Annotated in this window: 56 protein-coding genes and 2 pseudogenes (1 of these 58 only partly in view); 16 read left to right on the top strand and 42 right to left on the bottom strand. The window is 66.7% G+C overall.

Translation table 11 applies throughout. The features are described 5' to 3' along the window. The 17 genes from JWQ81_RS18090 to JWQ81_RS18010 all read right to left on the bottom strand — a co-directional run. A protein-coding gene (locus JWQ81_RS18090; protein WP_297542981.1) for a crotonase/enoyl-CoA hydratase family protein crosses the window boundary here: on the bottom strand, positions 1 to 465 show its 5' portion. The gene continues 330 nt to the left of window position 1, outside the view; 465 of the gene's 795 nt are visible here — the first part of the coding sequence; it begins with the start codon at positions 463 to 465; its stop codon lies off the left edge, out of view. A gap of 39 nt (positions 466 to 504) precedes the next feature. Continuing rightward, positions 505 to 1278, bottom strand: a complete 774-nt coding sequence (locus JWQ81_RS18085; RefSeq protein WP_297542979.1) for an SDR family NAD(P)-dependent oxidoreductase — start codon at positions 1276 to 1278, stop codon at positions 505 to 507. 50 nt (positions 1279 to 1328) lie between these two features. Next, the gene (locus JWQ81_RS18080; RefSeq protein ID WP_297542977.1) at positions 1329 to 2072 is read right to left on the bottom strand and encodes an SDR family oxidoreductase; all 744 of its coding nucleotides are present in this window, start codon (positions 2070 to 2072) and stop codon (positions 1329 to 1331) included. Between the two features lie 52 nt (positions 2073 to 2124). Beyond that, entirely contained in the window at positions 2125 to 4317 is a 2193-nt protein-coding gene (locus JWQ81_RS18075) for an acyl-CoA dehydrogenase (RefSeq protein ID WP_297542976.1), read from the bottom strand. Positions 4318 to 4414: 97 nt separating this feature from the next. Beyond that, the gene (locus JWQ81_RS18070) at positions 4415 to 5272 is read right to left on the bottom strand and encodes an amidohydrolase family protein (RefSeq protein ID WP_297542974.1); all 858 of its coding nucleotides are present in this window, start codon (positions 5270 to 5272) and stop codon (positions 4415 to 4417) included. After that, entirely contained in the window at positions 5269 to 6462 is a 1194-nt protein-coding gene (locus tag JWQ81_RS18065) for an amidohydrolase family protein (protein ID WP_297542972.1), read from the bottom strand. The genes JWQ81_RS18070 and JWQ81_RS18065 overlap by 4 nt, the downstream gene beginning before the upstream one ends. A gap of 317 nt (positions 6463 to 6779) precedes the next feature. Further along, positions 6780 to 8945: a glycoside hydrolase family 3 C-terminal domain-containing protein gene (locus JWQ81_RS18060; protein WP_297542970.1), complete on the bottom strand. Its 2166-nt coding sequence runs from the start codon at positions 8943 to 8945 to the stop codon at positions 6780 to 6782. A gap of 32 nt (positions 8946 to 8977) precedes the next feature. Then, complete coding sequence (locus tag JWQ81_RS18055; protein ID WP_297542968.1) at positions 8978 to 10426, bottom strand: aldehyde dehydrogenase family protein; 1449 nt, start codon at positions 10424 to 10426, stop codon at positions 8978 to 8980. Positions 10427 to 10457: 31 nt separating this feature from the next. Then, positions 10458 to 11558 (bottom strand): NAD(P)-dependent alcohol dehydrogenase, encoded by a 1101-nt coding sequence (locus JWQ81_RS18050; RefSeq protein WP_297542966.1) that lies wholly within the window; start codon positions 11556 to 11558, stop codon positions 10458 to 10460. Continuing rightward, the gene (locus JWQ81_RS18045) at positions 11549 to 12814 is read right to left on the bottom strand and encodes an FAD-dependent oxidoreductase (RefSeq protein ID WP_297542964.1); all 1266 of its coding nucleotides are present in this window, start codon (positions 12812 to 12814) and stop codon (positions 11549 to 11551) included. Before JWQ81_RS18045 ends, JWQ81_RS18050 begins: the two co-directional genes overlap by 10 nt. Further along, positions 12815 to 13018: a ferredoxin gene (locus JWQ81_RS18040; RefSeq protein WP_297542962.1), complete on the bottom strand. Its 204-nt coding sequence runs from the start codon at positions 13016 to 13018 to the stop codon at positions 12815 to 12817. It lies immediately after the preceding gene. A gap of 175 nt (positions 13019 to 13193) precedes the next feature. Beyond that, positions 13194 to 14474 carry a cytochrome P450 gene (locus JWQ81_RS18035; RefSeq protein ID WP_297542960.1) on the bottom strand — a complete coding sequence of 427 codons (1281 nt, stop codon included), beginning with the start codon at positions 14472 to 14474 and terminating at the stop codon, positions 13194 to 13196. A gap of 332 nt (positions 14475 to 14806) precedes the next feature. Then, positions 14807 to 15463 (bottom strand): TetR family transcriptional regulator, encoded by a 657-nt coding sequence (locus tag JWQ81_RS18030; RefSeq protein ID WP_297542959.1) that lies wholly within the window; start codon positions 15461 to 15463, stop codon positions 14807 to 14809. A gap of 41 nt (positions 15464 to 15504) precedes the next feature. Further along, positions 15505 to 17088 (bottom strand): AMP-binding protein, encoded by a 1584-nt coding sequence (locus tag JWQ81_RS18025; protein WP_297542957.1) that lies wholly within the window; start codon positions 17086 to 17088, stop codon positions 15505 to 15507. A gap of 32 nt (positions 17089 to 17120) precedes the next feature. Further along, a complete protein-coding gene (locus JWQ81_RS18020) occupies positions 17121 to 18323 on the bottom strand; it encodes a thiolase family protein (RefSeq protein ID WP_297542956.1) in 1203 nt (400 codons plus the stop codon). After that, entirely contained in the window at positions 18320 to 18715 is a 396-nt protein-coding gene (locus tag JWQ81_RS18015; protein ID WP_297542953.1) for an OB-fold domain-containing protein, read from the bottom strand. Before JWQ81_RS18015 ends, JWQ81_RS18020 begins: the two co-directional genes overlap by 4 nt. 253 nt (positions 18716 to 18968) lie before the next feature. After that, complete coding sequence (locus tag JWQ81_RS18010; RefSeq protein ID WP_297542951.1) at positions 18969 to 19625, bottom strand: TetR/AcrR family transcriptional regulator; 657 nt, start codon at positions 19623 to 19625, stop codon at positions 18969 to 18971. A 103-nt stretch (positions 19626 to 19728) separates the two neighbouring features. Here JWQ81_RS18010 and JWQ81_RS18005 point away from each other — a divergent pair, with 103 nt between their 5' ends. Further along, complete coding sequence (locus tag JWQ81_RS18005) at positions 19729 to 22002, top strand: glycoside hydrolase family 3 C-terminal domain-containing protein (protein ID WP_297542949.1); 2274 nt, start codon at positions 19729 to 19731, stop codon at positions 22000 to 22002. 314 nt (positions 22003 to 22316) lie between these two features. Here the strand turns inward: JWQ81_RS18005 and JWQ81_RS18000 are convergent, their stop codons facing one another. The 4 genes and pseudogenes from JWQ81_RS18000 to JWQ81_RS17985 form a co-directional block, all read right to left on the bottom strand. Further along, positions 22317 to 22658: a hypothetical protein gene (locus JWQ81_RS18000; RefSeq protein WP_297543007.1), complete on the bottom strand. Its 342-nt coding sequence runs from the start codon at positions 22656 to 22658 to the stop codon at positions 22317 to 22319. 31 nt (positions 22659 to 22689) lie between these two features. Next, positions 22690 to 22803, bottom strand: a pseudogene (locus JWQ81_RS17995) (LLM class flavin-dependent oxidoreductase); the annotation flags it as partial. 8 nt (positions 22804 to 22811) lie between these two features. Continuing rightward, on the bottom strand, positions 22812 to 23042 hold the full coding sequence (locus JWQ81_RS17990) for a hypothetical protein (RefSeq protein ID WP_297542948.1): 231 nt from the start codon (positions 23040 to 23042) through the stop codon (positions 22812 to 22814). A 230-nt stretch (positions 23043 to 23272) separates the two neighbouring features. After that, the gene (locus JWQ81_RS17985; protein ID WP_297542946.1) at positions 23273 to 23671 is read right to left on the bottom strand and encodes a hypothetical protein; all 399 of its coding nucleotides are present in this window, start codon (positions 23669 to 23671) and stop codon (positions 23273 to 23275) included. A 32-nt stretch (positions 23672 to 23703) separates the two neighbouring features. Here JWQ81_RS17985 and JWQ81_RS17980 point away from each other — a divergent pair, with 32 nt between their 5' ends. After that, positions 23704 to 24390 (top strand): hypothetical protein, encoded by a 687-nt coding sequence (locus JWQ81_RS17980; protein WP_297542945.1) that lies wholly within the window; start codon positions 23704 to 23706, stop codon positions 24388 to 24390. Between the two features lie 31 nt (positions 24391 to 24421). On the opposite strand, the gene JWQ81_RS17975 is transcribed toward JWQ81_RS17980, so the two are convergent. The 7 genes from JWQ81_RS17975 to JWQ81_RS17945 form a co-directional block, all read right to left on the bottom strand. Next, complete coding sequence (locus JWQ81_RS17975; protein ID WP_297542944.1) at positions 24422 to 25261, bottom strand: hypothetical protein; 840 nt, start codon at positions 25259 to 25261, stop codon at positions 24422 to 24424. 261 nt (positions 25262 to 25522) lie between these two features. Beyond that, positions 25523 to 25717, bottom strand: a complete 195-nt coding sequence (locus JWQ81_RS17970) for a hypothetical protein (protein WP_297542942.1) — start codon at positions 25715 to 25717, stop codon at positions 25523 to 25525. Then, positions 25710 to 26120 (bottom strand): hypothetical protein, encoded by a 411-nt coding sequence (locus tag JWQ81_RS17965; RefSeq protein WP_297542940.1) that lies wholly within the window; start codon positions 26118 to 26120, stop codon positions 25710 to 25712. Before JWQ81_RS17965 ends, JWQ81_RS17970 begins: the two co-directional genes overlap by 8 nt. 15 nt (positions 26121 to 26135) lie before the next feature. Further along, positions 26136 to 26738 carry a GDSL-type esterase/lipase family protein gene (locus tag JWQ81_RS17960; protein ID WP_297542938.1) on the bottom strand — a complete coding sequence of 201 codons (603 nt, stop codon included), beginning with the start codon at positions 26736 to 26738 and terminating at the stop codon, positions 26136 to 26138. Positions 26739 to 26890: 152 nt separating this feature from the next. Then, positions 26891 to 27898 carry a Gfo/Idh/MocA family oxidoreductase gene (locus tag JWQ81_RS17955; protein ID WP_297542936.1) on the bottom strand — a complete coding sequence of 336 codons (1008 nt, stop codon included), beginning with the start codon at positions 27896 to 27898 and terminating at the stop codon, positions 26891 to 26893. A 334-nt stretch (positions 27899 to 28232) separates the two neighbouring features. Then, a complete protein-coding gene (locus tag JWQ81_RS17950; RefSeq protein WP_297542934.1) occupies positions 28233 to 28802 on the bottom strand; it encodes a TetR family transcriptional regulator in 570 nt (189 codons plus the stop codon). Positions 28803 to 28902: 100 nt separating this feature from the next. Further along, positions 28903 to 29037: a hypothetical protein gene (locus tag JWQ81_RS17945; RefSeq protein ID WP_297542932.1), complete on the bottom strand. Its 135-nt coding sequence runs from the start codon at positions 29035 to 29037 to the stop codon at positions 28903 to 28905. Between the two features lie 413 nt (positions 29038 to 29450). Between JWQ81_RS17945 and JWQ81_RS17940 the strand changes: the two genes are divergently transcribed. From JWQ81_RS17940 to JWQ81_RS17915, 6 genes are all read left to right on the top strand, one after another. Next, the gene (locus JWQ81_RS17940; RefSeq protein WP_297542930.1) at positions 29451 to 30881 is read left to right on the top strand and encodes an MFS transporter; all 1431 of its coding nucleotides are present in this window, start codon (positions 29451 to 29453) and stop codon (positions 30879 to 30881) included. Between the two features lie 73 nt (positions 30882 to 30954). Further along, a complete protein-coding gene (locus JWQ81_RS17935) occupies positions 30955 to 31767 on the top strand; it encodes a GDSL-type esterase/lipase family protein (RefSeq protein ID WP_297542928.1) in 813 nt (270 codons plus the stop codon). A gap of 198 nt (positions 31768 to 31965) precedes the next feature. Then, positions 31966 to 32889, top strand: a complete 924-nt coding sequence (locus JWQ81_RS17930) for a zinc-binding dehydrogenase (protein WP_297542927.1) — start codon at positions 31966 to 31968, stop codon at positions 32887 to 32889. A 28-nt stretch (positions 32890 to 32917) separates the two neighbouring features. Continuing rightward, positions 32918 to 33121, top strand: coding sequence for a hypothetical protein (locus JWQ81_RS17925; protein ID WP_297542925.1), 204 nt, complete (start codon positions 32918 to 32920; stop codon positions 33119 to 33121). Positions 33122 to 33452: 331 nt separating this feature from the next. Beyond that, the gene (locus JWQ81_RS17920; protein ID WP_297542923.1) at positions 33453 to 34301 is read left to right on the top strand and encodes an alpha/beta hydrolase; all 849 of its coding nucleotides are present in this window, start codon (positions 33453 to 33455) and stop codon (positions 34299 to 34301) included. 267 nt (positions 34302 to 34568) lie between these two features. Next, positions 34569 to 35123 (top strand): alcohol dehydrogenase catalytic domain-containing protein, encoded by a 555-nt coding sequence (locus JWQ81_RS17915; protein ID WP_297542921.1) that lies wholly within the window; start codon positions 34569 to 34571, stop codon positions 35121 to 35123. Here the strand turns inward: JWQ81_RS17915 and JWQ81_RS44990 are convergent. The 4 genes from JWQ81_RS44990 to JWQ81_RS17900 form a co-directional block, all read right to left on the bottom strand. Further along, positions 35014 to 35277 carry a helix-turn-helix domain-containing protein gene (locus JWQ81_RS44990; protein WP_366942310.1) on the bottom strand — a complete coding sequence of 88 codons (264 nt, stop codon included), beginning with the start codon at positions 35275 to 35277 and terminating at the stop codon, positions 35014 to 35016. The two genes, JWQ81_RS17915 and JWQ81_RS44990, sit on opposite strands and share 110 nt — an antisense overlap. A 306-nt stretch (positions 35278 to 35583) precedes the next feature. Further along, complete coding sequence (locus JWQ81_RS17910; protein ID WP_297542919.1) at positions 35584 to 35925, bottom strand: hypothetical protein; 342 nt, start codon at positions 35923 to 35925, stop codon at positions 35584 to 35586. Between the two features lie 505 nt (positions 35926 to 36430). Next, positions 36431 to 37681, bottom strand: coding sequence for an MFS transporter (locus tag JWQ81_RS17905; protein ID WP_297542917.1), 1251 nt, complete (start codon positions 37679 to 37681; stop codon positions 36431 to 36433). A gap of 21 nt (positions 37682 to 37702) precedes the next feature. Then, positions 37703 to 39481: a CocE/NonD family hydrolase gene (locus tag JWQ81_RS17900; RefSeq protein ID WP_297542915.1), complete on the bottom strand. Its 1779-nt coding sequence runs from the start codon at positions 39479 to 39481 to the stop codon at positions 37703 to 37705. Positions 39482 to 39878: 397 nt separating this feature from the next. On the opposite strand from JWQ81_RS17900, the gene JWQ81_RS17895 reads away from it, so the two are divergent. Continuing rightward, a complete protein-coding gene (locus JWQ81_RS17895) occupies positions 39879 to 40514 on the top strand; it encodes a TetR/AcrR family transcriptional regulator (RefSeq protein WP_297542913.1) in 636 nt (211 codons plus the stop codon). Positions 40515 to 40621: 107 nt separating this feature from the next. On the opposite strand, the gene JWQ81_RS17890 is transcribed toward JWQ81_RS17895, so the two are convergent. Continuing rightward, a complete protein-coding gene (locus JWQ81_RS17890) occupies positions 40622 to 41194 on the bottom strand; it encodes a TetR/AcrR family transcriptional regulator (RefSeq protein WP_297542911.1) in 573 nt (190 codons plus the stop codon). 109 nt (positions 41195 to 41303) lie between these two features. Between JWQ81_RS17890 and JWQ81_RS17885 the strand changes: the two genes are divergently transcribed. Together JWQ81_RS17885 and JWQ81_RS17880 are read left to right on the top strand one after the other, a co-directional pair. Next, positions 41304 to 42152 (top strand): alpha/beta hydrolase, encoded by an 849-nt coding sequence (locus JWQ81_RS17885; RefSeq protein ID WP_297542909.1) that lies wholly within the window; start codon positions 41304 to 41306, stop codon positions 42150 to 42152. A gap of 287 nt (positions 42153 to 42439) precedes the next feature. Further along, entirely contained in the window at positions 42440 to 42895 is a 456-nt protein-coding gene (locus tag JWQ81_RS17880) for an SDR family oxidoreductase (RefSeq protein ID WP_297542907.1), read from the top strand. Positions 42896 to 42976: 81 nt separating this feature from the next. Here the strand turns inward: JWQ81_RS17880 and JWQ81_RS17875 are convergent, their stop codons facing one another. The 4 genes from JWQ81_RS17875 to JWQ81_RS17865 form a co-directional block, all read right to left on the bottom strand. Beyond that, the gene (locus JWQ81_RS17875; protein WP_297542905.1) at positions 42977 to 44206 is read right to left on the bottom strand and encodes a P1 family peptidase; all 1230 of its coding nucleotides are present in this window, start codon (positions 44204 to 44206) and stop codon (positions 42977 to 42979) included. Positions 44207 to 44270: 64 nt separating this feature from the next. Then, entirely contained in the window at positions 44271 to 44465 is a 195-nt protein-coding gene (locus tag JWQ81_RS44985; RefSeq protein ID WP_366942309.1) for a transposase domain-containing protein, read from the bottom strand. Between the two features lie 92 nt (positions 44466 to 44557). Then, entirely contained in the window at positions 44558 to 44833 is a 276-nt protein-coding gene (locus tag JWQ81_RS17870) for a hypothetical protein (protein ID WP_297542903.1), read from the bottom strand. Between the two features lie 583 nt (positions 44834 to 45416). Beyond that, on the bottom strand, positions 45417 to 47201 hold the full coding sequence (locus JWQ81_RS17865) for an NAD(P)/FAD-dependent oxidoreductase (protein WP_297542901.1): 1785 nt from the start codon (positions 47199 to 47201) through the stop codon (positions 45417 to 45419). Between the two features lie 276 nt (positions 47202 to 47477). On the opposite strand from JWQ81_RS17865, the gene JWQ81_RS17860 reads away from it, so the two are divergent. Beyond that, complete coding sequence (locus JWQ81_RS17860) at positions 47478 to 48128, top strand: TetR/AcrR family transcriptional regulator (protein WP_297542899.1); 651 nt, start codon at positions 47478 to 47480, stop codon at positions 48126 to 48128. A gap of 144 nt (positions 48129 to 48272) precedes the next feature. Here JWQ81_RS17860 and JWQ81_RS17855 read toward each other — a convergent pair whose 3' ends face one another. The 4 genes from JWQ81_RS17855 to JWQ81_RS17840 all read right to left on the bottom strand — a co-directional run bounded on the left by JWQ81_RS17855 (position 48273) and on the right by JWQ81_RS17840 (position 52584). Then, complete coding sequence (locus tag JWQ81_RS17855; RefSeq protein ID WP_297542897.1) at positions 48273 to 49025, bottom strand: SDR family oxidoreductase; 753 nt, start codon at positions 49023 to 49025, stop codon at positions 48273 to 48275. Between the two features lie 171 nt (positions 49026 to 49196). Continuing rightward, complete coding sequence (locus JWQ81_RS17850; RefSeq protein ID WP_297542895.1) at positions 49197 to 50330, bottom strand: thiolase family protein; 1134 nt, start codon at positions 50328 to 50330, stop codon at positions 49197 to 49199. 146 nt (positions 50331 to 50476) lie between these two features. After that, positions 50477 to 51805, bottom strand: coding sequence for an IS4 family transposase (locus JWQ81_RS17845; protein WP_297542893.1), 1329 nt, complete (start codon positions 51803 to 51805; stop codon positions 50477 to 50479). 173 nt (positions 51806 to 51978) lie between these two features. Next, a complete protein-coding gene (locus tag JWQ81_RS17840; RefSeq protein ID WP_297542890.1) occupies positions 51979 to 52584 on the bottom strand; it encodes a TetR/AcrR family transcriptional regulator in 606 nt (201 codons plus the stop codon). 81 nt (positions 52585 to 52665) lie between these two features. Between JWQ81_RS17840 and JWQ81_RS17835 the strand changes: the two genes are divergently transcribed. Then, positions 52666 to 53610, top strand: a complete 945-nt coding sequence (locus JWQ81_RS17835; RefSeq protein ID WP_297542888.1) for an alpha/beta hydrolase — start codon at positions 52666 to 52668, stop codon at positions 53608 to 53610. Position 53611: 1 nt separating this feature from the next. Here JWQ81_RS17835 and JWQ81_RS17830 read toward each other — a convergent pair whose 3' ends face one another. Further along, complete coding sequence (locus JWQ81_RS17830; RefSeq protein WP_297542886.1) at positions 53612 to 54508, bottom strand: LysR substrate-binding domain-containing protein; 897 nt, start codon at positions 54506 to 54508, stop codon at positions 53612 to 53614. Between the two features lie 83 nt (positions 54509 to 54591). Between JWQ81_RS17830 and JWQ81_RS17825 the strand changes: the two genes are divergently transcribed. The 3 genes and pseudogenes from JWQ81_RS17825 to JWQ81_RS17815 all read left to right on the top strand — a co-directional run. Next, a complete protein-coding gene (locus tag JWQ81_RS17825) occupies positions 54592 to 55752 on the top strand; it encodes an acyl-CoA dehydrogenase family protein (RefSeq protein WP_297542884.1) in 1161 nt (386 codons plus the stop codon). Positions 55753 to 55792: 40 nt separating this feature from the next. Further along, positions 55793 to 57007 carry an acetyl-CoA C-acetyltransferase gene (locus JWQ81_RS17820; protein ID WP_297542882.1) on the top strand — a complete coding sequence of 405 codons (1215 nt, stop codon included), beginning with the start codon at positions 55793 to 55795 and terminating at the stop codon, positions 57005 to 57007. Positions 57008 to 57109: 102 nt separating this feature from the next. Continuing rightward, positions 57110 to 57234, top strand: a pseudogene (locus JWQ81_RS17815) (acyl-CoA dehydrogenase); the annotation flags it as partial.

Raw genomic sequence — 57234 nt, 5'->3', positions numbered from 1 at the left:
ACGGGAGAGCCGGACGACACCACCACCCGCCGGATAGAGCGCCCAACGAACCTCCGACAGCCCGAACCGTGCGCCTTCGCCGGCAACTCGGATGTCCGTACCGAGCAGCAGTTCCATGCCCCCGGCGATCGCGTTTCCTTCGACGGCCGCGATGACCGGCTTGTTCATCCGGCCGGTCTTGAGAAGACCGCGGTTGGCGAACCCCCGGTCGGTCTTCGCCCGTTCGGCAGCTGCGGCGTCCTCATCGCCGTCCTCCCCCGCCATACCGCGCAGATCCATTCCGGCGCAGAACGAACCCTCCGCTCCGGTGAGCACGACAACCCGGACGCTGGTGTCGGCAGCGGCCTCGCTCCAGATGTCCGCCAGCCGGGACAGACTGGATATCGTCAGCGCGTTGCGTCGCGCAGGGCGGTTGAGGGTGACGGTCAGCACGTGTCCGTCCTGTTCGGTCAGTACCTGTGGCATAAGTGGATCTCCCGTTATCTGGCCAACATTTCGGAGCTGCTACTTCGGTTGCAGCCGGGCACCGCCGTCGATGCGAATGACCTCGCCGTTGAGGTAGCTGTTGCCGAGCACTTCGACGGCCAGGGTGGCGAACTCGTCGGCGGTGCCAAGCCGATGGGGAAAGAGGACATCGCGTTTGAGCTTGTCCTTCAACTGCCCGGATGCCGGACCTTCGCCATAGATCGGTGTGTCGATCAGGCCGGGAGCGATGGTACACACACGGACGCCGATCGCAGCGAGGTCACGCGCAATCGGCAACGTCATGGCGACAATGCCACCCTTCGACGCAGCGTAAGCGGCCTGGCCGATCTGGCCGTCGAACGCGGCAACCGAGGCGGTATTGACGATGGCCCCACGCTCCCCGTCGGCCAACGGCTCGGTCCGGGCCATCGCGGTGGCCGCGATCCGAATGCAGTCGAACATGCCGATGGTGTTGATCTCGATGATATGGCGGAACATATCGAGGTCGTGAGCCGACTCGTAACCACCACGCCCGACTGTCCGGCCGGCAAATCCCAGACCGGCGCAGTTCACCAACACCCGGAGCGGGCCGAGTGTCGTGGCGAGCTCGGTGGCGGCGATGATGTCCTCGGTGGAGGTGACATCGACTCGCGCGTAGACGCCACCGATACTCGCCGCCGTCTCTTTGCCCTTGTCCTCCGAGATGTCGGCGATGACAACGGTCGCTCCCCGGTCGGCGAGCCGGTGGGCGGTAGCGGCCCCGAGACCGGAGGCGCCGCCCGTCACGATTGCCGAAACTCCATGAAAGTCCATCAGACTTCTCGTCTCTGTTGATTCGGTAGCTTTGTTCGGTGTTCGGATGCTCAGTGGCCGTTGACCGAACCTCCGTTGACGTGGATGGTCTGCCCAGTCACCCAGGAACCCGGTTCGGAGCACAGCCAGAGCACCGCGCCGCCGACGTCCGACGGCTTGCCGAGGCGGCCGACCGGAATGCCGGCGAGGAGCGCCTTCATCGTCGGGATGTCGGTTCCGACGTTGTCCATCAATCCGAGTGCCAGCGAGTTCACTGTCACCCCCGATGGCCCCACCTCCTGCGAGAGGTGCCGGAGGAAACCTTCGATCCCCGCCTTGCTGCCGCCGTAGAGCGAGACGCCGATGTTCCGACCCACCGAGCCGGCGCCGGAGGAGATCTGGATGACACGTCCCCACCCTCGTTCGACCATCCCCGGCAGGGCGGCGTGCAGGACGTTCGTCGATCCGATCATGTTGATGCCGATGTAGGTGTGCCAGTCAGACGGAGTGCTGTTGAGGAACGAGCCTGTCTTGCCGCCCTCCGGGACGCCCGCATTGTTCACCACGACGTCGATCGGGCCCAGCTCCGCCTGGAGCTGGGCGACGGCCGACGCCACCTCATCCGGGTCAGTCACGTCGAAGGGCGCCGAGACCGCAGTGCCGCCGCTGCCGGTGATCAGCTCCACGGTCTGTTTGGTGCGCTGGTCATCGAGGTCGTTCACGGCAACCCGGTAGCCGGCTTCGGCGAGCGCGACAGCAATCCCTTGCCCGACGTTTCGGCCCGCGCCTGTCACGAGAGCGACTCGACTGGTCATAACTGTGCTCCTGTCGGTTCCAGAGGACTTCGATGTCTTGGCTCGCAAATGGTCACCGGGGTAGGCCGAGGATGCGCTCGGCGATGACGTTGTATTGGATTTCGACGGTTCCACCGCCGAGCAGGAAAGTAGGCACGTTCAAGTAGTTCCAAGTGGCTTCGGAACTGCGTGGATCGACGTGGGCGGCCAGCGGACCGAGGATGTCGGCTATCGCGTCGGCGGCCGCCCGGCAGTGCAGCGCGCCGGCCACTTTGGACACGCTGCCCGCCGCGCCCGGTTCGAGGCCCGACAGCCGGGCCAGCACCGACCGTAGGTTGAGCGCCGCCAACGCGTTCTCCTGTGCGGTCAGCCCGCCGAGCACTCGTGCTGTGTCCGGACCGTTGACCGGCACCGTGCCGTCGCGAACGAGCCGCCGCAGCACACCGAGCCCGGAGCTCGACATACCGCCGCCAATGGCGATCCGTTCGTTGGACAGCGTGGTGCGAGCGAGAACCCAGCCCTGGCCGGGTTCCCCGACCACACAGTCGTCCGGCACGAACACGTCGTTGAGGAAGACCTCGTTGAATTCCGCAGCCCCGGTGGACTGCCTCAGTGGCCGGACCTCCACGCCCTCGGCGTGCATGTCGACGAGGAAATACGACAAGCCTTTGTGCTTGGCGACAGTGTTGTCACTATGGGCAAGGCAGGCACCCCAGTCCGCTTCGTGGGCCAGCGAGATCCAGACCTTCTGGCCACTCAGCCGCCAACCGCCGTCGACGCGGGTCGCCTTGGTCATCAGGGAAGCGAGGTCCGAGCCGGCTCCTGGCTCACTGAACAGCTGGCACCAGGCGATCTCTCCCCGCAGCGACGGGACCACGAAACGTTCCCGCTGACCGTCGTCGCCATGCGCGATGAGGGTCGGAACCACCCATTCTCCGATGGCCATGGACGGCTGGTCGATCCCCAGTCTGGTGAGCTCCTGGGTGATCATGAGCTGTTCGGCGGGGGTCGCGGCGCGTCCGTGAGGGCGAGGATAGTGCGGCGCGGCGTAGCCGAGGTCGGCGAGCGCACCGCGACGTCGCGCTACCGGGAGCCCTGCCACCCGTGCGAGATCGGAGGCGATCTCGACCCGGACGGCATCGTCGACTTCGACGTCGCGTACCTCGAAGTCGCGGCCGCTTTCGACCGCGAGCTTGCCCAGGGAACGTGCCCACCGATCGGTCGGGCCCAGCAGCGCGCGCAGGCTCTGCGCACGCCGCCAGTACAGGTGCACATCGTGCTCCCAGGTGAATCCGACGCCGCCGAACAAGGTGATCGCGTCCAGCGCGGCGTTGACCGCGGTGGGCAGGCAGACGACGGCCGCAGCGGCGGCCGCGACGCGGCGTTGGTACTCGTCCTCGTCCACGGCACGCAGGGCGTCCCACGCCGCGGCCGCCGCGGTCTCCGCGCTGACGAACAGTCGGGCGCAGCGATGCTTGACCGCCTGGAACGAGCCGATCGGCCGGCCGAACTGCTCACGCACCTTGACGTAGTCGAGCGCCGACTCAAGGCACCACCTGGCGATGCCGACTACTTCGGCTGCGGCGAGGGCGGCCGCCGCGGCACCGATACACGCCGAATCAATCCGGGACAGCACCTGATCGGCCGCCACCGCGAGCCCGGCGAGCGAGAGGGTGCCGATGTCGCGGGTCAGGTCGATGGCCCGCCCTGCGCTCACGGTGACGGCACTGGCCGGGACGGTGAACCAGATCTCTTCGCCTGCCAGCTCGACGTCTCCCTCCAGCCGCGCCCCGAGTACCAGGTGCTCGGCCGACACCGCACCGAGTACCGGCGACACCGAACCGGTGATCTGGTAGCCGCTTTCGGCACGCCGGGCGACCAGCTCGCCGGTGCCGATTGCGACGGCCGCGGTGGCACCGGCGACCAGCGCAGACAGCACTGCGGAGCGGGCGGGGCCGCAACCACTGTCCGCGACAACGGCGCCGGTCAGGACCGTCGGCAAGTACGGCCCGGGCAACAGGCCGTGTCCGGCGGCCTCGAGGACCACACCAAGATCGCGCACGCCGAAACCGCCGCCGCCATGGTCCTCGGGAAGGTGGATGGCGAGCAGGCCCTGCTGGTGGAACACCTCCCAGTACGGCTGGCGTAGGCCGGCAGCGAGGGCATCGAACCGATCACGGGTGTCGGAACGGGCGGCATGACGCGCGACCAGACCGGATACCGACGCGGTGAGCTCGTCGTGTTCGACGGTGAAACCGATGGACATCTTGCCTCTCCCGGTCGCCAACGGCGAGGACGGCGGCACGGGATCGAACCCGTGTGGCTTCCTTGCCGCGGAGTGTTCTTGCTGGATTAGGTGGCGATCAGCCGAGTTTGAGGATTCGGCGGGCGTTCTCGTGGAGGAACTTGGGCCATACATGGTCGCGGAATCCGACCTTCGGCAGTTCGCCCATGATTCGCTCGAGGCTGAGCCCCATCGGAAAATACCCGGCGTAGACGATCTTGTCGGCACCGCGGGTGTTGGCGTAGTCGACGATGGCCTTCGGGTAGTACTTCGGCGAGAAGGCCGACGTGCAGTAGTGCAGACCGGGCCACTTCAGCATGAGCTTGACGGCCAACTCCTCCCACGGCTCACAACCGTGGCGGGCGACGAAAACGAGCCCCGGGAAGTCGTACATGACCTCGTCGATCAAGCCGACATGCTGTGGCGCGAAAGGGAGTCGCGGACCCGGCACGCCCGCGTTCACGAAGATCGGGAGGTCCAGCTCGACACATTTGGCGTAGAAGGGGTACATCTTCTTGTCGTTGATGGGAACCTGGGGCGCCATGCCGCACGGGAACGCACCCACCGCACGGACGTCGTACTCCTCGTAGCACCGAACGAGGTCCTTGATGCCGTCCATGCCGCGGTTCGCGTCGATCTCCACCTGCGCAACGAACCGGTCCGGGTACCGGCGCAGCGCGTCCGCGCCGGTCGAGCCCACTCCGATGAGGCCCCGCTCCACCCCGAAACGGTCCATTTCGGCCAGTGTCACCGCGACCGGGTCCTCGATGGAAAGGCCCTCGGGCACGTTCTTGAACATGTACTCGACCGGGAACTCGTACTCCGCCTTGGTCTGCTCGTCCTTGGCCTGGTTCCTGATGAACTCGTACTGCCCGGGGCCTTCGGCGGGGAAGCCGATCATCGTGTCGATGATGGGGTACCCCAGCGGGGTGCTCACAGGACCTCGGCGGCCGGCCGGACGAGGCTGGCCCCGTTGTGCCGCAAGATCTTGTCGCGCTCCACCTCGGACAGCCCGGCGCGCTCGATGTCCTTGACATAGGCGAGCGGTTCGGAGAGCCCTTCGGTGTGCGGCCAGTCGGAGCCGAAGAGGATTCGGTCGATGCCCACCAGGTCCTTGAGCTCGTTGAGGTCGTCCTCGTAGAACGGGGCCACCCAAAAGTGCCGTCGGAATGTCTCGATCGGATCGGACGTCCACGCCTTCGGCTGCTGTCCATAGGACTTCTTGAGGCCCTTGAACAGCGGGCCGACCCAGCCGGCGCCGGTCTCGATGACCGCGACCCGCACGTTCGGGTAGCGGTCGAAGATCCCCCCGCTGAGCAGCGCGGCCATCATGTCCGGCACCGCGTTGGCCGACAGCAGGCCGCGTAGCAGCGCACTGCGGTGTGCCTCCAGCTCGGCCTTCTCGCCCCACAGCGGCAGCAGGTCGGCGTACGCGTTGTCCGCGGCGTGGTAGGCCAAGGTGATCTGCGACTCGTTGAGCAGCGACCAGAACTGGTCGAACATCGGGTCGCCCGGCGCTTTCCAGCCGCGCTCGGTGAGGATCGGCCCCGCCTGCATGTCGATCACGCGCACACCGTTCTCCAGTGCCAGGCGCAACTCCGCCACGGCGTTGTCCGGGTCGGCGAGCGTGATGTAGGGGGCGGCGAAGATGCGGTCCCGGTAGGCGTGCCCCCAGTCGTCCCGCAGCCACTGGTTGAAGGCGCGGAACGCCGCCGTCAGTGCGGGGATGTCCGCGCGCAGCGCCTGCTCCATCCCCACCCCGAGAGTCGGGAAGAGCAGGACCCCGTCGAGACGCTGTTCGTCCATGGTCGCCAACCGGGCATCGCGGTCGCTGTAGGCCGGGCTCGGCGGCTTCAGCTCACCGAAGAGTTCCACTGTGGACTGGCCGCCTTCGTTCTTTCCGCGGAAGAAGTCCTCCAAGGAACCCGGGGCGGCGAGCTTGTCGAACGTCGGGTTGGGGATGAATCGGTTGATCTTGCCACCCACCAGAAGCCGGGACTTGCCGTCGATGTTCGCCCACTGCATACACCGCTTCGCGTACTCCGGCTCGATGTGCCTGGTGAACGCGTCCATGGCCTCGTAGTAGTGATTGTCCGCGTCAAATCCCCGGATGCCGTCGCTGGTCACGTCGCGTCCTTTCAGTGGACTGCAAGTCGACAAAAATAGAACCTGGTTTCACCTCTGACGTTAGAACGACGTTTCACCGGTGTCAAGGATGCCATTTTGTGGCTCTCCGGTCGCATCCGTGGGTCTTCGGTGACACGCAAGGCAGCGGGCGGGTTGTGCACGCCGTACCCAGAGCGCGGACACGCGGTAGCAAGCGGCGGACACGCTCGGCCGGGCGAAAGGGACGTTCCTTGCAGTCACCGCGACGAAAGCGCCTTTCCTAGCAAGGCCCACGGCTAAGATCAGAGAGCGCCGTTCTAACAATTCCAGGTATGACCTCACGGCCCCGTTCTGAACACACCCGCAGCCGCTGACGGATCTCCGGACCAGGACGCTGCCTCGACCGGCACGGTGGTGAGATGGTCGATCGTGAAGCCGTCGTGCGCCCAGCGTTGCAGCGGCCGGGTGGTGCAGTCCACAGTCACGGTCCGGCTCTCGTCGGACGCTACGTCGGGTACAGCCTGGAAACCGATCAGCGCCCGCACAATCCGTTCCTGCTCGGGCAGGTGGGCGTAGATCTGGACGACGTGGCGGCCGGTGCGCGGACCCGTGTTGGTCACCGACACGGTCGCGGTGAACCGTTCGCCCTCGACCGGCCCGACGCGCAGATCCGCGAGCGTGAACGTGGTGTAGCCCAAGCCGAAGCCGAACGGGTACGCCGCGGTCGTGCCGTCCCGGTCGAGCTTGCGCTGCCCCCACCAGCGCCCGTAGGCCACCGTGCGGGCGCTCCAGTCCACGACTGGGAGATCTTCGCGACGACGGGGGATGGCGACCGGCAGTCGCCCACCGGGTTCGGCTTCACCGAGCAGCAGGTCGGCGATCGCCCGCCCACCTTCCATGCCGGGATACCAGGCCAGCAGGATCCCGGCGACCTCGTCCTCCCACGGATCCAGCACGACGGCGCCGCCGGCGATCACCACGACGACGGTTCGCGGGTTGACCGCGGCCACGGCCTGGACCAGTGCGACATCATCGGCGTGCAGGCGCAGGTCGCGCCGGTCCCCGCCGGTCTTCTTGCTGCGGTCACCGGCAGCCACGACTTTGCTCAGCAGCCAGGCGACGCCGGGGACCCGGGTGATCCCACCCAGCCTCCGGAGCACCTGGGGGTCGACCTCGGCCATGGCCTCGCCCTCGTCGACCGACGAGAGGCCGACAACGACCACCGCGGCATCGGCGGTACGGGCAGCCGCCGTGGCGGCGGCGAGGTCCCGGCCGTGCACGACGCGGTTCCCGAGACGTTCGCGGAGACCGGCCAGGACACTGCTGGTGGACGGTGGGCGGACCTTCGAAGACCCCGCATCCCCGAGATTGGGCTGCTCGGCCAGCCGCCCGACGACGGCGAGGCGCCCCAGAGTCTCGACGGAGAACGGCAGGACAGCGGCTCCGTCCGCCTGCTCGTTGCGCAGCAGCACCACCCCTCGGCGGGCGGCGTCACGAGCCAGCTCGCGGTGCGCGGCGGAAGCCACGACGTCCGCGGCGGGCGTGGGCCGGGCGCGAAGGGCGAGGCGGACTTGGGCGGTGAGGATCCGGGTGGCGGCGGTCCGCACATCGGCGCGGGCCAGGCGGCCGTCGGCCAGTGCGGCGGGAAGGACGCGGGCGCGCTGCTGGCGCAGCGGCATCTCCAGGTCCTGGCCCGCGGCGACGGACTCGATCGGGCTACGCAGGCCGAACAGGAAGTCAGACATCACGAACCCGCCGAAGCCCCAGTCGTCGCGTAGCACCTCGGTGAGCAGGTGGCGGTTCTCCCCTGCCCAGACCCCGTTGACGGAGTTGTACGCGCTCATCACGCAGTCCGCGCCGGCCGCCACGACCGTGCGGAAGTGGGGCAGGTAGACCTCGTGCAGTACGTCGTCGGCGACCTGGACGTCGACGGAGAAACGGGCCTCCTCCATGGAGTTCAGCGCGAAGTGCTTCACACACGACATCACCCAGGGGTTGACTCCCTCGGTCATGGCGGCGCCCATGGCGCCGATCAGGACCGGGTCCTCCCCGTAGGACTCCTGGCTGCGACCCCAGCCAGGGGCGTAGGCGAGGTTGACGCAGATACCGGCGAACAGGTTGGCGCCCAGGGCACGGGCCTCGGTCCCGATGGCGTCGCCGATGGCGCGTTCGAGGCCGGTGTCCCACGCGGCGGCGCGGGCGATCGAGGCGGGGAACGAGGTCGAGCTGCCCATGACCACCCCCCGTGGTCCGTCGGTGAACCGGATCCCGGGGATCCCGAGGCGGTCGACCCGGCCCGCCTCGACGGCCACCATGTTGTACCCCGAGGTGATCCCGCGGAGCCCGGCAAGCACAGTGCGATCCCCGTCGAGCAGCCACAGCAGCTCGTCGTCGGTCAGGCGATTGACCAGGCGCGCCACGGCGGTCGCGATGTCGCCGCCGACACGGACAGCGTCGACGACGTAGGCGAAGGCGGTGCCGGGAGGGCAGACAGGGTCAGTCATGGTGGCTCCAGCGTCATCGGTGGCTGTCATGGTCAGGACGGGTTGCGTGGGGGTCCGGCGATGACTTGGATATCGGTGTACGACGCGAGGCCCCACGGGCCGTTCTCGACGCCGATGCCGCTGTCCTTGTGGCCGCCGAAAGGCAAGGTGGGCATGATCCCGCCACCGTGGACGTTGACGCTGACCTGGCCGCTGTCGACTTCGGCCGCGAGGGCGTAGGCGCGTTCGGGGTCCGCCGACCACACTGACGCCGTAAGGCCGTACGCGCTGGCGTTGGCGCGCCGCACTACGTCGGCTTCGTCGTCGAAGGCGACGATGGGCATGACCGGACCGAACTGTTCCTCGTCCACGACGCGAATGCCGTCAGTCACGGCGGACAGCACGGTGGGTGGGTAGAAGTACCCGTCGCGGTCGAGCGGTGCGCCGCCGGCCGCGACCGCCGCCCCGTGGTGGACCGCGTCGCCGACCAACTCCTTGACCCGCTCGAACTGGGGAAGGTTGTTCAGTGGACCGAACTGGGCGCCGGGCATCGCGCCGTCGCCCACCACGACCGTGCCGGCGAGTGCCGCCATCGCTTCGACCACCCTGGCATGGATCGAGTGGTGGACGTAGATGCGCTTGGCGCCGAGGCATACCTGGCCGCTGTTCACGAACGCGCTCCAGAACAGGGATGGTGCGATTCGGTCGACGTCGACGTCGTCGAGGAGGATCGCCGGGTCGTTGCCGCCGAGCTCCAGCGTGACGCGCTTGAAGTCGGCGGCCGCGGCGATTCCGACCTGGCGGCCGACGACGGTGGAGCCCGTGAAGCTCACCTTGCGGGGGATGCGGTGTGCCACCGCCGCCGCGCCGAGGGGCTCCGGGCCGCTGATCACGCTCAGGACCCCCGCCGGCAGCACCTCGCGGAGCAGCTTGCCCACGGCGAGCATGGTGAGCGGCGTATAGGGCGAAGGCTTGACCACCACGGTGTTGCCCGCGCGCAGTGCCGGGGCGATCTTCCAGAAGGCGAGCATGATCGGGAAGTTCCACGGGGTGATCGCGACGACCACACCGAGCGGCCTGCGGACGACCTCCTGGTACGCCTCGGCGTCGTCGCGGACGATTTCCCGAGGCACCTCGAGGTCGGCGAAGTACCGTAACCACAGCGCGGATCTCGTGATCTCGTCTCGCGCGTGGAGGAGCGGTTTACCCTGTTCGGCAGTGAGCAGGGGGGCAAGTTCGTCGGCAGCCGAGTCGAGACGGTCCGCGGCGGCGCGTAGCGCTGCGCGCCGCGCGGGTTCGTCGTCCTGCCAACTGTCGTAAGCGCGTTGCGCGGTGCTGAACACGTGGTCGAGCTGGTCGACCCCGACCGCCGGCGCGTGCGCGAACACCCGGCCGGTGGCAGGATTCACGATTCCGAACTTGTCCGCTGTAGACAGGTCGACGCCGTCGGCCGTCGCGGGTGTCGGCTCAGTGCCCTGCCTGGTCGTACTCTGCCTGGTCATCAGCTGCCTTCCAATCGTCGCGGCACGACAGTCAGACGCTTTCCGGGATCAGGACGGGTTTGATCGTCACTCCGGACAGCGAATCGGCTTCGGCCTGATTGATCTCCGAGAGCGGGTACGTGCGGATAAGCCGGTCGAACGGGAACCTGCCGTCCCGCCAATGCCCGAGCAGGATCGGAATGAACTCCTGCGGGACCGCACTTCCTTCCAGCACGTAGGTGAGGCGCCGCCCGGCGAGCTGGGGTGGACGGATCGTCAACGCCCCCGCTCCCCCACCCACCAGGACCGCGCCGCCGCGGGGGGCGAGAACCTGAACCGCCGCAGCCATGACCGCGGGCACGGAGGTGGTGTCCAAGGTGTGGTCCACGCCGGGTTCACCACCCAGGATCCGGGTGACGAGCTCCAGGCTGCCCGGATAGACGCGGGTCGCGCCGAGCTCCACCGCCATCTCCAGACGGCCCGGATGTGTGTCGACCACGACGATGTCCGTCGCGCCCGCGATCTTCGCGGCCATCACGGCCGCAAGCCCCACGGTGCCCGCACCGAACACGGCGACGCTCTGGCCCGGCCGCAGGTTCATCTCGTTGAACACGACACCGGCACCGGTCTGCAAGCCGCACCCGAGCGGCCCCAGCAGCTCCAACGGCAGGGCCGGATCGACCTTGACGGCGTTGCGCCGGGTCGCGACGGCGAACCCCGCGTACGACGACTGGGCGAACCACCGGCTGTTGACAGTAGCACCGTCGCTTCCCGTCGCCCCGGGGCGACCGTCCCGCCGCCGGCCGGAGAGATTGCTCGCCAGGAAATTCTCGCAATAGGCGGGGTCACCGCCTCGACACAACCCGCAGCCGCCGCACGAGTCGAACGACATCACCACGTGATCGCCGACTTCGAAGTCCGTGACCTCGCCTCCCACCGCCGTCACGACGCCGGAGCCTTCGTGGCCGAGTACGGCGGGCAGCAGAGCGGCCGCAAAGGCAGGGTCGCGGGCCACCAGGTCGGTGTGGCACATGCCCGTCCCCGCGATGCGCACGAGCAGGTCCTCAGGCCCCAGCGGGTCGAGGACTACGTCCTCGATGACGAACGGGCCATCGGCGGCGCGCAGGACTGCGGCCTTGGTGGTCAGGGGCATGATTGGGCTCTTCCTGCTGCAGGTTCCGGTACTCCGGCGGTGGGCGACCGCTCAAGCAGCTGGACGGCGTCATCGACGCTTGATCGTCGCTCGATCAACCGACGCAGCTTCATGATCTTCGCCGGCCGGTTGAGCGTTGCCGCGCCGACAACGCGGCCACCCGTGCTGTAGAGGGCGACGAACTGGGCGTGCTCGACATCACCGGTCACGATCTCCGCCCGCTCGGCGAGTGCGGTGCCCGCGAACTGGATGCGGCTGCCATACCAGTCGCTCCAGAAGTACGGAACCGTCTCGAAAGCCTTGGCACGGTCGGGGAACAGCGCGTTGATCGCCGCCCGCGCCCCCTGTTCGGCGGCGCCGGTCCAGTTCTCCATCCGCATCCGCCGGTCCATGATCGCGTTCGGCCAGGACGCCACGTCACCGGCGGCGTAGACGCCCGCGACCGACGTGCGCAGGAACTCGTCGCAGACGATCCCGCCGCCGACGGGATCGAGCACGACGCCTGACCCGCTCAGCCACTCGGTAGCCGGAACCGCGCCGATGCCGGCGACCACTACGTCGGCCGGGACGCCTTGCCCGTCGGCGAGGCGGACCCCGGTGACGCGTGTCGTCCCCAGCAGCTCGGTGATGCGCGCGCCGAGCACCACACGGACACCAGCCAGGTCGTGCAACCTGGCCAGTTCGGTCCCCACGACTTCACCCACGGCCCGCACCAGTGGTGCCAGCGCGGCCTCCACGATGGTCACCGTCGCGCCGACGGACACCGCCGACGATGCGATCTCCGCGCCGATGAATCCCGCACCGACGACTACGACTCGCGCCCCCAGAGTCAGCGCCTCGCGGATGGTCGAAGCGTCCTCCACCGTGCGCAGGGTGTGCACGCCGGCCAACCCACCCGACCCGTTCAGCCCTCGTGCCTTCGCGCCGGTCGCGATGACCGCACGGTGGTAAGGCACCCGGTACCCGTCATCGAGCCGCACGAGGCGCGAGTCCGGATCCAGTCCGGCCGCCTTGTAGCCCAACAGGAGTCGCACGCCGAGTCGTTCGCGGAGTTCCCCTTCGGTACACAGCGGTACCGGGTTTCGCTTGTCCACCAGAAACTGTTTGGACAACGGCGGGCGGTCGTAAGGGGCGTGCACCTCTTCTCCGATCAGCGTGATCGGACCGCGATAACCCACGCGTCGCGCCGACTCCACCGCCCGCAGGCCCGCGAGTGACGCCCCGACGACGACCAGTCCCGCCTTCGATCCGTCCACTTAGACCTCATGCCCGCTCTCCAGCGACAGCGCGCCCGCCGGACACGCCCGCACGGCGTCCTCGATCAGCGCGACGTCCTGCTCGGGCACGTCGACGCGATGCAGGACAAGGGTCCCGTCGTCAAACACTTCGAAGTAGTCGGGAGTGACGGACTCGCACATCCCGATGCCTGTGCACCGCGCACGGTCGACGTGAATCTCCATGATCTGTCCTGTCAGTAGAGCTGCTAATACGGTGGCGCTCGATCTGGGAGCGGGCGTCCAGGTGCGTGAGATGCAAAGCGGAGGAGTTCCCGGTACCTCTGTTGTACCGGGGACGACGACAACACCGCAGATTGCGTGTTGCGAGCCGAGCAGTTGTAGTGTTAGCGGCTCTTAGTCAGCTGACCGTTACCGGCAGGCGCTTGATGCCGTTCATGCCCCCGCCGCTCAGTAGCTCCGGCTCGCCGACATCGAGGTGGGGAAGCTTGGTGAGGATCTGGCGGAACAGCGCGCGCAGCTGCGCCTTCGCCACACCGTTGCCCAGGCAGAAGTGCACGCCACCGCCACCGAACCCGACGTGCCCGAACGCCCGCCGGGTCAGGTCGAAGGTCTCCGGGTCGGGAAACACCGTCGGGTCCCGGTTGCCCGAGCAGTAGAGCAGCGCGACCTTGTCCCCCGCGGTGATCTCGGTCCCCCGGATCTCGGTGTCCCGGGTGGCGGTCCGCGCGAACATCATGACCGGCGTCGCGTGCCGCACGAACTCCTCGATCGACCCCATGATCCGGCCGCCGAAGTCCTCGATCAGCCACTCCCGCTGCGCGGGATGCCGAGCCAGGTTGACCACGGTATGGCTGGTTGTCTGCTTGGTCGTGTCGTTTCCGGCGACGCTCAACAGGATCATCATGGTGCCGATGTCCTCGTTGCCGAGCTTGCGCCCGCCGACGTCCGCCGTGACCAGCCTGGTGACGATGTCGTCCTCGGGGTGCGCCCGCCGGGCCTCGGCAAGCTCGATCCCCGTTTCCATCAGGTACGCGACCTGCTGGTTCGCCCACTCGTGCGGCGTCACGCCGGCGGGCAGTTTGCTCAGGGTTTCGGGATCCTCGAGCGCGGCGAGATTGTTGCCCGCCTCCGCGAACGACGTGACCTTGTCCGCCGGAACGCCGACGAGGTCCGCGACGGTCAGCATCGGGAGTTTCGAGGACACTTCGGCGACGAAATCGAACGCGCCCCCTCCCACGACACGGTCGACGATCTGCTCGGCGCGCTGCTCGATCTTCTCCGTGAGCAGCCCCACCGCCTTCGGTGTGAACGCCGAGCTAAGCACCTTCCGGTACTCGGTGTGCCGCGGCGGGTCCAGCTCCAGAATCGACGGAGCCATCAGCGGTGCCCCCGCGGCACGAGGCGGCAGATACGGCAGACCGAGTTCGGAGCTGAACTGCTCGTGGTTGCGGCTGGCGAAGGTGATGTCCTCGGCCAGCGTCAACGCCCAGAAGCCCGCCTCTCCATGGACGGACGCCGGCAAGGCCGGATCCTCGAGTGACGGGTGCCAGCTCACCGGCGCGTTCTCGCGAAGCCACCGGAACGTCTCGTCGCGTTCGTCGAACGGCTTGGCCCAGAACTCCTTGCTGGAGATGTCCTTGTCGCAAGTGGACGGATGCGGCGTGCGATGCAGTTTCATACTTGCTCTTTCGGCTACAGCGGACGAGCCACTCGATCCCGGATCGGGCATGACGGCCGAGGCGCTCGTCCGGATCACTCGGCTCACCTTCGGCGACTCTTCGCGAGCGCCGGCCGGATCGTGCCCGCCGGAGTTAACCTGACAGTATCAATATAGAACACGGTTTCAGCTTTGGCAACAGTAATTTCCGCGCCACAAGGGTAGCCTTGGTACTCAACACGCAGCAGCGAAACGCAATTCTATGGCTTCGGCCTCATCCACGAGTGGCGTCGCCGAGTGCGCATTGCGGCCGCTTCTCAGCGACTGCAACGCTCACGAGCGCACGGCCGCAATCAAGCCGAAGCGCGTGCTGAGGGATCCTTACGCGAAGAACCGGAACGCCGGGCACGCGTGCTCAAGAGGATGTCGGCGACACCGTCGACCTGGCCCCGCACTTCCTGGAAAGTGGCCCGTCCATTGGACATACGGTTGACCGCATCGACCAGAACACAGCCGATCGCGAGTCGAATGTAGGAGACGTCATCGCGAGGCCCCGCTGCGAGCAGGTGATCGAACGCGGCGTCAAAGCCGCTGCCGCTCTGATCGGTGAGCTGCTGCACATCCGGATCCGACGATGCCGTCATCTGCATCATGAGCACGGCCATCCCGGGGGCACGATCGAAGGCCTGCAGGACGCGGCGCAGAAAATCCTTCACCAGCGGCAGCGAATCCTCGTTCTCATCACGGTTCGAGGAGAGGACTCGGCGGGTGAGTTTGCCCTGCCACTCGGTCAGCGCGGCGGCCAGGAGGTGGTCCTTCGACCGGAAGTACCGGTAAACAGTGCCCAGTGCCACCCCGGACCGGTCGGTCACGTCACGCATCTGGATGGCAGTAGTGCCGGATTTGGCGACCAGCTGAATCACGGTTTCGATGAGCCTGGCCCGGCGGGCGAGCTGACTACTCGTCATCAACCCGACGGGCAGCGGGGCCTGCGAATCAGCGTCTGCCACGTCGACAGTTATACCACGCACTGTCGATCCCGCGGTTGAGGTCAGCCGTGGTTCGCGGGCATGGCGCGGGAAGGGTCCGGTCGGTCGTTCGGCGATCGGACGGTGTCACGGACGACGCGGCGAAGCAGCTTCCCGGTTTCCGTACGTGGCAGTGTATCGACGAACTCGTAACGGCGTGGACACTTGGCCCGGGTCAGCGACGCGCGGCAGTAGGCGTCGAGTTCGCCGGACACCTGCTCGTGGCCGTGTTCCCCGTCGGCGAGCTTGACCACGGCGACGACCTGCTGCCCCCATTCGGCGTCGGGCAGTCCGACTACGGCCACGTCCTCGACCATCGGGTGTTCGACAAGGCGCTGTTCGATCTCCGCCGGGTAGACATTGACCCCGCCGGTGATGATGAGATCGACACGCCGGTCGAGCAGGTACAGATATCCACCCTCACCGATACGGCCGAGATCGCCGGCCGTGGCGTACCCGTCGGCACGGACGGTGGCAGCGGTCTTGCCGGGGTCATTGTGATAGGCGAACGGCGGCTGTCCGGCCGGAAAGTAGATCAGGCCCTCGTCGCCGGGCACGACCGGATCGCCCTCGTCATCGAGAATCCTGACGTCGGTGGGCCGTCCGACCGAACCGGGGTGCGCCAAGGCCTCCGTGGGGGAAATGACACTCACGAGTCCTTCGGTCGAAGCGAGGTACTCCCAGATCACCGGCCCGAGCCAGCCGAGTGCTCGTGCCTTCATCTTCGGCGGGAACGGCGCGCCGGCGGCCACCACGATCTCCAGGCTGCTCAGGTCGGCTGCGGCACGCACTTCCTTCGGCAGTTCGAGGAGACGGTGGAAGTGGGTCGGCACCAGGTGAGTGCTGGTGACCTGGCGCTCCGCCACCGTGGTCAAGAACGCTTCGGCGTCGAAGCGGGGTTGGACGACCACGGTGTGGCCGAGGTGCAGCGCGCCGACCGCGAAGGTGTTGGGCGCGGCGTGATACAGCGGTGCGACGACCAGGTGGACGCCGTCGAGCGGACGGAAGCCGAACGGGCTCAGCACGACGTCCAGCATCACCGACAGCAGCCCCTCCGGCGGGATTCCCGCCAGCGGGCGGCGAACGCCCTTGGGCCGTCCGGTGGTGCCGGAGGTGTAGCCCATGGCCGCGCCCGCCCTGCGGTCCGCTGGAACCCCGGCATCGGCCGCGGCGAGCCAGGCGTCGTAGTCGTGCCAGCCCGCTACCGCTCCGCCGATCGCGATCCGGTGCGCGCCGAGGTCGTCGAGCACCGGACCGAGGACCGCCGCGAGATCGTGCGACGCGACGAGCACGCGCGCGCCCGAGTCCCGCACGATGTAGGCGACCTCGGCTGGGGTCGAGTGGGTGTTGATCGGCACCCGATACATCCCGACCTGCTCCACGCCGAGCGCGACCTCGAAGAACGACGGTTCGTTCCCCAACAGGAACGCCACGACGTCCCCGTCACCCAGCCCCAGTGCGCGCAGCGCGTTCGACAGCCTGTTGCCGCGCTCGAGAAGCTGTCCGAACGACGTCGTCCCACCGTCGGGGGCGACAATCGCGATCCGGTCCGGGTACCTCGCGCCGACCGCGTAGGCACCGACCGGCGAAGTGACATCGGCAGACAATGTGGTTCTCCTCATGCTTTCCGGACGGTGGTTCAGCCGGCGGACTTCTCCAGGATGTGCACCGCGGACGCCTGGCCGATCCCGACGACATGGGCCAGCCCCACCCTGGCTCCCTCGATCTGCCGGGGACCGGCTTCGCCCCGCAGGTGGGTCGCCACTTCCCAGATATTGGCGATGCCGGTCGCCGAGACCGGGTGCCCCTTGGACTCGAGCCCACCCGAGACGTTCACCGGGATGCGGCCGTCGCGCCAGGTCTCGCCCGACTCGAACAGGTCGACGGCCCCTCCCGGCTCACAGAGAGACAGATTCTCGTAGTGCACCAGCTCCGCCGTCGCGAAGCAGTCGTGCAGTTCGACCAGATCGAGGTCGTCGGGCGACACACCGGCACGTTCGTAGGCCTGGTCGGCCGCGAGCCGGGTGAGCGTGCTGACGTCCGGCAGGACCTGGCATCCTTCCTGCCAAGGATCGCTGGTCAGCACCGAGGCACTGATCTTGACCGCACGACGCCGTTGTTCCGGCGAGAGCGTCCGGAGCTTGCTCTCACTCACGACCACCGCCGCGGCAGCACCGTCGCAGTTGGCCGAGCACATCGGCCGGGTGTTCGGGTAGGCGATCATGATATCGTTCATGATCTCGTCGAGCGAGAACCGCTTCTGATAGGCGGCCAGCGGGTTCAACGTCGAGTGAGCATGGTTCTTCTCCGCGATACGGGCGAACAGTTCGAAGTCGACGCCGTCATAGCGGCTCGCGTACTCCATGCCGATCTGCGCGAACACCCCCGGCATGGTGTCCGTCCTGACGCGGCCTTCCAGAGACGTGATGGCTCCGAAGCGACCCTGCGGACGCCACTGCTGTTCGGTCTGCGTTGCCACATCGCCGGTGAGCAACCCCATCCCCGACAGCTTCTCCACGCCGACCGCGAGCCCCATGTCCGTCTCGCCGGCCTTGACGGCCATGATCGCGACGCGCAGGGCCGTCGCGCCGGTCGCACACGCGTTGGCCACGTTGTACACCGGAACACCGGTCTGCCCGATCTGCTTCTGCAGGTTCTGCCCGAACGGCGTGGGGCCGCCGAGGAGATTGCCGGCTCCCAGGACGCCGATGTCGTCGATGCCGACGCCGCCGTCGGCCAAAGCCCCGAACACGGCTTCGGAGGCCAGGTCGATGGTGTCCTTGTCGCGGTGCTTGCCGAACTTCGTCATGTGGATTCCGAGAATCCAGACATCCTCGGTCATCGCTCCCCCTCCGCTGCCGGTTCGAAGCCGTAGTTGACGGCGTCCACACCGGACGCGTCGGCGCCGATCGAAAAGGTGGTGAGCCGGAGCTTCATCCCGAGACGTACGTGGACGGGATCAGGCGGCGTGTTGACGAGCAGCCCCGGGACAGTGGTCCCGGCACAGTCCACGATCGCGGCGACGTAGGGCACCGGGACACCTTCGGCCGCGACGTTGACGATCGTGAAGGAACGCAGCGTCGCGTCGCGTTCGACATCGGCTCGGGTGAACTCCGTCCCGCCGCAGGCGGCGCAGGCGTTGCGCCGATCGAAGTACCGGGCCTGACAGGCCATGCACTCGTGCGCTACCAGGCGCGGAGGCTCGTCCAGGACGAGATAGTCGACAATCGGCATTCGATCCACGCTGTGCTCCAAGGATGACAACCGCGGTCCGCGGCGGAGTGATTCAGTGCCCGGGGTGGCGGATGACGGTCGGCTCGCCCGGGTCGTGACCCTGTCCCGAATTAGAATAGCGTTTCATGTTGCTGCCGTCCACCGGCAGGCATCCAGGACTCGATCCCGACTGGCACGCCCATATGGCGACCAACTCATGAAACTGTGTTCTAATCGGTGCATGTCTTCCCGGACGACAGCAGTCGGGTTCGCGCTACTTGGCGGTCAGGACGGCTTCCCAGGCATGGAGTTCAGCGGCGATGAGGCGCCCGGTCAGACCCTTGTTCTTCGCGGTCGTGGAGGCGTTGAGGCACCTCTGCGCAAGCCCGAAGACAGCATTCGTGGACGCGAGTACGGTCTCGGTCGCGGGCAGACCGGGATCGATGGAGCCGTCTCGCTGCCCCTGCGCGAAGGCCGACAGGGACTCCTCGGCCAGACGCACCGTGAACGCCTCGTAGGTCTCGCGATCAGCGGCGGGGATACTTCCCTTGACTGCGAAGTCGAAGAAGCCGAGGAAGATCATCCGATCGGGACGCTCCAGCGCGAGGTCCGCGATCCCGCGAAGCTGGCCCAGGAAATGACTCAAGCCCGACTTGTGTCGCAACGCCGGCTCGGTTCGCATTCCGGTCAGGACCATCTTCTGCGTGTAGACCAGCGCGGCCTCGATCGACGGGAAGTACTTGTAGAACGTCTTCCGGCTCATGTCGACGACGCGCACCAGGTCGCTCACGTTCACCGCGGCGAACCCGCTGGTGCCGACCAGTTCGATGAGAGCGTCGGCGACGGCCGCGCGCTGTTGCTCGCGGAAGGCCTCGAAATTCTCGACGTCGGAGCCCGCGGCGACGAGATCTTTGGGCGCCCCTGTGGCCACGTACCCCTCCTTGACAGATCGAACTGTCCGAACCTAGCATCCAAAGCAGGGGGTAACAAGCTGTTACCCCCATCTCCACCTCGAAAAAGGCGGGCCTGTACCGATGACGCTACAAAGCGATCGCTCCTACCCCACCACCTCCCGGCTACTCGCCGGGTTGACGATCGAGGAGAAGATCGCGCTACTCTCGGGCGCGTCCTCCTGGCAGACCGTCGGCTATCCGGATCGCGGCATCAACCCGATGACGCTGTCCGACGGCCCGCACGGAATCGGCTGGGGTGCCGCGGGCGACCAGGCCGGCACCCCGCAAGCCCCCACCGCCATCTGCTTCCCTACCGCGTCCGCGCTGTCCTGCAGCTGGGACACCGCCCTCGCTCGGACGCAGGGCGCCGCGCTCGCCACCGAGGCCCGCCGGACCGGCGTGGAGGTTGTGCTCGGGCCGGGTATGAACATCAGACGCACGCCCCTGGGTGGCCGGAACTTCGAGTACTTCTCCGAGGACCCCTACTTGAGTGGCCGTCTCGCCGCCGCGGTCATCGCGGGCACCGAGTCTGGCGGTGTCGGCACGTCCGTCAAACACTTCGCGGTGAACAACCAGGAATACGACCGGTTCACGGTCAGCGCCGAGGTCGACGAGCGTGCCCTCCGCGAAATCTACCTGCGCGGGTTCGAGATCGCGGTGACCGAGGGACGACCGGCGACGGTGATGGCCGCCTACAACGCGGTCAACGGCATCCCCTGCACCGAGAACCACCGGCTGCTGACCGAGATTCTCCGTGACGAGTGGGGCTTCGACGGCGTGGTCGTCAGCGATTGGGGTGCGGTGAGCAACCAGGTCGCCGCACTCAAGGCCGGCATCGACCTGGAGATGCCGGCGTCGAACGGGATGGGCGCCGCCGCGATCCGCGACGCGCTGAAGTCGGGCGAGCTGAGCGAGGCGGACATCGACCGCGCCGCTGCCCGGATCATCGACCTGAGTTCGCGCTTCGCGGCCCGTGATCGGCCTGACGCGGTGGCCAGCAGCGAAGCCGAACTGGTCGAGCTGGCCCGCACCGTGGCCCAGCAGTCGATCGTCCTGCTGCGCAACGAACGCACCACGCTTCCGCTGGCGCGTACCGGCACTGTCGCGCTTATCGGCGAGTTCGCCGAGAAGCCCCGGTTCCAAGGCGGTGGCAGCTCGGGCGTCAATGTCGCCTCGTTCGCGACCGCGCGCGACGAGATCAGTCGTTTCCTTTCGCCTGAGCTGGTTCGCTACGCCCGGGGATACGATGGCGAGCAGGTCGACAAGGCGCTGCTCGACGAGGCGGTGACCGTGGCGTCGGACGCCGATGTCACGCTGCTGTTCGTCGGACTGACCGAGCTGACGGAGTCGGAGGGCTACGACCGGGAAACGCTGTCACTGCCCGCATCCCATCTCGCGCTGATCGACGCGGCCTGCGCGGTGAGCCCGCGTACGGTTGTCATGTTGCACAAGGGATCGGTCGTCGACGTGGCGTCGTGGCACGAGAAGGTGGACGCGATTCTGGACCTCAACCTCGGCGGCCAGCAAGTCGCCTCGGCCGCTCTGGACATCGTCTTCGGCGAGGTGAACCCCTCGGGCCGTACCAGCGAGACCGTTCCGCTGCGGCTGGAGGACACACCAGCCTATGTGGACTATCCGGGAGCGCAGCGCCGCGTGCACTACCGAGAAAGCATCTGGGTCGGCTACCGCTACTACGATCGTCGGAAGATGCCGGTGGTCTACCCGTTCGGGCATGGCCTGAGCTACACCGAGTTCGAATATTCGGACCCGCGCGCCACGGTACACGACGACGAGCAGGTCACCGTGGAGGTGGCGGTCCGCAACGTCGGCGAGCGTGACGGGTTCGAGGTCGTCCAGGTGTATGTACACGACGACATCAGTACCGTCCCACGACCGGAGCGGGAGCTTCGGGGATTCAGCAAGGTCTGGATTCCGGCAGGCGAAACCGTTACGACCCGCGTCGAACTGGATCGGCGCGACTTCTCGTTCTGGGACGAGCACCGCGACCGCTGGGTGATCGAGAGCGGCACCTTCACGATCGAGATCGGACACTCCTCGCGCGACATCCGGGCCGGCGTCGGTGTCGAGTTGGCCGGGGACACCCGCTCGGTGGAGGTCGTCGATCGGCGCACCCCACTGGGCCACTTCCTCGGTGACCCCGAGTTCGCCGCCACGGTCGCACGGTTCGCGGCTGCCTCTCCGATGCTCGGGGGCGGCGCCGAGATGCCCCCCGAGATGCAGCGCATCGTGACCGAGGTGATCAACGGTATGCCGCTGGAGAAGCTCCGTATCGTCTCCGCGGGCGCCTTCTCCAACGACGACATCGACGAGCTGCTCGCGCGTCTGTCGCAGTGACACTACTTGGTGAGATCACGTCATTGTCGTCGATCGCAACCGCTGAAATTGTGCTGCTCGAAACCGAGAATCACCTCGCGTACGACGGCTCATCCCGATTACCCGCTCCGCCACCGAACGGCCAGGTGCACAGCAGATGTGCTGTGGACCTGGCTGTTCGCGTCTGGAGCTCACATCACCCGTCGTGCCACTTCCGTGCCCGATGGCGGCCACGCTCCGCCCAGTCGAGTGAGCGGTGACAGTCACCGGCCCACCAGGGTCGCTCACATTGTCGCCCTCGGTCGCTGGTCGGCGCAGGCTGAGTTGCCGCTGCGTCAACGCGATCCGGCGCCGATCACAGCGGGGGCGTTGGCCCGGAGGAATGCGGCGAAATCGGCCCGGCCGAACCCGGGGTCCCAGGTTCCCGGCGGCGTCAGCAGCAGCCGATCGACGCCGAGCCGCGCGTACTCGCGCACGACGTCCGGGGTGATGGCCTCGGCCGGAGTGATCGTGATGTTCAACTCGGCGAAGTCGCGACCGGCCGCGTCGGTCTCGGTGCGGAGCTCGGACAGTCGCTGCTCGGTCCCGGCCACGTCGAGAGCCCAGCCGTACCAGTCGGTGCCGACCCGCGCGGCGCGCCGTAGCGCAGCGGTGCTGTTCCCGCGCGGACACCCCAACCGCGCGCATCTCCTCCTCCATCCACCCGACGCCGAAACCGAACACGAGCCGGCCGTCGCTCACCACGTCGAGGCTGGCCAGCTGTTTGGCCAGCACGACCGGATTGCGTTGCGGCAAAACGATGATCCCGGTCCCCAGCAGCACCTCACTGGTCACGCCGGCCAGCAGGGCGAGGCCACAATGGGATCGAGCATGGGAAATTCGGGGTCCACGGGGGACGGTGGCACTTGCGGGCTCGGCGCGACGATGTGCTCGCCGAGCCAGATGGAGTCGTAGCCGAGTTCCTCCGCGAGCACGCCGAGTTCGCGGACGCCTGCGGCCGTCGCGGAGTCTCCCGTGTTGATTCCGGAGATGCCGATCGTCGGAAGTTCACCAGCAGTCATAATTGAAGCCTATGCGCTCCAGCCTTATGGTCGCAAACATTCAGGTGGTGCGCCGCTGTCGCAACTATCACAGCGTGTCCTCTCGAACAGCGTGACAAGTTGCGTCGATGGATGCATCTGAAACGCCGCAACGAAATCAGGTCTCTGCTTTGCCATCCGATACCGGCAACCCGAGCAAGGATCCGAGGCCGGACGAGGCCGAGGACAACGCGTTCTTTCCGTCGCCGTATTCACTGAGTCTGTACATATCGCCGAAGACCAACTTCGACGGAGTGCGGCACAAGGATGAATACAAGGGCGGTAAGTGGAGGGTCCTGGTGATCGCCACCGAGGAGCGCTACGTCCTGCTGAAGAACGGCAGGATGTTCTCCACCGGCAATCACCCGGTCGAGATGCTGCTTCCCTTGCACCATCTCATGGAGGCCGGCTTCGAGGTCGATATCGCGACCATTGGCGGTAACCCGGCCAAGCTCGAATTGTGGGCCATGCCGAGCGAGGATGAGGCTGTCCTGGCCACCTACGCCGCGCTGAAGCCAAAGCTGAAGCAACCGCAGAAGCTCACCGACGTGGTCGCCAACCAGCTCGGGGCCGATTCCGACTACCTCGCCGTGTTCATCCCCGGCGGACACGGTGCGTCGCCGGCCTGCTGGCGAGCGAGGCAGTGGGACAGACGCTGGACTGGGCCTTGTCGAACGACAAGTTCATCATCACGCTGTGCCACGGCCCTGCCGCGCTGCTTGCCGCCACACTGGGTAAAGCGGAGTCGCCGTTCGCAAACTACTCGATCTGCGTGTTCCCCGACGCACTCGACCAAGGCCCGAACCAGGACGTCGGCTACCTGCCCGGTCCCCTACCGTGGCTGGCGGCCGAGCGGTTGGCCGAGCAGGGACTGACCATCCTCAACGACGACGTCACAGGCAAGACTCACCGAGACCGCACGGTGCTGACCGGCGACAGCCCGCTCGCCTCGAACGGTCTCGGCCTGCTCGCCGCCGACGCTCTCACCCAGGCCGTTCGGGAAACGGCGGACCAGGAGCTGAAGCCGACGACTGCAGCGGGCCGGCGATCGCGTACCCCTCCAGCACGAGTCGTCGAGCAGCCTGGCACTGCCGGTGCGTTCGAGCCACACCTGACCGGCGACGTCCCCGCCGAGATCCGTCACGGCACACCCGGCGGGCACCGTCGCGACGGCCCCGGCGGGTGTGCCAGCCGGGCCGAATCGCAGCGTCGACCGGTCTCGGTACCGCAGCCCTGGCTTCGGAAGCGACCTCGGACAGCCGCAGCAGCAAACCCTCTATCCCGCCAGCCTATCGCGGGTGGCCGACCGGTGTCGCATGTGGACGGTTGATGCTTCGGAACGAGGTCGGCACCGGATTGGTCTACTCGCCGGTTTCGAGTGGATAGGTGACGAAGGCGAATCGCTGGGAGTCGGGGCTCCAGCTGTTGACGTTGATCGTGCCTTGGCCACCGAACAAGGGCCGCCGCGCGACGGGTGCGGACCAGTCGGCGGTGTCGACGACGACGAGTTCGACATCGAGGTTCTCGGGGTGGCCTTCGGTTCCGGCCGGATATTGGAGATACACAGCGTAACGTCCGTCGGGAGCGAAGTGCGGGAACCAGTCGACGGTGTCGGTCGAGATCAGTCGCTCGATCTTGTCCACTACGGGCTCTTTGCTGGGTACCCTGGCAAGTTGAGCGTGTCCGGGTTGCGAGGCCCAGCGCTCGGTGTTGAAGTAGATCCACTCACCGTCGGGGGTCCACTCGATACCGTCGGCGTGACCTTCACCCGTCTCCATCGGCGTGATCCGACCGCCTTCGGAGGCGATGAAGGCGAGCTTGCCCGGACCGCCCATCGCCGAGATTCGAATGAAGCCGAGCGTGTTGCCATCGGGTGAGACGCCGTGCAGGAAATGCCACACCTTGTCCTCGTCGGTGATCCGGCGGGTGCTGCCGCCGTCCAGTGCCCCGTGGTAGATGTGGCCGTCCATCGCGGAGAGGAAGATGGCTTTGCCTCGGGGATCGAGAACGTGGTCGTTGTTGAGGGCCGCGGATATCCCTTCGTACTCGATCCGGCGAGGTTCGGACGGGGAGTCGAGCGGGAATGCCCACAATCCGCCTTTCCCGTTGAGATACAGCATGTCACCGTCCGGCCCCCAGTTGGGCGCCTCGAAGAGCACGTCGTCGAACTCGGCGATGATCGTGTCGGATCTGGTCGCCATGTCGAACACGTGGATTCGGCACTTCTGACCTTCACCAAGTTCTCGGTAGAGGTTCGACAGGTCCCGCCCAAGAGCACGCGCGAAGTCACTCGGCGACATTTCCTGCCCTTCGAGTCCTGCGATCCCTTCGAGTTTTGCGAGGTTTTCGGCACTGAACAACCCCGGTTCGGGGCGTTCTGGGAGGCGATCTTCGGGTGCCGAGGGTGTGGTCATTTCGGTTTCTCCTTAGGTTGTGCGCGGTGACAGCGGGTGGGAAGACAGTCAGCACGGTTGCCGGACCGGCAAGCCGGCCGAGGTGTAGATCGAGTCGATGACCGCCATGTTGGCGATTGAGTCGGCAGGCGGGGTGAGGACGGGTTCGCCGCGCAGCACCGCTGCGGCGAACGCATCCAGCTGATACGCGTAGGTGGCACGTTCGCTGACGCGCTCGACCCGCTTGCCTTCCCCGCTACGCACCGAAATCCGGCTCCCGGTGAGGGGATTGAAAACCGACAGTTCGCCACGCTCGCCGACAGCGCGCGCTGATCTTGAACACGTCCAACGACCACATCGAGCAGAGAAGGCGTCCGGTGTGTCCGGCGGGGAAGCGCAGGTCCGCTCGCATGGCCCGGTCGATGTTCGCGCCACGCAATTTCGCGTCAGCCCGTACGACCTCCGGCTCGCCGTCGGCTTGGGCGCCGCCCAGCAGTCGGATCATGTGCACCGCGTAGCAGCCCGCGTCCATCAGGGCGCCGCCGGCAAGGTCGAAGTTGTAGCGGATGTCGCTGAACTTGGGCAGGGGGAAGCAGAAGCTCGCCTCGACCAGTTGAAGCTTGCCCAACTCGCCGGACTCGACTGAGGTGGTGGTCGCCCGAGGCAAGCGTTCCTGAAATCCTCAGCTGGGTGGGCCGTCAACGGCATGCTGTGGGGCTGCGAACGGTGCGATGAGTGGTTCGAGGACTTCTACCCAGGCTCGGTAGCCCAACCCGTTGAGGTGCAGGCGGTCACGGGTGAATTCCGGGTTGAGCACGCCATCGGCGGTGGCGAGAGCGGGCCACAGGTCGACGTAGCGGACGTGCTCCGGCTGATGAGCGACGAGATCGGCGTAGCGGCGGTTGAGCGCACGCATCTCCTCCCGGTACGCCGCGCCGCGTGGCATGACACTCTGCACGACGACGGGAGTGCCGGGTGCGCGTTGCTCGATGCCGGCCAGGATCGCTGCCACATTCCATGCGATCTCGTCGAGCGGCTTGAGCGCCATCACATCGTTCGTCCCGATGAGCAGGAAGACCGCCTTGGGCTCGTTGACGGCGGTGTCGAGGCGGCGCAGCACGTCAGCGCTGCGCTCACCGCCGATACCCCGGTTGAGCACGTCAACGTTCGGGAGCCACTCGTCCCACAGGCCGCCCTCCGTAATGCTGTCTCCGAGGAAGACGACTCGGCCACCGGGAGCACCGAGCACAGCGAACTGAGACGCCCGATTCTGTTGAGCCGCCACGATCAGGCGATGGATGACTGCGAGCAACGGCGGCGTGAATAGGCGTCGCCCCAGGGAGGGTTTCGGCTGGTCACGGTGCGATTGGTCCACTGCGTATTCCCTTTGTTCAGGAGGCTCGCCGACCGTAGCCACTTCGATGTAGGCCGCGTAGGTCAGGAATCCGAAGTCTTTCGCGAACCTGCGGACTCGAGAATGGCTTCGATGATGCGCAGAGTCGCGACGGTGTCGCCTGGGCTCATGACATCGCTGTCGACCTCGCCTTGGGCGATTCGCTCGGCGACATGGATGGCTTGGTAGGCGAGCGGGCTGATAGCCGGTTCGGCGTCGACCAGCTCGACCGAGAAGGGATGGGCGGCGTCGCCGTCCAGGGTGTGGATTTCAAAGCGGCGAGCCGCATGGAAGAACGCTGGCACATGGATGATTCCAAAACTGCCGCTGATAGTTGCCGAGCTCGGCAGCATCTGCGTGATGGACGACTGCAAGGACGCGATTTTGTCACCGAAGGTCAGGGCTGCCGCGACGCTGAGGTCGACTCCCGTCTCGGACTCGATGACGGCGGCTTCGACCCGGGTTGGCGTTCCGAAATAGTCCTGGAGCAGCTGGACAGGGTAGACACCGATCTCCAGGAGACTTCCGCCACCCTTCGCCGGATCGAGGAGAAAGTCGTCACGCGCTCCCCCGAGTAGCGGGAAACCGAAGTTGGCCGAGGCAGCGCGGACCTCGCCGATTCGACCTCCGTCGACCAAGCCCCGGATCTGTTGCCAGGCGGGGAGGAACCGGGTCCACATCGCTTCCATGAGGAAGACGTTGTGCCGTTTCGCGGTCGCGAACATCGCCGCGGCGGCCGCTGCGGAGGTCGCGAACGGCTTCTCGATGAGAATCGCTTTCCCCGCTGCGGCAATGACGTCGACCGCGGCGGCGTGCGCATACACGGGTGAACAGACGTACACGCCGTCAACGTCGGGCGACGCGGCCAGGTCCTCCAGCGAACCGAAAGCCGAGCCGATGCCATGCTCGTCGGCGAACACCTTTGCGCGGCCGAGGTCACGGGAGCCCACAGCGACTACCTCGGCCAAGGGCGCGGTGCGAATCGAGCGGGCGAACTCCACGGCGATGGCGCCGGGGCTGGAGATTCCCCACCGGAATACCTGGTCGCTCATCGATTGAGCCTCTCGACGGTTGCGCGGACATCGTCATGGGGGAAGACGTTCATGATTTCCTCTCGCCATTCCGGATCGTGGCTGCGTTCACGTGGATGCGTGACTGACGAAGCTGATGTCCCCGGCCGGCGTTAACGCCCAGAAGCACGCCTCCCCGTGGACGTTCGATACCGGATCGGGCGTTTGTAGCACAGGCTCCGATTGGCAGTGACTGTACCAGTCTAGAACGCGGTTTCACAATTCGCAACAGTAACATCAGCGCGACATGGGTATGCGGGGCGCGCTCGAGCGCAAGGAGAAACAGGCTTCTACCGACAGTGGGGCTCGGCCCGGATCAGGCCGGAGTCCGCTGCGAGCGACTCTTGCGCGACGAAGCGGACCGCCGGCCACGCGTGCTCAACAGGATGTCGGCGACGCCTTCGACCTGGGGCAGCGTTTCCTGGAAGGTGGCCCGTCCATTGGACATACGGTTGACCGCGTCCACCAGAACACAACCGATCGCGAGTCGGATGTAGGAGACGTCATCGCGGGGTTCCGCCGCGAGCAAGTGATCGAACGCGACGTCAAAGCCGCTGCTACCCTGCTCGATGAGCTGCTGCACATCCGGATCGGACGAAGCCGTCATCTGCATCATGAGCACGGCCATGCCGGGAGCACGATCGAATGCCTGCAGGACGCGGCGCAGAAAGTCCCTCACCAACGGCAGCGAATCCTCGTTCTCATCGCGCCGCGAAGACACGATTCGGCGCGTGAGTTTGCCCTGCCACTCAGCGAACGCGGCGGCCAGAAGATGGTCCTTCGACCGGAAGTACCGGTAAACGGTGCCCAGCGCCACCCCGGACCGATCAGTCACGTCACGCATCTGAATCGAGGTCGTACCGGATTCGGCGACAAGCGCGATCACGGTCTCGATGAGCCGTGCCCGACGGGCGAGCTGACGACTCGTCATCATCCCGACAGGCAGCGGGACCTGCGAATCAGCGTCTGTCACGGGAGCGATCATATCAGGCGACACCGACTCGGAGTGTGTCGTGGACGACGCGGCTGAGGACCGTCCCGCTGCAGGCGGTGCGCCGGTCGAAGTACCAGGCCCGGCAGTCCGCACGCTCGTCAAGGACGAGGTAGTCGACAATCGGCATTCGACCCACGCTGTGCTCCAAGGATGACAACCGCGGTCCACGCCAGACTCGCCGGTCCTGCTCATGCCGCGGCAGAGTGAGCCCGTGCCCGAGGTGGCGGACGAAGACCGGCTTGACCCGTGTCGCAGCTTACTCAACTAGAATAAGGTTTCAGAAGTTTTTGTCCACTGCTGGCGACGCCCGTGTTAGCCTGCTGGAAACGTGCTCTTGACGGACTCGCCATGAAACGGAGTTCCATCTGATGCCACATCTGTCGCCCGCCCTGCTCGACACGATGGGGGCCTGGATCGATGACTTCGACGTCGACAGTGTGATCGCACGACTGTCCCACTAGGACGAATTCACCAGGACCAGGCCGAAGCTCACCTCCCCAACGAAGGGGTCCCCATGTCGACTGCACCGTCTGCGGCCCGATGACTACCGACACGCCGTCGGCCGACGCGGCCAAGCAAACCGGCTCGACGGTGGCCGTGCGCTACCAGCCGAAGACTCGAGCCTTCCGCCGGTACACATACTTCTACGCTCTTGCCTGCCTCGGGCTCGTCCTGCTGTTCGGGTCGATGTCCAGCATTCTGGTGCCGCTTCACGTTCAGCAGCTAGAGTTCGCGCACATCTTCGCCGGGGCCGACGCGCACGTGAACCTGCAAGCCCTCAACACGCTGAAGGCGCAGGTCGATGCGGGCACGCTGACACCGACGGCGGATCAGCACCGGCTACTGGGGCTCCTGGCCCAGTTCAACTCCTCACGAGCGACGAGCCTGTCGCTCGTGACGACGGTCGGGGCGCTCATCTCGATGCTGATCCAGCCGGTCGTCGGCCTGCTGTCGGACCGGACTCGATCGAAGTGGGGTCGCCGGGCACCCTGGATTGCCGCCGGGGGTGTCGCGGGCGCGGCGCTGGTCGCGCTGTTTCCGATTGTGCCGACCATCGCCATCCTGGTGATCGTCTTCTCCCTCACCACGGTGGTGCTGGGCGCCGCCCAGGGACCGCTCATGGCCACGGTCGTCGACCGCGTTCCGGAGAATCGCGTCGGCGCTCTCTCGACGGTCACCGGCCTGGTCATCTATCTCGCCGGGATCGGCGGATCAGTGGTCGCCGGGTCCCTGTTCGCCGCGATCGGGCTCGCGGCGTACTTCCCGCTCGCCGTGGCCCTCATGCTCACGACGGCCTGCTTCGTACTGTTCGCCCGGGACCGATCGTCTCAGCGGTTGGCCGTCGAACCATTGCGGACCCGCGCCTTTCTCGCCTCGTACGTGCGGGCGCTCGGCGACCGGGATTACCGGTGGGCGTGGATCGCGAAGGTACTGTTGTTCATCGGCTTCGGCATCGCGAACGTCTACGGGCTCTACATGCTGCAGAGCTACGTGAAGCCCGCGCTGTCGGCGACCCAGGCGGCACAGACCATTCCACTGATCCAACTCGCCGGCCTCCCCGCCGCGCTGATCGGTATGGTGATCTCGGGAAGATGGTCCGACAAGATCGGCAGGCGTAAGCCTTTCGTGGTCGCCGCATCGATCATCGCGGCCGTGTCCTTCCTCGTCCCGTTCGGGTGGCCGACGGTCCCGGCGATGTTCGTCGAGTCGGTCGTGGGCAGCTTCGGCCTTGGCGTGTACATCGTCGTCGACCAGGCACTGTTCATCGATTTGCTGCCAGACCGTGAGTCGGCGGGCCGTGACCTCGGCGTGGCGAACCTGGGCACGAACGTGGGCCAGGCCCTCGGCCCCATCCTCGCCGGCGTGGTCGTCGCCGCGTTCGGCGGTTCCTACGGTCCTGTGTGGCCTGTCGCGTTCGGCCTCGTCCTCCTGGCCTCGATCGTCGTTCTCCCGATCAAACGCGTTCGCTGAAGTTGCCGAGCGGGCTTGGAGAAAGGACCATCCTTCGTGACCGACACCGCACCCGATCCAACCGGAGCGCTCCATGACGAGCATTGACCCCACTGGCCAGCGACACCGCGTCAGGATCGGGCGGACCTCGAAACCGATCAGCCCTCGCCGTTACGCGGCGCACCCGAGCGGCCGTCCGGTGCTCGTCTGCGCGGGCGACAGCATTACCCAAGGCATGATCAGCGCGAACTGGGTCCGCCAGGTCGCCGCGGCAGTGGCCCCCACGATGGACACCGTCAATGCCGGAATCAGCGGGGACCTCGCTTGGAACCTGTTGACCCGCCTGGACGAGGTCATCGCCTGCCAACCCGCGATCGTGACGGTGCTCATCGGCACGAACGACGTGGCCGCGCAGATTTCAGCCAAATGGTCGGACGGATACATGAAGTCCAAGCGTCTCCCGCAGCGCCCGACCCCGGAGTGGTACCGGGACAACCTACACCGTATCGTCGTCCGACTGAAGTCCGAGACGTCCGCCAGAATCGCTCTCATGTCGCTTCCGCCGCTCGGCGACACAGCCAGCGGGCGATGGGCGGAACTCATCGCGCCCTATAACGCGATCATCCACAAGGTCGCGGCGCAGGCCGCGGCGCCGGTCCTGCCGGCACACGAGCGGATTGCCGACCTGGTCGCGACAGACCAGACACCGACCCAGTGGGACGGAACCAAGAAGCTCATGGGCGCGGCGGCGATGCGCCGAGTCTTCCTTCGGCAAACCTGGGTCGCCATCGCGCGCCGCCACGGTTTCACCACGACCACGGACGGGGTACATCTGAACGAGCCCGCGGCCGCACAGATCTCCACGCTGGTCGAACAGTTCGTGGCCGCATCAATAGGGACCGAATGAAGGACGCCACATCAGCCAAGATATTCCTTTGCAGCCAGCGACCTAAGTCACAATGGGCGCATCGACTCCACCGCGACGGCTCGCTACCCACCCAGGGCGTAGCGCACTTTTAAGTGCCTACTTACGAATTGATCCTGATTCGCCTAGAGTTCATAGCACTCACAGCGTTCCCATAGACAAAAGGAAAGAAAGCAAATCATGCGCGCAGCAGTCGTCAGGAAGTCCGGTGGACCCGAAGCCGTCGAGATCCTGGAGGTCCCCCTTCCGGAACCAGGCCCGCTGGAGGTACGCATCAAAGTCGCGGCCGCCGCGCTCAATCCCGCCGACGCCGGTGTGTGGTCCGGGCTCTTCACACCGCCGGAGGGGGTCGAATACTCCGGTCTCGGCCTGGACGCCGCCGGAACGATCGACGCGGTCGGCATGGCAGTCTCCTTGAAAGTCGGAACCCCGGTAATCGTGTTCGATGCGCCGGTGTTGCGCCCGACGAAGGCCCAGGCCGAATATCTGGTGACCGACCTCAACTCCATCGCCCTCGCCCCGGAGGGCATGGACCTGACACTCGCGGCAACGATCCCCATGAACGCGATGACCGCCTCACTCGCCCTCGATAATTTCGCGCTACGCCCCCGCAGCACCCTGCTCGTCACAGGCGCAGCCGGGGCCGTTGGCGGCTACGCCGTCGAATTGGCCCGGACACGAGGAGTGCGGATCGTCGCACAGGGGCGGCCCGAGGACGAAGAGTTCCTCCGCGATCATGGCGCCACCTGGTTCGTGCCACGCGAGGAGGACCTGAGTGCGGCGGTGCGCCGCTTTGTGCCCGACGGCGTGGACGGCGTGCTCGACGCGGCGGCAGTAGGCGCTCCCGCACTCGCGTCCGTCCGCGACGGCGGCACCTTCGTGAGCGTGCGAGGTGATGTACTGCCGGCGCCGGAGCGGGGCGTGACAGTACTGCTCACCGTCGCCGGTGTCGAAGGGACCCGCCTGTCGTATCTCGCCGCGCTCGCCGAGGTGGGTTTGCTGACACCGCGGGTCGCTGAGACCTACCCGCTGTCGAAGGCCGCCGAAGCCCACGCCCAACTCGCCCGCGGCGGCCAACGTGGCCGGATCATCCTCGTGCCGTGAATCCCGAGGACAGCAGAGAGAACCGGCCGTGACGGAGATCCCCGTCGTCACCGCGGTCACCAGAATCTCCGCTTCGGTGGAGGACATGTGGCGCGTGCTGGTGGCATTCGACCAGTACGCGCAGTGGCACCCGGTCCTCTCCCCCGACGCGACGCCCGAACAGGCCGTGACCGGGCGGAGATTCAGGGCCGACGCTCGAACGGCGACGTCACTGACCAGGACGCCACGCTGAGAATCGTCGATGTGGAGGCACCCTATCGGCTGGTCTGGGAGGGCGGATCGCTCGACGCCATCCTCAGCAGGCACTCGTCGTCCTCAACCCCCGGCCGGACGGCACCACCGAGTTCACCGACTCCGAAGAGTTCTTCGGTCCCGTCGCCGCCGAACTCATCCCGATACTCGGCCGAGTTAGGACGGAATCCTCCCAATACGGTGCCGCACTGCAAGCACGCGTGGAGGCTCTATCCGGCCGACGAAGCCAAGCGTGCCGAGATTGACCACCGTTGCCCTCACAAGCCTGTCAAGTATGGAGAATTGGCAATAATCTGTCGAGGGGTTACCTGATGACCACAAGCCAGCTCACCGCGGCCAACCTGTCCATCAACGCGGCCGACGGCGTCCGCTACGCCTACCGCCGCTTCGGCAACGCCACCACGGACGCCGTGCCCCTGCTCTTCCTTCAACACTTCCGCGGGAACCTCGACAACTGGGATCCCCACCTTGTCGACGCAATCGCCGACCAGCGGGAAGTAATCCTTGTCGATTACGCGGGCGTCGGCGGATCGAACGGTCATCCGCGTACCGACGTCACCGCGAGCGCGCAGGACATCCTCGCGTTCACCGACGCACTGGGCTTACGGCGCATCGACCTGCTCGGCTTCTCACTGGGCGGGTTCGTCGCCCAAGAAGTCACACTGATCCGACCCCAGCTCGCGCGACGACTCATCTTGGCAGGCACGGGTCCCCAAGGCTGCGAGGACATGCACGGATTCACACCCCAGGTCTCCGCCGCGGCCACGGTCGACGAGCCCGGCGGCGACGACCTGGTGACGCTCTTCTTCCCACCCACCGAGACCAGCACGGCGAAGGGCTGGGAATTCATTCAGCGGATCTTCACCCGCCAGGAGGACCGCGACGAACCGACAGACCTTCGCACTCGCGACGCGGAGCTGGACGCCATCACCAAGTGGGGTGTGCCGGATCCCACGCGCTTGAGCCGCCTGGCCGCCATCAAGCAGCCAGTGCTGGTGGCCAACGGCGACAACGACATCATGATACCGACCAAGAACACCGAGCTGCTCGGCAAGTACCTCCCCAATGCCACGATGAAGATCTACCCGGACTCCGGACACGGTTTCCTGTTCCAGTATCCGGTCGAGTTCGCCGCCGAGGTCAACACGTTCCTCCAGTGAAACCGGACTCGGGTGCCGTGCGCCGGTAGGCGGTCATCGTGCGCACGGCGCCCGAGTCAACGGTGGAGGCGCATTCCGGGACTGACGATCACCTCGCCGAGCAGCTGGAGTCGACCTTCGCTGGGTCGAAATACCGGCTGCCCATTCAGAGATGTAACGCACTTTTGAATGCCTACTCACGAATTTAGGCCTTGGTTTCAAGGACTAACCCGCCTATCGTTCACAGAGTTCATCGAGTTCGAATAGACAACGGGAATAAAGAGAAACATGCGCGCAGCAGTCGTCAGGAAATCCGGTGGACCCGAGGCCGTCGAGATCCTGGAGGTCCCCCTTCCGGAACCGGGCCCGCTGGAGGTCCGCGTCAAAGTCGCGGCAGCCGCGCTCAATCCAGCCGACGCCGGTGTGTGGTCCGGGGTCTTCAAGCCGCAGGAGGGAGCCGAATACTCCGGTCTCGGCCTGGACGCCGCCGGAACGATCGACGCGGTCGGCGTGGCAGTCTCCCTGAAGGTCGGAACCCCGGTGATCGTGTTCGACTCCGCGGTACTGCGCCCAACGAAGGCCCAGGCCGAGTACCTGGTGGCCGATCTCAACTCCATCGCTCCCGCCCCCGACGGCATGGACCTGACGCTCGCCGCGACGATCCCCCTCAACGCGACGACCGCCTCACTCGCCCTCGACAATTTCCCGCTACGCCCCCGCAGCACTCTGCTCGTCACGGGCGCCGCCGGGGCCGTTGGCGGCTACGCCGTCGAATTAGCCCGGACGCCGGGCATGCCCCAAGGTCTTCCAGTGCAGCCTCGAACACCTTCGCGAAGCCACTGAGAGCGAGCATCTCTTTCGTCGGATAGTGGCGATACACCGTGCGTGCGCCCACCTCGGCCGCCGCGGCGATCTCCTCGACGGTCGTCGCTTCGAACCCCTTCTCACGAAAGAGCGTGAACGCCACCTTGCCGATCAGGTCGCGGGTCTGCTCCATCTTCATCTGCATCTCGCGACGTGTCACGGCGCTCTCCCGTTATCTCATGACTCAAGGCCGATATTGTCTTCTGACAGTGACTGCCACCCGGTAGTGTCCCATTCGAGATCGCCCGCCAGATCATCTGGAGGATCGACGCCTCCCTTGCACGTTGACATGAAGGTGTTGCGAACGATCACTGTGAACTGAGCTGAATGCTGTGACGTCGCGACGTGAGACGGGAAGCCGGGTCACTCCTGACTCCCGCATCGCCTGCGTGGCGCGCGGGCCGATCGGCACAGTGCCGATCCGCGCAACCCAAGATCGCTACTCAACCTCGTGCCGGTCATTGCACTCGTGCACTGTGAAGCGTCGCAGAGCCAGCTCACCCCGCGCTTCGACCTCTGCACGAACAATCTTCACCAACCGTCGCGCCTTGAGCAGCACCAATGCCACATCGACCGCCACCTTACCGAACTCACCGGCCACGAGAGGATCGGCCGATTGATGCTCGAAGGCACTATCAGGCGTGAGCGTCGGCTGGCCGATTGTCGGTCGCCCTGGTCTGAAGGGGGCACGTCGCCCAAGTCCGACTTTCAGCATCGGCGAGCCGCGCCGCATCACCGCATCGTCCTTGTCACCCCTTCGAGCGACCGCCGTGTTCACCATCTCGGGCCGGCATTCGAAAATCCACGCCCTGGCCGAACACAACGACCGGACTCGCCGATACCGGGAGCCGGCAACTGGCGCAACAGCGCCGTCGAAGCGGACTCACATTGGTTTTCTCGAACGTCCGGACTGTCTCACCTGTTGACGAGTCCGTCACGGTTTCACCACGACCACGGACGGGGTACATCTGAACGAGCCCGCGGCCACACAGATCTCCACGCTGGTCGAAGACTTTGTGACCGCATCAACAAAGATCGAATGAAGGCCGCCGGGGCCGAAGCCGCCCCATCAGCCGATGCCACCGCAGCATTCCACCTACACCGTCGACCGGTTCAAGCACCCCTCGCCCGGCTGCCGCTGTTCGGCGGCCAAGGCACCATCAACGCCAACAGCTGGAGCCCTGGCTCCACCCGCTTCGCCTTCGACTCAGACACCGCTGCCCCGACACTTCCGCGGACATCGTCTGGGCGCAACCGCTTCGGAATGCGCTGCCCAGGAAAGCCTCCTACGGCTTGCGGTTGGTGCGGACGGCGGTGATGACAGCGACGAGGGTCCCGACGGAGAGCACCGCCGCGAAGCCGATCATCGTCGCCTTCAGCGGGATGTGCTGGATCAGCAGGCTGAAAGCCACCGACGGCAGGCCCATACCGAGGTAGGCGATCACGAAGAAAACAGCCAAGACGCCCGCGCGGGAGGCAGGGACGGCGGCGATGGCGCTCTGCGTGACCGAGCCCTTGAACAGCAGGCCCGCGCCCGAGCCGGACAGGCCGGCAGCGACCAGCGCAAGCCACAAGGCCGGCTGGTAGAGCGACAGCGCCGTCAACGCCAGCCCCACCGGGAACAGGACGGTGCCGGTCACCAGTTGCTTGGGCAGCGGGAGCCGGCCGAGCACAAGCTGTGCCACGGCAGACGCGGCGAACGCGGTGAACGGGATGAGGCCGATGGTGAACTGCGAGGCGATGTCCAGTTCACCGCGCACGATGATCGCCCCGAGTGACGAGAACAGACCCATCAGTGCGAAGGCGAAGAACCCGACCACTGCTGCGGCGCCGAACGTCGCACGGTTGCCGGGGCGCAGCGCGAAGCGGACCGGGCGGGTCTCCTTGGTGGCGTGGGAGGTCACCGTCTCCGGACTCAGCATGACCAGCAGACCGGCGATGCCCATGATGACGGCGATCACGACGTAGGAGGTCGCCAGCGGAAAGGGCACCCATTCGGCCAGGGCCCCAGCGACCAGCGGACCGAGCGCGAGGCCCCCGAGGTTGGCAGCGGTGGAGATCAGCCCGGGGTCGGCTGAACCGGGCCGGTCCGGATGGGCGGCGCGGTACAGATCGGCGATGTAGGCGGTGGCGGTCGGCGCCATCAGGCCGACGCCGACGCCGGTGAGGAAGCGGCCGGTGATGAGCCCGGCCAGACTCGGCCACACCGACATGACGACCGCGGCCACGATGCCGAGCACCAGCGCGGGCACGACGACCTTGCGGCGTCCGATGTGGTCGGACAGGTGTCCCAGCGTTGGGAACGTCACGGCGGCGCCAGCCACCATCGCGGCGAAGGCGATGGTGACGCTGGTCGGACCGAAGTGATCGCGGACCTGGTAGAGCGGCCACAGCGGCGTGGGCACGGTGCCGAAGGCCATCAACGTGGTGAAGGCGGCGGTCACCACCCACAGCCCGCTGGAGGGCGACAGGACGGCCCGACGTCCGGCGTGCCGGTGGGTCTCCGGGGTGCGCGTGGCGGGCGGATGCGTGGTCACGGGTCCATGCCTTTCTGCGGGTCAGGCGCGGTCGGGGAACGGGCCCCGGCGTACGCCCTCCTGACTTTGCGGAATGATCGGGAGGAGCAGGTAGGAAGGCTCCTCGCCGCCGGAGACCAGGGTCGTCACGCCGCCGAAGACCTTCGTCGGGCGGTCGTCGGTGTCGTTGTGCAGAAAGACGGCGTGCCCCTTCATCTCCACGCCGAACGACGTGGGCCACGGGCCGTCGCCGGGGAACTCGAAGTCGCGGCCCTGGATCGTCACCGCGAGGCGGTAGCCGGCCGGGACGACGACCGAGGTCGGCCAGATCTCGACATCCAGCAGAACGGCTTCTCCCGGGACCAGCGGATCGAGGTGGTCATGCGGGTGCCAGGGCCGGTAGGGCAGGGTCCGCTCGGCGTCGACCGCTCGGTGCGAGGCACGCAGCCAGCCGTGGGCGACCACGCCGGCCGGGTCGAGCGCGCTCACGAAACGGATGTCGCGGCCCTGCGGGTCGAGCACGCGCAGGGTGAGGAAGAGGTCGGCGTCGGTGGTGCTGGAGGCTGCCACGAGCCGTGCAGCCGCCGGGCCGGTGATCTCGGTCGGCGCGGTGAAGGGCTCGGTGGTGAAGGTCAGCCCCTCCCCTAAAGCCTTGAAGCCGGCCGTGTTCCGGTCGGCGGGGGCCTCAGTGGACAGCGAACCGTCACCGGTGTGCAGGTAGAACTTCGTCCATTCGGTGCGTGCCAGCGGCCATTCTTGCTCGCCACGAAGTTCGAAACCGCCGTCGACGTGGCGGATGTTGAGCTCGACGGGCGACTGCCGGTCCCAGCCGGTGTCCTCACCCTTCAGGAAGTGGCCGAAGAACCGCTTCTGCAGATCCATGCCGTGCGCGGTGTAGAACTCCGTGACGTGGCCAAGGCCGTGCACCTCGAGCCACTTGTGTTCCGAGGACGCCTGCGCCCAGCCCTCGAAGCCGCCGCGGCTGTGCAGGCCGTGCGCCCAGTTGGCGGCCGACAGCAGCGGGACGGTGATCTTCGGCAGGTCCGCCGAACGCTCGGCGTAAAACTCGTCGTTGAGCGGGTGGGCCAGGAGGTCAGCGATGGCGTCCCGACGGTTGGCGGCCAGTTTCTCGTCGCTCAAGGTCTCGGGGCCGGCGATCGTCTCGCCGGTGTTCGGGCTGCGCGGGCCGCGATCGCCGACGCCGTGCTGTGCGACGCGCACCTGGCCGGGGTACCACTTGGACACGAACTCGTTGAGCAGACCCGCGTGGTGGGTGAACTCGCGGTAGTAGTCGGTCGCACCCTCCCATGGGATGATCGCGGCGAGGTGCGGCGGGCGCTGGGCCGCGACGAGCCACTGGCTGACCGCGTAGTAAGAGACTCCGAGCAGGCCGACCTTGCCGTTGCTCCATGACTCCGTACCAGCCCACTCGACACAGGCCGCGTAGTCACGGGTCTCGCGCGGCGAGAAGATGTCCATGAACCCGGGTGAGCGACCCGCGCCGCGCGAATCGACCCGGACCACCACATAGCCGTCTGGCACCCAGCGCTCGGGGTCGACGGTCTCCCAGTTCTGGTACGCGTTCGTGGAGCCTTCCAGGACCTCCGGGTACTCCTCGACAAGCGGCTCCCAGAACATCGAGAAGCTTTCCTGGAACGCGATGCCCTTGGCGTAGGGACCGTGGTTCATGATCACCGGGTACTGCCCCTCGGCGACCGGCCGGAAGACGTCGGCACGCAGCACCACGCCGTCCTCCATGGTGATCGGTACGTCCCACTCGACGTGCATACCGTCCCGGATTTCGGTCTTGTGCTGGGCCATGCCGGCCACCTTCGTTCCTGCGTTCAGGGCCCGGTCGACGGGCCACCCGTGTTTGAAGTGGTCCCCTGATGATGCACACTCAAAAATGGAATTTCAACTACAAAACTGAGGCCATCGACACAGGCGAGTACCGATGAACAGGCGCCCAAGAGACTGATTCACCGCGCCGAACTGCAGTTACAGACCTCATGCGCACGCCGGACGCGTCGGCGAACCGATTCTCCGGGAGCCACCCGGAAGAAGGTGTGCCTCACGACCCGACATTCACGGGCGACCACGGAAACGGTGAAACTCAGGGAAGTCCACAGTGCACCAAGACATCAGAGAGCAACAACCTTGAGAGCCAAGCCACAGACATCTTTGTAGTTTTCATTCCACAATGTGCTACCTTGGCTCCATGGCACCAGTACCCGTCGGGACAGCGGCAAGCGGTCAACGCCTCACCCGCAAGGGTCAGGAAACGCACCGGCGCATCGTCTCCGAGGCGGCCGCGCTGATGTACGAACACGGCGTCGGACGCACGAGTATCGAGGACGTGCAGGCCGCCGCCGGGGTGAGCGCCTCGCAGATCTACCACTACTTCGGCGACAAGGAAGGCCTTGTCCACGCGGTCATCAACCACCAGCGCGACAGCGTGCTCGGAGTACAGAAACCGCTGCTCGCCAACCTCGACAGCATCGAGGCGTTGGAGGCATGGCGCGACGTCATCGTGAGCATCCACCGGGATGGGCGCAACCAACAGGGCTGCCCGATGGGCAGCCTGAGCAGCGAGCTGTCCAGGTCCGCCCCGGAGGCGCGGACCGACCTACTGGCCGGCTTCAACCGATGGGAGGAAGACCTACGGTCTGGCCTGCTCGCGATGCGGGAACGCGGCAAACTTCCCGACCGGGTCGACCCGGAACGCTTCGCCCTCGCCCTGCTCGCCGCCGTTCAGGGCGGCTTGGTGCTCACCCAGGCCCGCCGTGACACCGTCGCCCTTGAAGCGTCCCTCGACACCCTGATCGACTGCCTGCGCGACCACACCGACCACTGACCATTGGCATACCGGACGCGGGCGCTTTTCCACTTTTGCGCCCTGCTTGCGCACAATCGCCTGGCCACAACTCGGGCTAAGGCCACCAACTGCCCGGCTCGGAGTGGTCAGCGCCGATCGAGGCTGCGGCGCACCTCGCGCAGAATCCGGTCGGACACCTCGTCGCCGGCCGCGGCCCGGGCCAGCACCATCGCTCCGACCAAGGTCGAGAGTTCCACCAGCGCCTCCCCCTCCTCGCCCGCTCCGACCTTGCCGATCGCAGACACCATCTGATGCAGGCCGGCTGTGAAGGCGGTGCGGATGTCGCTGTCGTCAGGTAGCCGCGCGACCTCGGTCGCCAAGCCGGCGTTCGGGCAGCCGTCACCCGCGCTGTCGCGATGCTCCACGCTCAGGTAGTCGTCGAGGAAAATCCGGCGCGCCGACTCGATATCGTCCCGGTTGTCGACGACAACCTGTTCGATCTGCGTGACCTGGGAGGCGAAGGCTGCCGTAACCGCGATAGCCGCCAGGGCGTCCTTCGACTCGAAATGACGGTAGAAGCCACCGTGTGTCAGTCCGGCTGCGGCCATCAATTCGGGCACGCTGACTGCGACTATGCCCCGTTCTCGGAACAGATGCGACGCTGCCTCGACAACCTCGTCACGATGCTGTGCTGCATCCGCTTGCGATGCTCGTCCCACGACGACTCCTCTCGAACTACCGCCACTATAGATGAAGCCCGACATCTATCGGTTGCCATCCGGGGCCGCCATGGATAGAGTATGGACATAATCTATCAAGGAGTTCACGATGACCACGAGCCAGCTCACCGCGCCCAACCTGTCCATCAACGCGGCCGATGGCATCCGCTATGCCTACCGCCGCTTCGGCAACGCCACCACGGACGGCGTGCCACTGCTCTTCCTTCAGCACTTCCGCGGCAACCTCGACAACTGGGACCCCAGCCTGGTCGACGCGATCGCCGAACAGCGGGAAGTAATCCTCGTTGACTATGCGGGCGTAGGCGGATCGAACGGTCGTCCGCGTACCGATGTCACCGCGAGCGCGCAGGACATCCTCGCGTTCACCGACGCCCTGGACTTGCGGCGCATCGATCTGCTCGGCTTCTCACTGGGCGGGTTCGTTGCCCAAGAAGTCACACTGATCCGGCCCCAGCTCGCGCGGCGGCTCATCTTGGCAGGCACCGGTCCCCAAGGCGGCGAGGACATGCACGGATTCACACCACAGGTCCTCGCCGCGGCCATGGCCGACGAGCCCAGCGGCGACGACCTGGTGTCACTCTTCTTCCCGCCCACCGAGACCAGCACCGCGAAGGGCTGGGAATTCATTCAGCGGATCTTCACTCGCCAGGAGGGCCGCGACGAACCGACAGACCTTCGCGCTCGCGACGCCCAGCTCGACGCCATCACCCAGTGGGGCGCGCCAGATCCCACGTGTTTGAGCCGTCTGGCCGCCATCAAGCAACCTGCGCTGGTAGCCAACGGCGACAACGACATCATGGTGCCGACCAAGAACACGGAGCTACTGGGCAAGCATCTGCCCAACGCTACGGTGAAGATCTACCCGGACTCCGGACACGGTTTCCTGTTCCAGTATCCGGCCGAGTTCGCCGCCGAGGTCACCACATTCCTTCAATGAACTGCGACTCGTGCGCACGGCACGCAAGCCCAGAGCTCACTCCAATACTCTGAGGACAACGAGGAACAACATACGAGGACTGAACGGTAAACGGATTCTGGTCGCCGGGAGCGCCAGCGGTGTCGGCGCGGCGACAGCCATCCGGCTGAGCGAGGAAGGAGCACGCCTGGTCCTGGGCGAACCTGCCGGGAGCCGAAACGATCGCTCGGCAGGTTAACGACGCCGGCGGCGAAGCAACCGCTGTCGCCTTCGACCTGGCCGACGCGAACTCGTGCCCCCAGAGCGCGATGTCCATGTCCAAGAGCGCCACGTCGCGGACGCTCTTCAGGCGAACCTCATCGGTACGCGCTGATCAGCAAGCACGCGCTCCCCACCTGATCGAACGCGGCGGCGGCGCCATCGTCAATACCTCCTCCGGAGCCTCGTGGGTCGGGGAGCCGGTTCCGGCCCGCCTACGCCGCGTCGAAGGCCGGTATCAACGCGCTCACCCGGCAATCGCGTCCGCCTACGGAAAAGACGGCATCCGGGCGAACGTTGTCAGCCCCGGCGCAGTACTCAGCGAGACCGCCATCAGGAACACGAGCGAAGAATTCCAGGCCCGGATGCTCACCGCCTGCACCCTCGAGCGGCTCGGCAAGCCCGAAGACCTCGCCAACACGATCTGCTTCCTCCTCAGCGACGACGCCGACTGGGTCAGCGGTCAAGTGTGGAGCGTCAACGGCGGAGCCGGGTTCCGGGACTGACGATCACCTCGCCGAGTAGTTTGAGTCGACATCGCCGACCTTCACTGGGCTCGGCGACCGTCACCTTCAGAACGCGAGCGGTCACGGAAGCGGTGGGACACCGGCAGCAAGGGCGTTCGCCGCGCGGTTCACCGACGCCTGGGTCACGTCCGGTGCCGTGCCCTGCCGAGCAGGCGAGACCGGCGCGAGATGGGCGCAGGCCGACGGGTAAGTGTCGCAGTAACCCTTGATCCCTCCAGCGGTCACTGCTCCCAGGAGCGCGTGGCCGATAGCCCGGGACAAGGTGACTTCGGCCGCCGCGAAGATGCCAGTGAGCTGCGCGGTTTCGTCGGGATTATTGACTCGCAGTGCGTCTCTGGAACCGGTGGACATCGCGAAGACCGTGTCACCGTCATAGAGCGTGTGAATCGGGTCGATGGCACGCGCCATTCCGTCATGCGAGTTCTCGGCCATCCTGGCCGCCGCCGCTTTCTCCAGCGGAGCGTTCGTCGCAACGACCGCGATCGTCGTGTTCAGCGCGGCCTGGGGACTTGCCGCACTGGTGTGCTTGCAGTCCGCCGCTGCCGGAGTGGTCAGTCCGCGGAACTCGCCGGCGAGTTCGAACCGCTGTGCGTACAGCGAGCAGTCCCGGGGATCGACCGCCGAGCCTGCGGAGTTGACCACAACGATCGCCCCGACGACGATGCCGTTGCCGAGGTCGACGCTGGCTGTCCCGACTCCACTCTTCAGGCCGCCGGAGACCGCGCCCGCGCCGCCTCCCACGCTTCCTTCCCGCACCGGCCCGGTCTTGGCGGCCTCGGCCGCGAGATAACCCCATGCGGGCTTGGTCGTCGCCTCGAAGTTCCCACCTCGGCCGAGGTCATAGATGTCCGCGGCCGGGACGATGGGTGCCACGCCCGGGCCGGTGGTGATCCCTTCGCCGCGGTCCTCGAGCCAGCGGATCACTCCGTCGGTCGCGCCGAGGCCGTACATGCTGCTTCCACCGAGCATCACCGCGTTCACCCCGGGGTTCGCGTTCTCCGGGTTCAGCAGGTCGGTCTCTTTGGTGGCCGGTGCGCCGCCGCGCTGGTCGACCCCGGTTACCGCCAGCTTGGTGGCGTGGACGACGGTGGTGCCCGTCAGGTAGGGAGCGTGGATCGACTGGACCTGACCGACGTCGATACCGGGCACGTCCGTAATGGCATTGAACGCGCCGGGCAGACCCACGACCGCGGACGTCGTGGTCGCGGCAGGGACGGCGTCCGCGACAGCCCACAGCGACAAGCTCGAGAGCATGGCCCCCGACACAAGAACGGCGAGAGGTGCCTTCATGGATGTCTCCTGGAATGTGAAGTATGGCGCTTAAGCGGGCGAGGACAGGCCGAAGGTCGTGTTCTCACCAAGTCTTCCCTTCGCCTGAAGTGTGACTTGAGCCGAAATACCCATCGGCAGGCCCGGCCCGCTCGCTCATACCCGGGCGGTCCCAATACACCATCAACCGAGACGGAAGATTTCGATCACGCTGCTCCATCACCCCCGTCCCCACAACCGCCGCGTCCACCAACTCCGGCGGAAACATCTGCGTCACCACACCGATAGCCACACGATCGGCCACCCGATCCCGAGCCGCCCTCGTCTCACGCGTCGCCCATGCCACAACACAAGATCATGCACACCGCCACATTAACGAAGCGGTGTTGGCGGTGACCCCTGCGGCACCACCGCGCGCGTCTTGCCGTCCTGGTGCACTTCGGCGATCCCGCCGCTAGCGAAGCTGGACACGAACATCCGGTTCTCGCCGTCGAAGGCCGCGTTGTCCAGCCCCACGGTGCCGGTGACGACCACCGACCGGGCACCGCCGCCGAAGAGGTCGATGCGGGTCACGATCCCCGCCACACCGCGGGACATGACCGTCAGCATGCCCGCCTTGTCGAACCGGACCGCGACCGGCTCGTGCATGTCCTCGGCGACACTTCGGACCCACCGCCACCGAGCTGATTCCGGCAGATCCGACCGGTGAGCATGTGCGGGTAGTAGAGACAGCCGTCTGGCCGAGTTGCATCGCGTTGGCCATGGCCAGCCCGCCGGTCAGCACCCTCTGCTCACGGCCGTCGGTGAACAGCTCCAGCAGACGGTCGTCCGGCCGCATCTCGCTGACGAACAGCCGGTCACCCACACAGGTGATCCCGTTGGGTACGGCGACCTCGTCGGACACCAGCGTGTACTCGCCGGCCAGGTCGCGTCGCCACCCCCGGCCGGGCACCAGGTCGGTGATGTACATGGCACGAGGTCGTCGGGCGACGGCACCGGCCCGCCGATGGGCACGATGGTCTCGATGTCTCCCGACACCAGGTCCACAGCGCTGAGCCGACCGGCAGGAACTCCGCCACGTACAGCCGGCCGTCCGGACCGAACGCGACGCCGTTGGAGCTCCACAGTCTGTTCAGCGGGACGAGCCGTTCGATGTCCCATCTGGTGTTCACCGGGTGGGACGCTCCCGAGTCGTCGACGCGGCTCGGGAGCGTCCTGCCGGTCAACGCGCCTACACCATGGACTCGGCGAAGCCGTCATCCGATCGCCACCGCCGCAACAGCTGATGGAAGGCGATCGGCCCGCCGTCGAACCCCTCGCTCTCTTCCCGCGGGGTGCCTTCGCTGTTGTAGTAGCCCGGCGTGCACTCGAGCAGAAAGCGGTAGCGGTCCGGCGATTTCCTCCGAATCCTGTCCATCCATGCCTGCTCGGCCGCGGCGGTCGGTTCGACCCAGCGGGCACCGCGCTTGCGGGCCTCGGCGACGACCTCGGCGAGATGCGTCGCATGCTCGTCGAGGCCGTGCACGTAGTTGATCGCGCCGGCGTTCTGGAGAAGTCCGAGGTGGAACAGATTCGGGAAACCGTGACTGGTGGAGCCGTGCAGTGTCCGCAGGCCGGTGTCCCAGTGCTCCAGGAGGGAGAGTCCGTCGCGGCCGTACACCGGGAGCCGGCCGCTCAGCACATCCGACTTGCCGAGCTCGAACCCGGTCGCGAAGACGATGCAGTCGACTTCGTACTCCTGCCCGCCGACCACGACCGCCGTCGCGGTGACCTGCTCAACCCCGCCTTGATCAGCGGTGTCGATCACTTCCACGTTGGGACGATTGAACGTCTGCAGATAGCTGTCGCTGAACGCCGGCCGTTTGCACATGTAGCGATACCAGGGCTTCAGGATCTCGGCCGTGACTGGATCCTCGATCTCACCAGCCACCCGGGCACGCAATTCGTTCATCTTCTGGAAGTCGGCGAGTTCGGCGACTCTCCCTTGTTCTTCCGCCGAGAGATCGGCGTGTGTGCTTGTCGCTATGAGGCTCTGGAGCAGACGCGCGCTGCTGGTCCAACCGTCCGCCACCAAGTCTTCCTCGACCTGGCCACCAGTGACCGCGGTAAGGAAGTTGTCCCGTCGCCGCTGCTGCCAACCCGGGGTCAGCGACCCGGCCCAGCTCGGGTCGGTACGGCGATTGCCCCGCACGTCGACCGTGGACGGCGTGCGCTGGAAGACGTAGAGCTGCTTTGCGTCACGCCCGAGGTGCGGCACGACCTGGATGGCCGAGGCACCCGTACCGATGATGGCGACCCGCTTGTCGGCCAGCCCTGTGAGGCCACCGTCGGCGTCGCCGCCGGTGTAGCAGTAATCCCACCTGCTCGTGTGAAACGTGTGTCCCCGGAAGGTCTCGATACCCGGAATACCGGGGAGCTTCGGCTGGTCCAGCGTTCCGTTCGAGATGACCACGTACTGCGCACGCATCCGGTCACCGCGGTCGGTGCGGACGATCCATTCCACTTCGTCTTCGTCCCAGCGGAGCTCCTCGACCGCGGTGTTGAAGCACGCGTCCTGGTAGAGGTCGAAAGTCCGGCCGATCGCCTGGGCGTGCCGGAGAATCTCCGCACCGGGCGAGTACTTCCACTCCGGCAGGTAGCCGACCTCTTCCAGCAGCGGCAAGTACACATACGACTCGACGTCGCAATGGATGCCGGGATAGCGATTCCAGTACCATGTCCCGCCGAAATCACCGGCTTTCTCGATCATCCGGATACTCCCGACGCCGGCTTGCCGCAGTCGCGCGGCGGCCAGCAGACCGCCGAAACCGCCGCCGATGACCACCGCCTCGACCTTGTCATGCAACGGTGGCCTGGTGCGCCCGGAATCCGCGTAGGGATCGGTGGCGTAGTAGCCGAAATCGCCCTCGGCTGGCTGGTACTGTGCACTGCCGTCGGGGCGGAGACGGCGATCGCGCTCGGCGCGGTACTTCACGCGCAGGGCGTCGGGATCGAAACCCAGGTCGGTCGGCGTCACCGGCGCCAGCGGGGGACGTGTAGGCCTGTCTCGGCCAGTGATCTTCATCTCTCCAGACAACAGACCGTCGAACCAGAAGTCAAGCAGGTGATTTAAACACGGGTGGACTGCGTCTTACCGAGCCGTGACCCCCAGCACGTTCGCGACCAGCGCCGGAGCTGCGCACCGAGATGCGCCTGATACAGCTCGCGGGTTCTAATTCACCAGGACATTCCGACCACGGCACGGGCGCACGTGGTCCCGCACGTAAAATCCCCGGCAACAGAGGTGGTGGTCATGAATCGGAGAGACGTCCGGGTGGACAGAGCGAACGTCACCCGAGACGCCATACTCTGCACAGCCGAACGGCTGTTCGCCGAGCACGGGGTCCAAGCAGTGTCCAACCGGCAGATCAGCGAGACCGCGGGACAGGGCAACAACGCCGCGGTGAACTACCACTTCGGCACGAAGGCCGACCTGGTCCGCGCCATCACCCACAAGCACCTCGCCCACCTCGAGCGGTTGCGTGCCGAGATGGTCGAGGAGATCACGGGTACCGGCAACCTGCGGCAGTGGGTGGCCTGCCTGGTGCAGCCGACCACCGCATACCTCCAGGAGCTCGGCGCACCGACCTGGTTCGCCCGCTTCAACGCACAGATCATGACCGATCCCGCACTGCGCGGGATCTTCGAGGAGGAGTCGCGCACGTCATCCACACTCGCCCAGACCGTCGACGGGTTCCGCCGCTGTATGCCCGACCTCCCGGCCGAAGTTCGCGCCGAACGTATCGACATGGCCCGCCACTTGATGGTCCACATGGCCGCGGAACGCGAACAGGCCATCGCCGAGGACCTCCCCACCCCGAGGGACAACTGGCAGGACGCCGCGAACGGCCTGATCGACGGAATCACCGGGCTTTGGCTGGCTCCGGTGACACCGGCCCGCTGACTCGCCGCCCTCTTCCGCTCAGTTCGCTGTGTCCTTCCAACGGGCAACTGACAACAACGTTGCACTCCGCGCCCTGGATTCGCAGTGCCTGGTGGATTTCCCTGGCCTGAGCCGACGGGGCAGACGGTCAGATCCGGCTGCCGCTCAGGCAGCGGGGAACACGGAGGGCGCGGTGGTGACCCAGCCGCCGTCGACAGCCAGTGTCTGGCCCGTAATGTAGGCACTTGCCGGGGAGCTCAGGAAGAGCACCGTGGCGGCGACGTCGTCCGGCTCGCCGATCCGGCCCAGCGGTACCTTCTCCAGATATTTGCTCTGCGCCTTCTCGTCCGCGGCAATCCAGGCGCCGAGCTCGGTGCGAGTGATTCCCGGGCTCACCACGTTGAACCGGACCGACGCGGACCCCCACTCAGCGGCCAGCGAGCGGGTTGCCGCGTCCAAGCCACCCTTGACCGCGCTGTACAGGCTGACATCCGGCATCCCCTGCTGGCCGAGTCCAGAGGACATGTTCACCACGCTGCCACCACCCGTCTCTGCCATCTTCGCGGCAACGAGCCCACCGAGCAGGACAGGCGCCCGCAGGTTGAGTGCCCACAACGCATCCGCCTGGTCCACGCTGAGAGTGTTCGCAGGACCGACGGCGTCCCCGCCACCGGCGTTGCTCACCAGCACGTCGAACTGGCCTACGGCCGCCTCGGCCTGCTCGACGATCGACTGGGGGGCCTCCGGATGCGCAACATCGGCGACCACGACGACCGGATCGTTCGGCAATCGGCGGGCGACTGCTTCCAAGGTTTCCCGCACACGTCCGACCAAGACAACTCGAGCGCCCGCACCGGCGAGCGCGATTGACACCGCGGCTCCGATCCCCCTGCTCGCCCCGGTGACGATCGCGTTCATCCCAGATAGGTCAATCCGGTGATGGGGCGTGGTGAGCGACACAGATACTCCCGACTTCGTGGTTGAGCGATGAGAAAGTGCACTATCTTGCACACCACTTATTTCACCCGCGCGCCCGGCTATCGGCAATGCCGGACTAAGTATCGATTGATTTCCTGCGGGTATCAATGGTCAAAGGAGTTCGAGAATGGTGGCGTTGGCCTGCCCGCCGGCCTCGCACATGGTCTGCAAGCCGTAGCGGATCCGCCGGCTCCGCATGTGGTGGACGAGCCTGGTCATCAGAATCGCGCCGGACCCGCCGAGCGGGTGACCCACCGCGATCGCACCGCCGAGCGGGTTGAGCACGTCACCGGTCGTTCCCGTTTCGGCCTGCCACGCCAGCGGCACGGAAGCGAATGCCTCGTTCACCTCGAAGGCGCCGATGTCATCGATGCTCAACCCGGATCGCTTAAGCACCTTCGCCGTCGCGCCGATCGGCGCCGTGAGCATGATGACCGGGTCGTCGGCCGCGATCGCGGCCGAATGAATCCGCGCCATCGGCGTCATGCCGTGAGCCAGGGCGGTCTCCGAAGTCGTGATGAGCAGCGCGCCGGCACCGTCCGAGATCTGGGAAGCGTTGCCCGCGGTAATCACACCGTCTTCCCGGAATGCGGTCTTCAGCCCGGCCAGCGTCTCCACGGTCGTACCGCGGCGAAGGCCCTCGTCGACGGCCAGCATGCCTGGAAGCGGGGCGAGCTGCCCGGCCAGCGCGCCCGAGTCGATCGCGGCCGCTGCGCGCTCGTGTGAGCGCGCCGAATACTCGTCAAGCTGCGTGCGCGACAAGCGCCACTTGGCTGCCACCATCTCGGCGCCGACCCCCTGGTCGAACCGCTCAACCCCGAACCGCTCGAGCACACCGTCCGGGTAGGGCTTGGCGCCCTGGACGTTCGAGCCCATCGGCACCCGGCTCATCGACTCGGCTCCGCCCGCGATCGCGAAGTCGTAGTGGCCCGCGATCACGCCCGCGGCGGCGAAGCTCACCGCCTGCTGGCTCGAACCGCACTTGCGATCGACGGTCGTGCCGGGCACCGACACAGGCCACCCCGCGGCCAGCACGCCGACCCGACCGAGATTGGCCGACTGTTCGCCCACCTGTGAAACGCAGCCCCAGATCACGTCGTCGACATCGCCCGGCGCCAGCCCGGTCCGCTCGACGAGTGCGGTGAGGACATGTGCGGTGAGCTCAGCGGGGTGAACGCCGGCCAGCGCCCCGTTGCGTCTGCCGATCGGTGTCCGGACCGCATCGACGATGACCGCGTCGCGCATGAGCGTCTCCTTCGCTGGGTCACTTTATTTAATACAGATTAGATATCGTGGGCAAGTCGACATCCACTGGGAGTGCGCGATCCCACACCCCAGGCTGCGACAGGCTCTAGCCCCAAGGCCGTTCAGTTAGCCCGGTTGGTGGGGTGTCAAGTACCGGCGGTGGTGAGGATGTTGATGCTGATCATGGCCGTGCGGCTGGGTCCGCGATGACGTCGTTTCGTCGCGGAGGCGACGAACTTGGAGATGGCCCGTTTGACCACACGCGGGTTGGTCCGGGTCCGGCGAGTGGGCATGAGGTGATCGAGGACACTGCTGCCGATCTTCCCGACAAGATCGATAACGGTGTCGGCGATGACGCCCGCGGCCAGGACAAGCTGCTCACGGGCGGCGTTGAGAGCAACGGTGAAGCTCCCGCGGTCCGGATCGAGATCACGGTGAGCGAGACCGGCGTCCACAATCGCGATCCGCAGCGCCTGGTAGGCGATCAACAGGGAATACATCTCCTGCTCGATCCCTTGCGGGGTGCGAGCGCGCAGCACGCGTCCGCCCAGGATCGTGGACTTCATCTCCAGGAACGCGGTCTCGATCTCCCAGCGTTCGTGGTAAAGCTCGACGATGCGGGCCGCCGGGATGCCTGGGTCGAGGATCGTGGTGATCAGCCGATAGGCCTCGCTTCGTGACCCGGCACTGGTGGTGATCGTGATCTGCGCGGTGATGACCCGCACCCGCACCGGCCCGATCATGGACAGATACGAGCCGTCCCGTAGCCGTCCCACGACCGGGAGCTTGCGGTTGCTTTTGACCCTGATCAGCATGTCCGCGCCGGTGTCGGCCACCGCGGTGATCCAGGCCGCGACGGCGAAGTTGCGGTCGACGAGCACGATCATCCCCGCACGCAACACCGCGAGCAGGTCGTGGGCGTAGCGGGTCTCCCCGACCCGGTCGGTGCCGAACGTGGCGTCGATGATGGTGCGGGTGCCACAGGCCACCAGTGCCAGCATCCGCAGCATCGGATAGCCGGTCCCGCCGTGGTTCCCGCCGCCACGGCGGAACACGGCCAGGTTCGCGATGCTCTCGGGGCAGCACATCGACGTGCCGTCGACCGCGGTCACCAACCGGCCGTGCCAGTACACCCCGGCCGTGGCCACCCCTGCCGCCGGGCCACGCACCAGGTCGAACAACGCCCGCAACGGTGCGACACCGATCCGGCGCCGCGCCCCAGCCAGTGCGCTCGCGCAGGGAAACCCGATCCGCAGCCCGTCCAGGCCGCTGATCATCCGTGACCACACCTGCCCATAGCCCAGATCAGCGAACAACGCCGCAGCCAGGAGCAGGTAGACCACCACCCGGGAGGGCAGCAACCGGACCCGGGACTCGACAGTGCCGGTGTCGGCCAGGACCGCATCGACCATTTCGAACGGCACGATCCGGGTCAACTCACCGACATGACCTGGCGCGAACCGTCGACCAGCCACCCTAACGACGCGCGTGATGACAGAATCCGTACTCAGCGAAGCTCCCGGGGCAGTGAGGATGTCTTTGGCGGACGCCCTCTCCTACCTCGGAGCTTCGCTACCTCACGTCACGACACGCCGAAACGCGACGATCTTGACAACCACCGCCACCAGCTAACTGAACGGCTTTGGCTCTAGCCCCGGCCGCGCAGAGCATGCGAGAGCGCGCTGATGCTGATGTCGACGATCGCGCGGAGCTGCTTCTGACTCGCCCGGGCCCTGCTCATCACGGCCAGCGACTGGTTGACCGCCACGATGTGAGTGGCGTAGTTCTCGGCGTCGCCCTCGGCCAACGCCGCGGTGTTCAAGGCGGTCCGCAGCCGTGCGCGCTGAAGCCCCACGGCTTCGATCGCCCGCGCGGCGATAGCGGGGCTGAGTACCGGTGCCGCCATCGCGGTCTGAGCGACCAGACATCCGTCCGGCACCTCGGGGTCGGCGATACGTTGGAGGGTGACCTCGAAAAACGCCCGTATCGCCCGCAACGGTTCCCCAGACGCACCGACGGAAAGCGCCTGCTCGTACCTGCCCCCGTACCGGACGGCGTAGCGATCCAGGCAGCGCAGGTAGAGCGAGTCTTTGTCGCGAAACGAGGAGTAGAGGGAACTCCGGTTCAATCCGGTCGCCCTGGAGAGGTCGTCGAGCGAGGTGTTGGCGTACCCGGCCCGCCAGAACCGGACCATCGCCGCGTCGAGCGCGACGTCCACGTCGAACTGCTTCTTCCCGGCCATCGGCGTATACACCCCGTTCTCCAGCCGGCCCTTCGTGTCCTCGAGCCTAGCGCATCGTGAACCGTTCAGTTCATGATGCGCTAGGCTCGAGATATGACCGACACCGCCATCGCCCCGAACCGCTCGCCCGACCAGAACCACGTCCCCGGGCTGCCGCTGCGCGACCTCGTGGGCTTCACCCACCGCTGGGTCGACGCGGAAGGAATCCAGCTTCACGCCGTAGAAGGCGGTCCGTCGAGCGGCACCACCGTCGTCCTGCTCGCCGGATTCCCGCAGACCTGGTGGGCTTGGCACCAGGTGATGCCGCGGCTTGCCGAGCGCTTCCACGTGATCGCGATCGACCTGCCGGGACAGGGCCACTCCGACCGTCCTCAAGGGAGCTACGACAGTCATACCGTCGCTTCGCGCGTCCAGGCGGCGCTGACCGCGCTCAACGTGCCGAAGTACTGGCTCGTCGCCCACGACATCGGAGCCTGCGTCGCCTTCTCGCTCGCCCTGAGCTACCAAGACCGCCTGCACGGCGTCGCCCTGCTCGACGCCGGCATTCCCGGAATCACCCTCCCGGACACCATCCCCACCGATCCCGAACGGGCCTGGAAGACCTGGCACCTGGCATTCCACATGGTGCCCGAACTGCCCGAGACGCTGATCACCGGCCGCGAGCGTGACTACGTCGGCTGGTTCTTGAGGGCCAAGACCCTGTCCCCGAACACGTTCGACAGCGCCGACATCGACCACTACGCCGCCTCCATCGCCGCCGAGGGAGGGCTCCGAGCATTTCTCGCCTACTTCCGCGACGGCGAGGAATCAGCGCGTAAAAACCGAGAGACGCTCGAACGAGGGCACTTGACCGTCCCGGTCCTGGGAATCTCCAGCTCCCACGGCTCGATCCCCGACATGGCCGCCTCCCTCAGCCCCTGGGCGGAGAACGTGACCGGCGTCGTCATCGCGAAAGCCGGGCACTTCATTCCCGACGAGCAGCCCGACGCGACAGTGGACGCGGTGACCGCGTTCATCGACCACGCGCGCGTCGGGTAGCTCAGGCCACGGTCGGCAGCACGAGCTCGGAAACCACAAGGACTTTGGCGAGCGCGGGATCGGAGTCGTCCCGACGCCACAGGAGATAGCCGGAGATCGGCGTGGTCTCCTCCGCGAAGGGAACCACTTGCACGCTGTCGAGGGCCATGTGTTCCACCGCCGAGTCCGTGGTGACGTGCAGCCCCACTCCCGCGGCCACCAGCGCGACACAGGTCCACGAGTCCGGTGCCGTCTGCACTAGGTTCGGCGCGAACCCGGCCGCGTGGCACCCGGCGACGAACATCGCCCGCACCGCGGAGCCGGCGGCCTCCGGCAGCGCGATGAACGACTCACCCCGAAGGTCGGCGAAGGAGACCGCGGCCGCGCCGGCAAGTGGGTGGGCCGAGGGAACCGCCAGCACTCCACGTTCGCGGGCCACGAGCCTGCTCGCGACGCCCACTGGCGCGTGCTCGAACCGCGCGATGGCCAGGTCGGTGCTTTTTTCCAGCAGTTCGCGCACCACGACCGGGCCGTACCGACCGGGCCGGAAGACCAAATTGATGCGGCCGAACCGCTCGCGCACCGTCCGAGCCAGTAGGCCGACCATGGACTGCGAGGACGGGCCCGCGAAGCTGAACCGCACGCGCCCGCTGTCCCCCCGGTACGCCGCCTCGACCTCGGCTCGGGCCTGTTCGCTCAAGGCGAGAATCTCGGCCGCGGGGTTCATCAACGCGCGTCCGGCGGGGGTCAGCTCCACTCTCCGTGTCGTGCGGTCGAACAGCGGCGCCCCGAGATCGGCTTCGAGCGCCCGGATCGTCCGGCTCAGGTAGGGCTGAGCCAGGCGGAGGCGCTCGGCGGCACGGCCGAAGTGCAACTCCTGCGCGACCGCCCGGAACACCTCGAGCTGGATGAAGTCCATCCAGCGATTATATCGCTGAGAGAAACAATACAGCAGCTATTGGTATTGGACTTGCATCAGATTTTGCTCGACGATCAGTGGTCATGAGCGACACAGTCAGCGCCGACGAATTCGCGGACATCCTCGCCCTGGTTCGGCGCTTCATCCGCGACGACGTCATCCCGCGCGAGAACGAGATCATGGATGCCGACCGGATGCCCGACGACCTGCGGGCCGTGGCGGCGGACATGGGCCTGTTCGGCTACGCGATCCCCGGGCAGTGGGGCGGCCTCGGGCTGAACCTCCGTCAGGACGTCGAGCTGGCCATGGAGTTCGGCTACACCACCCTTGCCCTGCGTTCGATGTTCGGCACCAACAACGGCATCGCGGGGCAGATACTCGTCAACTTCGGCACCGACGTCCAGAAAAAGCAGTGGCTGGAGCGGATCGCTTCGGGTGAAGTCGTCGCCTCCTTCGCCCTCACCGAGCCCGGCGCCGGCTCGAACCCGGCCGGCCTGCGCACCCGGGCTCGCCGCGACGGCGACAGCTGGGTGATCGACGGCCAGAAGCGCTTCATCACCAACGCCCCGCTCGCCGACCTGTTCCTCGTCTTCGCCCGGACCCGTGACGCGGACTCCGACGGTCCCGGAATCGCGGTGTTCCTCGTACCTGCGGATACCCGAGGGGTCGCCGTCGGCCCCAAGGACGCGAAAATGGGCCAGGAGGGCGCCTGGACCGCCGACGTCACGTTCGACTCCGTGCACGTTGCGGGGTCCGCGCTCGTGGGCGCCTCCGAAGAGGTCGGTTACCGGGCGGCCATGACCTCCCTGGCACGCGGCCGGGTGCACATCGCGGCGCTCGCCGTCGGCAGTGCACAGCGGGCGCTGGACGAGTCCGTCGCCTACGCGGCCACCAACACCCAAGGCGACGTCCCGATCGGCACCCATCAGCTGGTCCAGGCGATGCTCGCCGACCAGTTCACCGGCGTCAGCGCGGGCCGCGCCCTTGTCCGGGAGGCCGCGGCGGCCTACGACAGCGGCACCGACCGGCGGATCATGCCTTCGGCGGCCAAGCTCTTCTGCACTGAGATGGCCGGCCGCGTCGCGGACCTCGCGGTGCAGGTGCACGGCGGCACCGGCTACATGCGGGGCGTCCCGGTGGAGCGGATCTACCGGGAGGTCCGCCTGCTCAGGCTGTACGAGGGCACCAGCGAGATCCAGCGGCTTATCATCGGCGGCACGCTCGTGCGACGCCAAGTGTCGTGACCCTCACCGCACCGACTCCTTCTCCCGAAAGGCAAACGCCATGCGCGAGGTCGTGATCTGCGAACCGGTCCGCACCCCCATCGGCCGGTACGGCGGCGCCCTCAAAAGCCTCAGCGCCGCCGAGCTCGGCGAGAACGTCCTGCGCGGCCTGCTTGAGCGCACCGGGCTCGACCCCGCCGGGATCGACGACGTCGTCCTCGGGCACTGCTACCCGACCAGTGAGGCCCCGGCGATCGGCCGCGTCGTGGCGTTGAACGCCGGCCTGCCCGTGACGGTGCCTGGTATGCAGGTCGACCGCCGCTGTGGCTCCGGTCTGCAATCAGTGCTGCAGGCCGGCATGCAGGTCGCCACCGGCGTGAGCGAGGTCGTCGTCGCGGGCGGTGTGGAGAGCATGAGCAACGCCCCGTTCTTCTCCACCGAAGTGCGCTGGGGTGCCAGGGGCGCCGGCATGACCCTCCACGACGGGCTCGCGCGCGGGCGGGTGACCGCGGGTGGCCGGGACTACCCGGTGCCCGGTGGCATGCTCGAGACCGCTGAGAACCTCCGCCGCGACTACGGGATTTCCCGCGACGAGCAAGACCGGCTGGCCGTCAGCTCCCACCGGCGCGCCATCGCGGCACAGCGATCCGGGGTGTTCGCCGAGGAGATCATCCCGGTCACCGTGGCAAGCCGCAACGGGACTCTGGTCGTAGACACCGACGAGCACCCACGTTCGGACACCACGCCAGAGACACTCGCCGGCCTGCGGCCGATCCTGGGCAAGCAGGACGCGGAGGCCACCGTGACCGCGGGCAACGCCAGCGGCCAGAACGACGCCGCCGCCCTGTGTGTGGTGACCCACCCGGACCGCGCCGCCGCACTCGGCCTGAGGCCGCTGGTCCGCCTGGTGTCCTGGGGCGTGGCAGGCGTGCAGCCGAAGGTCATGGGAATCGGGCCCGTGCCGGCGACCCAGGCCGCATTGGACCGTGCCGGGCTCAAGCTGTCGGAGATGGACCTGATCGAGCTCAACGAGGCATTCGCTGCCCAGGTGCTGGCTTGCACGCGGGAGTGGGACTTCGCGGAGTCCGACTTCGACCGGCTGAACGTGCACGGCTCCGGGATCTCACTGGGCCACCCGGTCGGCGCGACCGGCACCCGCATCCTGACCACCCTCGCACGCGAACTCGACCGGCGGCAAGCCCGGTACGGTCTCGAAACCATGTGCATCGGCGGCGGCCAGGGACTCGCGGCGATCTTCGAGCGAGTCACCCCATAACGCCGCTGGATGAGCGACACGGCGCGCTCGGCATGATCTCTATCCCCTAGCCCGTGGCTACCAATCGCACAAGAACTGAGTTTCGTCCCCCTGGAGAATCTGATGGCCCGCCTCGCCCAGACCGCCGGCTTGACCGACGTCCAGTCCGAGATCCTGTCCACGGTCCGGTCGTTCGTGGACAAGGAAGTCATCCCGCACGCCCAGGAGCTGGAGCACTCCGACACCTA

Origin of the sequence: Amycolatopsis sp. (genome assembly GCF_025464955.1) — a bacterium.
In the GTDB taxonomy this organism is placed as follows: domain Bacteria; phylum Actinomycetota; class Actinomycetes; order Mycobacteriales; family Pseudonocardiaceae; genus Amycolatopsis.
This window is presented reverse-complemented; position numbering and strand designations above follow the sequence as displayed.

Bases quoted from the DNA above. Each gene is read 5' to 3' on its own strand.
- JWQ81_RS18085 (WP_297542979.1), bottom strand. From the start codon at position 1,278: ATGGACTTTCATGGAGTTTCGGCAATCGTGACGGGCGGCGCCTCCGGT.
- JWQ81_RS18080 (WP_297542977.1), bottom strand. From the start codon at position 2,072: ATGACCAGTCGAGTCGCTCTCGTGACAGGCGCGGGCCGAAACGTCGGG.
- JWQ81_RS18075 (WP_297542976.1), bottom strand. From the start codon at position 4,317: ATGTCCATCGGTTTCACCGTCGAACACGACGAGCTCACCGCGTCGGTA.
- JWQ81_RS18060 (WP_297542970.1), bottom strand. From the start codon at position 8,945: ATGACTGACCCTGTCTGCCCTCCCGGCACCGCCTTCGCCTACGTCGTC.
- JWQ81_RS18055 (WP_297542968.1), bottom strand. From the start codon at position 10,426: ATGACCAGGCAGAGTACGACCAGGCAGGGCACTGAGCCGACACCCGCG.
- JWQ81_RS18050 (WP_297542966.1), bottom strand. From the start codon at position 11,558: ATGCCCCTGACCACCAAGGCCGCAGTCCTGCGCGCCGCCGATGGCCCG.
- JWQ81_RS18040 (WP_297542962.1), bottom strand. From the start codon at position 13,018: ATGGAGATTCACGTCGACCGTGCGCGGTGCACAGGCATCGGGATGTGC.
- JWQ81_RS18035 (WP_297542960.1), bottom strand. From the start codon at position 14,474: ATGAAACTGCATCGCACGCCGCATCCGTCCACTTGCGACAAGGACATC.
- JWQ81_RS18020 (WP_297542956.1), bottom strand. From the start codon at position 18,323: ATGACCGAGGATGTCTGGATTCTCGGAATCCACATGACGAAGTTCGGC.
- JWQ81_RS18015 (WP_297542953.1), bottom strand. From the start codon at position 18,715: ATGCCGATTGTCGACTATCTCGTCCTGGACGAGCCTCCGCGCCTGGTA.
- JWQ81_RS18005 (WP_297542949.1), top strand. From the start codon at position 19,729: ATGACGCTACAAAGCGATCGCTCCTACCCCACCACCTCCCGGCTACTC.
- JWQ81_RS17990 (WP_297542948.1), bottom strand. From the start codon at position 23,042: ATGACTGCTGGTGAACTTCCGACGATCGGCATCTCCGGAATCAACACG.
- JWQ81_RS17975 (WP_297542944.1), bottom strand. From the start codon at position 25,261: ATGGCGACCAGATCCGACACGATCATCGCCGAGTTCGACGACGTGCTC.
- JWQ81_RS17955 (WP_297542936.1), bottom strand. From the start codon at position 27,898: ATGAGCGACCAGGTATTCCGGTGGGGAATCTCCAGCCCCGGCGCCATC.
- JWQ81_RS17945 (WP_297542932.1), bottom strand. From the start codon at position 29,037: ATGCCGATTGTCGACTACCTCGTCCTTGACGAGCGTGCGGACTGCCGG.
- JWQ81_RS17940 (WP_297542930.1), top strand. From the start codon at position 29,451: ATGACTACCGACACGCCGTCGGCCGACGCGGCCAAGCAAACCGGCTCG.
- JWQ81_RS17935 (WP_297542928.1), top strand. From the start codon at position 30,955: ATGACGAGCATTGACCCCACTGGCCAGCGACACCGCGTCAGGATCGGG.
- JWQ81_RS17930 (WP_297542927.1), top strand. From the start codon at position 31,966: ATGCGCGCAGCAGTCGTCAGGAAGTCCGGTGGACCCGAAGCCGTCGAG.
- JWQ81_RS17920 (WP_297542923.1), top strand. From the start codon at position 33,453: ATGACCACAAGCCAGCTCACCGCGGCCAACCTGTCCATCAACGCGGCC.
- JWQ81_RS17915 (WP_297542921.1), top strand. From the start codon at position 34,569: ATGCGCGCAGCAGTCGTCAGGAAATCCGGTGGACCCGAGGCCGTCGAG.
- JWQ81_RS44990 (WP_366942310.1), bottom strand. From the start codon at position 35,277: ATGGAGCAGACCCGCGACCTGATCGGCAAGGTGGCGTTCACGCTCTTT.
- JWQ81_RS17910 (WP_297542919.1), bottom strand. From the start codon at position 35,925: ATGGTGAACACGGCGGTCGCTCGAAGGGGTGACAAGGACGATGCGGTG.
- JWQ81_RS17900 (WP_297542915.1), bottom strand. From the start codon at position 39,481: ATGGCCCAGCACAAGACCGAAATCCGGGACGGTATGCACGTCGAGTGG.
- JWQ81_RS17895 (WP_297542913.1), top strand. From the start codon at position 39,879: ATGGCACCAGTACCCGTCGGGACAGCGGCAAGCGGTCAACGCCTCACC.
- JWQ81_RS17885 (WP_297542909.1), top strand. From the start codon at position 41,304: ATGACCACGAGCCAGCTCACCGCGCCCAACCTGTCCATCAACGCGGCC.
- JWQ81_RS17880 (WP_297542907.1), top strand. From the start codon at position 42,440: ATGTCCATGTCCAAGAGCGCCACGTCGCGGACGCTCTTCAGGCGAACC.
- JWQ81_RS17875 (WP_297542905.1), bottom strand. From the start codon at position 44,206: ATGAAGGCACCTCTCGCCGTTCTTGTGTCGGGGGCCATGCTCTCGAGC.
- JWQ81_RS17870 (WP_297542903.1), bottom strand. From the start codon at position 44,833: ATGCACGAGCCGGTCGCGGTCCGGTTCGACAAGGCGGGCATGCTGACG.
- JWQ81_RS17860 (WP_297542899.1), top strand. From the start codon at position 47,478: ATGAATCGGAGAGACGTCCGGGTGGACAGAGCGAACGTCACCCGAGAC.
- JWQ81_RS17855 (WP_297542897.1), bottom strand. From the start codon at position 49,025: ATGAACGCGATCGTCACCGGGGCGAGCAGGGGGATCGGAGCCGCGGTG.
- JWQ81_RS17850 (WP_297542895.1), bottom strand. From the start codon at position 50,330: ATGCGCGACGCGGTCATCGTCGATGCGGTCCGGACACCGATCGGCAGA.
- JWQ81_RS17835 (WP_297542888.1), top strand. From the start codon at position 52,666: ATGACCGACACCGCCATCGCCCCGAACCGCTCGCCCGACCAGAACCAC.
- JWQ81_RS17830 (WP_297542886.1), bottom strand. From the start codon at position 54,508: ATGGACTTCATCCAGCTCGAGGTGTTCCGGGCGGTCGCGCAGGAGTTG.
- JWQ81_RS17825 (WP_297542884.1), top strand. From the start codon at position 54,592: ATGAGCGACACAGTCAGCGCCGACGAATTCGCGGACATCCTCGCCCTG.
- JWQ81_RS17820 (WP_297542882.1), top strand. From the start codon at position 55,793: ATGCGCGAGGTCGTGATCTGCGAACCGGTCCGCACCCCCATCGGCCGG.